The following is a 52,559-nucleotide window of genomic DNA, read 5'->3' as shown; positions in this document are numbered from 1 at the left end:
CCCGGTTACATTCCGAACCCGGAAGCTAAGCCTCACAGCGCCGATGGTACTGCAGGGGGGACCCTGTGGGAGAGTAGGACGCCGCCGAACTAAACGTAGAGCTCCGGCTCTTGGGTTTACCCCAAGAGCCGGAGCTTTTTTGTTTTCCGGTGACGCCTCCACCCCTCCGTACAGCAGGGTGAGTGCTGCGGGTAGGGTCAGGGGGCATCGTTGGCTCGTTTCCCACAGGAGGCCCCCGGGTGGAGGTCCAGGAGACCCGCGTCCAGACAGACCGGGTCCTCACCATCCCGAACATCCTCAGCATGGCTCGCCTCGTCGGCGTGCCCATCTTCCTGTGGCTGATTCTCTGGCCTGAGTTCGGCGGCCCCAAGAGCGACGGCTGGGCGCTGCTGGTGCTCATGCTGAGCGGTATCAGCGACTATCTGGACGGGAAGCTCGCCCGTCGCTGGAACCAGATCAGCAGCCTTGGCCGGCTACTCGACCCCGCGGCCGACCGGCTCTACATTCTGTCCACTCTTGTGGGCCTCACCTGGCGGGAGATTCTCCCGCTGTGGTTGACCGCCGTACTTCTGGCGCGCGAGCTGGTCCTGCTGGTGATGGTGGGCATCCTCAGGCGCCATGGCTATCCGCCGCCGCAGGTGAACTTCCTGGGGAAGGCAGCCACCTTCAACCTGATGTATGCCTTCCCGTTGTTGCTGCTCAGTGACGCAAGTGGGTGGATCGCGTCACTCGGTGCTATTTTCGGATGGGCTTTCGCCGGATGGGGTACAACCCTGTATTGGTGGGCAGGAGTCCTGTATGTGGTTCAGGTCCGCCGCCTAGTCAGGGCGGATGCCACGACCGATTGAACTCGCCCATTGCGTGGCTGTAGTGGCTCGATGGCCCGCGGATGAGAAGTGCGGGACAATTTGGACGGGTGAAGTCGGCTAGACCGTCGTCTCTTCAAGGAGGACGCTTCCGACATGAAGGCCGTCGTGATGGCCGGAGGCGAAGGCACACGCCTTCGTCCCATGACCTCAAGCATGCCCAAGCCGCTCCTGCCAGTGGCCAACAGGCCGATCATGGAGCACGTGCTACGGCTGCTCAAAAGGCATGGGCTCAACGAGACCGTCGTTACTGTTCAGTTCTTGGCCTCTCTCGTCAAGAACTACTTCGGTGACGGCGAGGAGCTCGGCATGGAGCTCACTTATGCCAATGAGGAGAAGCCACTCGGTACTGCCGGGAGTGTCAAGAACGCCGAGGAGGCGTTGAAGGACGACACGTTCCTTGTGATCTCCGGTGATGCCCTGACCGACTTCGACCTCACCGATCTCATCAATTTCCACAAGGAGAAGGGCGGGCTCGTCACCGTCTGCCTGACGCGTGTACCGAACCCCCTTGAATTCGGCATCACCATTGTCGACGACGAGGGCAAGGTCGAGCGCTTCCTGGAGAAGCCGACCTGGGGCCAGGTTTTCTCCGACACGGTGAACACGGGTATCTACGTCATGGAGCCCGAGGTCTTCGACTACGTCGAGGCCGATGCCTCCGTCGACTGGTCCGGTGACGTCTTCCCTCAGTTGATGAAGGAAGGCAAGCCCATCTACGGCTATATCGCCGAGGGCTACTGGGAGGACGTCGGCACTCACGAGAGCTATGTGAAGGCGCAGGCCGACGTCCTTGAGGGCAAGGTCGACGTCGAACTCGACGGATTCGAGATCTCGCCGGGCGTATGGGTCGCCGAGGGCGCCGAGGTGCACCCCGACGCCGTACTGCGCGGTCCGCTCTACATCGGCGACTACGCCAAGGTCGAGGCGGACGCCGAGATCCGCGAGCACACCGTCATCGGTTCCAACGTCGTCGTCAAGACAGGTGCCTTCCTGCACCGGGCTGTCGTGCACGACAACGTGTACATCGGACAGCACAGCAATCTGCGCGGCTGCGTGATCGGTAAGAACACCGACATCATGCGAGCCTCCCGGATCGAGGACGGTGCCGTCATCGGCGACGAGTGTCTCGTCGGCGAAGAATCGATCATTCAGGGGAACGTACGGGTCTACCCGTTCAAGACCATCGAGGCCGGCGCCTTCGTCAACACGTCGGTGATCTGGGAGTCCCGGGGCCAGGCACATCTGTTCGGTGCTCGTGGTGTGTCCGGGATTCTGAACGTGGAGATCACCCCGGAACTCGCCGTGCGGCTCGCGGGAGCGTACGCGACGACGCTGAAGAAGGGCTCCACGGTCACGACGGCCCGTGATCACTCCAGAGGTGCTCGTGCGCTGAAGCGGGCGGTCATCTCGGCGCTGCAGGCCAGCGCCATCGACGTACGAGACCTGGAGAACGTACCGCTGCCGGTGGCCAGGCAGCAGACGGCCAGGGGCAGTGCGGGCGGGATCATGATCCGGACGACGACCGGTGTGCCGGACTCCGTCGACATCATGTTCTTCGACGGGCAGGGTGCTGATCTGTCGCAGGCGAGTCAGCGGAAGCTGGACCGTGTGTTCGCGCGGCAGGAGTATCGGCGCGCGTTCCCTGGCGAGATCGGGGATCTGCACTTCCCGGCCAGTGTCTTCGACTCGTACACCGGGTCGCTGCTGCGGAATGTCGACACGACCGGGATCACCGAGTCGGGGCTCAAGGTCGTCGTGGACGCCTCCAACGGCAGCGCGGGTCTCGTACTGCCCAGCCTGCTAGGCAAGCTCGGGGTCGACTCGCTGGTCATCAATCCCGGTCTCGACGAGTCCAGGCCGACGGAGACGGCGGATGCGCGGCGGTCCGGGCTTGTGCGGCTCGGCGAGATCGTGGCGTCCGCGCGGGCGGCGTTCGGAGTGCGATTCGACCCCGTCGGTGAGCGGCTTTCACTGGTCGACGAGAAGGGACGGATCGTCGAGGACGACCGGGCTCTGCTCGTCATGCTCGACCTGGTGGCCGCAGACCGGCGCAGCGGGCGGGTGGCGCTTCCGGTGACCACCACGCGGATCGCCGAGCAGGTGGCGGCGTACCACGGCACGCAGGTGGAGTGGACGGCGACCTCTCCGGACGATCTGACGCGGGTCGGGCGTGAGGACTCGACGATCTTCGGTGGCGACGGGCGTGGTGGTTTCATCATCCCGGAGTTCAGCGGTGTCTTCGACGGTGCGGCGGCGTTCGTGCGCCTCATCGGGCTCGTCGCGCGGACGCAGCTCACTCTCAGCCAGATCGACGCGCGGATTCCGCGGGCACATGTCCTCAAGCGCGATCTCGCCACTCCGTGGGCCGTCAAGGGGCTTGTCATGCGGCGAGTTGTGGAGGAGGCCGGTGACCGGTTCGTCGACACCACCGACGGCGTACGGGTCGTGGAGACCGACGGACGCTGGGTGATGGTTCTTCCGGATCCCGCCGAGGCGGTGACGCATCTGTGGGCCGAAGGGCCTGACGATGCCTCCGCGGAGGCCCTGCTCGACGAGTGGGCGGCGGTCGTGGACAGCGCCGGTCGCTGAAACACAAAGCACGCGCGCGTGCCGGACAAGTGCCCTCAAGGGGGCCTGTCCGGCACGCCGGTGGGGCCATTCGGAGGTAGGGCCCGCGACGTGCGACGATGTGCGGCATGCCGCAGCAGCCCCCCGTTCGGAGCAGTCCTACGCGCACGTCGCGCCCGGACGCCTCCATGTCGCTGCTCACCAATGTCATGGACCACAGCCTCGACGACGGGTACGCCGAGGCGACCGCGCGGAAGCGGGCCGACGGCACCGGCGGTATGCCGAAGACGCTGTGGGCGAAGCTCGGGCTCGCGGCCGGGCTGGTCGTCGCCGCCCTGGTGGTGACCCTGGGAGCGGCGAACGCGCGGATCGCGGCGCCTGCCATCGCCAAGGAGCGCCAGGAACTCATCGACCGTATCGAACGCGAGACCACCGCCGCGGACAAGATCGAGGACGACGTCGACACCCTGCGTGCCGATGTGAGTGCCCGGCAGCGTGCGGCGCTGAAGGCCGACGGGGGCAGTGAGCAGGCCGATCTGGTGGGCCTCCTTTCAGGTGCCACTGCCGTGCACGGCCCTGGCGTGAAACTCGTCGTCGACGACGCCGAGGAAGCAAGTCAGGACGGCGACGGTGATCCTCGGGAGACCTCCGGGTTCTCCGACACCGGACGGGTGCGCGACCGTGACATGCAGCGTGTCGTCAACGGGATGTGGGAGTCGGGTGCCGAGGCCATCTCGGTCAACGGCCAGAGGCTGACCGCTCTGTCGGCGATCCGGGCCGCGGGTGACGCGATACTGGTCGACAACAGGCCGCTGGTGCCGCCGTACACGGTGCTCGCGGTGGGGGACGGCCGGCAACTCAGCACCAGGTTCCAGAACAGCGCCGACGGGCTGTATCTGCATGCCCTCCAGGAGAACTACGGCATCCGGACCAGCATCTCCGTCCAGGACGACGTCCGGCTGGGCGCCGCGCCGAGCGTGATCGTACGTACAGCACAGCCGAGCACAGAGAAGGGCACATCGTGATCGCCGTACTGGGCCTCGTCGTGGGAGTCGTGGCCGGATTGTTGGTCCGGCCCGAGGTTCCGGCAGTCGTCGAGCCTTACCTTCCCATCGCCGTAGTGGCGGCCCTCGACGCTGTGTTCGGAGGCTTCCGCGCGATGCTCGACGGCATCTTCGACGACAAGGTCTTCGTGGTGTCGTTCCTGTCGAACGTGGTGGTGGCCGCGCTGATCGTCTTCCTGGGCGACAAGCTGGGTGTGGGCGCCCAGCTCTCCACCGGCGTGGTGGTCGTCCTCGGCATCCGCATCTTCTCCAACGCCGCCGCGATCCGCCGGCACGTCTTCCGGGCGTGAGGCCGATGAGTAACGACCACGAGTCGGCGACGGGTTCCGGCAGTCCGGATCATCGGCTGCGCAAGGAACTTCCCCAAGAGGTTCCGGCAGCGGCCCCTGTGCCGCCGGAGCGCGAGGAGAGGGAAGAAGGCGCCGAGCCGATGCTGACCGGCCGTCAGCGGCTGGCTCAGGGGCTGTGGCCGCCGCGTGTGTCCCGCGCGCAACTGATCGTCGCCCTGCTGCTGTTCGGCCTCGGCTTCGGTCTTGCCGTCCAGGTGGCGTCCAACAGTGACAGCGGCAGCGCGCTGCGCGGCGCACGTCAGGAAGATCTCGTACGCATCCTCGATGAACTGGACAGCCGTACAAAGCGTCTTGAAGACGAGAAACAGGGTCTCGAAGGTCAGCGCACCGAGTTGGAGAACAGTTCGGACCAGGCCGAGGAGGCTCGCAAGCAGACCGTAGAGAAGGAGAAGCAACTCGGCATTCTGGCGGGCACGGTGGCCGCGCAGGGGCCCGGCATCACCCTGACGATCAACGACGTCAAGGGAACGGTCGAGGCGGACATGCTGCTGGACGCCGTCCAGGAGCTCCGAGCGGCCGGTGCGGAGGCGATCCAGGTGAACGGTGTACGGGTCGTGGCCAGCACCTATCTGACTGATTCGGACAAGGGGGTGAGTGTGGACGGGAACAAGATCACCCAACCCTACCGTTTCAAGGTCATCGGCAAGTCGCAGGACCTGGAGCCGGCGCTCAACATCCCCGGAGGCGTGGTGCAGACACTCGAGAAGGAGCAGGCCATCGTCACGGTGGAGTCCTCGACGAAGATCGTTGTGGACGCCTTGCGACCGGCGAAGCAGCCTGACTACGCTCGGTCGTCCCAGTGAGGCGGGGCCGCATGAGGGGTGCCCGGCCAGGGCAGGAGGTTGCGGGGGGTCGACGCACCGAATGGGTGGTGCGTGGTGGAAACTGTCAGGTGGATACGGACGTTGTGAGGATGTCCGGGTCGACCGGTGTGTTCAATCAGGGTTCGTCCTGCCCCACGGGCGGGTCTGTTTCGGTCAAGGGGAATCGCCCGTGAAGTTGTTTGCGAAGTTGTTCGGCAAGAGCGCGCGAGGAGAGGGCGGCGACAACGCCACCGCCCGGCACCGTGCACCACGCCATGGAGACGCGGAGGAGCAGAGCGGCGAGCGCCCGCTGTTCCGGGACCAGCTCGGTGGTCCCGGTGGCGACATTTCCGGTGGTCAGGGCGCGCCGTCTGTTGACCCTGCCCAGTCCGGCCGCATAGGTTTCGGGGACTCGTCAGCATCAAGCGCGGGTGGCGGGTTCACCCCCGACCCGTACGCTTCCCATGCCCCCGGAGGGCAGCCGCGGCAGGAGGATCCGTCCATGTCGGCCCTGGTGTGTACGAGGTGCGGTAACCGCAACGCGGAAAACAGCCGTTTCTGCTCGAACTGCGGTGCGCCGCTGCGAGCCGGAGTGACCCCGGAGCGTCCGTCCGAGACGACGTCCACGATCTCCATCTCGGGCCTCGAGGCCTATGACGCCGAGGTGACGGGCCAGACGGCCTCGCCGGCGCTCTCCCCGGAGGCGCAGGCCGCGGTCGACGCGCTGCCTCTCGGCTCGGCGCTCCTGGTGGTGCGCCGTGGTCCGAACTCGGGCAGCCGGTTCCTGCTGGACGGCGATCTGACCACGGCCGGGCGGCACCCGCAGAGCGACATCTTCCTGGACGACGTGACCGTGTCGCGCCGCCATGTGGAGTTCCGCCGCGTCGGCGACGGCTCGTTCACCGTGGCGGACGTCGGCAGCCTCAACGGCACGTACGTCAACCGGGAACGGATCGACTCGGTCCCCCTGTCGAACGGTGACGAGGTGCAGATCGGCAAGTACCGGCTGGTCTTCTACGCGAGCCAGCTGGGCATCTGACCCTCCCTCGGACTGCGTCCGGGGAGACCCTCAGGAAGGTCCATGCTTCGAACACCGAGCGGCGGTGCCGGCAACGGTACCGCCGCCGCGGACAGCGGGCTGATGAGTATCGGCTCGGTGCTGAACGCACTGCGCGACGAGTTCCCCGAAGTGACGGTCTCCAAGATCAGGTTCCTGGAGTCGGAGGGGCTCATCGAGCCGCAGCGGACCCCCTCGGGGTACCGCAAGTTCAGCGCCAACGATGTCGAGCGTCTCGGGCATGTGCTGAGGATGCAGCGGGACCACTATCTGCCGCTCAAGGTCATCCGGGAGTACCTGGACGCCCTGGAGCGCGGTGAGGCCGTGCGACTGCCGACAGTGGGGCGTCAGCGGGACCCGGGCGAGGGAGAGCTGTTCGCCGAGCCGGAGGTGCCCGCTGCCGCCCGGGTCGGTCGTGCCGAGCTGCTGGCCACTGCTGAGATCGGTGAGCGGGAACTTGAGGAGTGGGAGTCGTACGGCCTCATCGCGCCCCTCCAGGACGGGGCGTACGACGCCGAAGCGGTGACCGTCGCCGCGCTCGTCGTCGAGCTGGGCCGGTTCGGGATCGAGCCGCGCCATCTGCGTGCGATGAAGGCCGGGGCGGAGCGGGACGCGGGTCTTGTCGACCAGGTGGTGGCCCCGCTGCGGCGGCACCGCAATCCGCAGACCCGGGCGCACGCGGAGGCGCGTGCGAAGGAGCTGGCGGGGCTCACGGTGAAGCTGCACGCCGCGCTGGTGCAGACGGCGCTCGGCGTGCGACTGCCCTGACCCCGGGAGCTCACCGGATGTCGGATAGCCCACCCGTTCCGTGCCCGACTACCCAAACGTCCCGGGCACGGCCTAGGGTTGCTGTGTGAACGAGCTCGATGTCGTAGGTGTCCGGGTCGAAATGCCCTCCAACCAACCGATCGTGCTTCTGCGTGAAGTGGGAGGCGATCGTTACCTCCCCATCTGGATCGGACCGGGGGAGGCGACGGCCATCGCCTTCGCCCAGCAGGGCATGGCCCCGGCACGACCGCTGACCCACGACCTGTTCAAGGACGTGCTGGAAGCCGTCGGCCAGGAGCTCACCGAAGTGCGCATCACGGACCTCCGTGAAGGCGTCTTCTATGCGGAACTGGTGTTCGCCAGCGGAGTCGAGGTGAGCGCCAGGCCGTCCGACGCCATAGCGCTCGCCCTGCGCACCGGGACGCCGATCTACGGCAGCGACGGCGTGCTCGACGACGCCGGCATCGCGATCCCGGACGAGCAGGAGGACGAGGTGGAGAAGTTCCGCGAGTTCCTCGACCAGATCTCGCCCGAGGATTTCGGCACCAACAGCCAGTGAGGGCACCGGCTCCGGAGAGCTCCGGGCGGCAATTGCCAGCGGCCAGTGTGGTGTGCCGCGGCCCGCTCAGAGAGCATTCGGCTAGCCTTTCCCCGCGGTGGGGCACGGGAAACCACTCCTAGGGTGATTATCACTCGGCGTGCCGAGTGTGGCGATCGTTGACGCACCCCTGGTGACTGCCTACCGTCGAGAAGGCAGGTCAAGGACGGAGGTCGGCGTGAGAAGCAGCGGCGACGGTACGGCTGGGGGTGCCCCCGGACGCGGTCTGGGGGAGAGCGGCGGCCCGTACCCGCTTCACGGCAACGCGGCCGATCACCTTCCGCGGCGGCCGACAGCAGTGCCCGGTGAGGGTGAGGCGGTGTCCGAGGAAATCGGCTACCGCGGTCCGACGGCGTGCGCTGCCGCCGGCATCACCTATCGGCAGCTGGACTACTGGGCGAGGACCGGGCTGGTCGAGCCCAGCGTGCGGCCCGCCTACGGATCGGGGACACAGCGGCTCTACAGCTTCAGGGACGTCGTCGTCCTCAAGATCGTCAAGCGGTTCCTCGACACCGGGGTGTCACTCCAGAACATCCGCACCACGGTCCAGCACCTCAGAGAGCGCGGTTTCCGGGATCTGGAACGGATGACGCTGATGAGCGACGGCGCCACGGTCTACGAGTGCACCTCGCCCGACGAGGTCCACGCACTGCTCCAGGGCGGCCAGGGGGTCTTCGGGATCGCCGTGGGTGTGGTGTGGCGGGATGTCGAGAGCGCGCTCTCGCAGTTGCACGGGGAGCGCGTGGACACGGGGGAGACGCTCCTTGCGAAGAACCCCACCGACGAACTGGCGCGACGGCGCAATCGCGCGGTCTGACGAACGGAACGCGCGGCCCGACGAGCGGAACGAACTGACAATGCCCCGGCTTGCCGGGGCATTGTCAGTGGCGTAGGGCAGCATCGGAGATGTGAGAACCGCGCCCACGATCCTGCATCTCGACATGGACGCCTTCTTCGCCTCGGCGGAGCAGGCGGCCAAGCCGAGCCTGCGCGGGAAAGCGGTCGTCGTGGGCGGTCTCGGACCACGTGGAGTGGTCGCGACCTGTTCGTACGAGGCACGGGTCTTCGGGGTGCACTCGGCGATGCCCATGGCCCAGGCACGCCGACTCGCGCCGAACGCCGCGTATCTCGTGCCGCGCTTCGGGATCTACCGGGAGGTCAGCGAGCAGGTGATGGGGCTGCTGCGGGCTCTGTCACCGCTGGTGGAGCCGCTGAGCCTGGACGAGGCGTTCGTCGACCTGGAGGCCGCCGGAGCGGCCTGGGACGAGGCTTCGGCGCGGCTGACCGCGGTCAAGCTGCGCGCGGACATCAGGGCCGTCACGGGACTCACCGGGTCGGTGGGGCTCGCCGCGTCCAAGATGCTGGCGAAGATCGCCTCGGAGCAGGCCAAACCCGACGGTCTCGTGCTGATAGAGCCGGGGACGGAGCGCGCGCTGCTGGGACCGATGTCGGTGCGGACGCTGCCGGGTGTCGGGCCCGCGACCGGGGACCACCTGCGGCGGGCAGGCATCACCACCGTGGGGGAGCTCGCCGAAGCGGGCGAGGACGAGCTCGTACGCCTGGTGGGGAAGGCACACGGGCACTCGTTGTACGCGATGGCGCTGGCGCACGACGACCGGCCCGTGGTGGCCGAGCGGGAGACCAAGTCGGTGTCCGTCGAGGACACCTATGACGTGGACATCCATGACCGGACGCGGGTCGGCCTCGAGGTGCAGCGGCTCACCGACCGGTGTGTGCAGCGGTTGCGGGGAGCCGGGCTGTCGGGGCGGACCATCGTCCTGAAGGTGCGCAGGTACGACTTCTCGACGCTGACCCGGTCCGAGACGCTGCGGGGGCCCACGGACGACCCCGCGGTCGTGCGGGAGGCGGCCGCGCGGCTCCTGGACGGGGTGGACACGACCGGTGGCGTACGACTGCTCGGGGTGGGCGTCTCGGGGCTGGCCGACTACACGCAGGAGGACCTGTTCGCGCAGGCGCGGGCCGCGGCGGGGGAGCTCGCGGCGTTGGAGCACACCGAGGAGAAGCCGGCGGAGGAGTCCACCGAGGAACTTGTGCCGCCTGCTGAGCGGCGGTGGCCCGCGGGGCACGATGTACGGCACGCCGAGTTCGGGCACGGGTGGGTGCAGGGGAGCGGGCTCGGGAGGGTGACCGTCCGGTTCGAGACGCCGTACTCCGGGCCCGGGCGCGTACGGACTTTCCGCACCGACGATCCGGCGCTGGAGCCGGCGGAGCCGCTGCCGTTGGTGGCCGGCACCGTGGGCCAGGGCAGTGAGGGGTGAGGTCGGTTCGCCGCCGCGGTTCGTTTCGGGGGTGGTCGCGGGCTTCGGTCAGGCCTCGTCCGTGCCCGCCAGGCGGCCGAAGTCGCGGTCCGGCGGGGGAGAGGGGGACGCCACGTCGAGGCCGTAGTGGTGGTAGAGCTGGAGTTCCTGTTCGGGGGAGAGGTGGCGGCCGACGCCGAAGTCGGGCGCGTCCTTGATCAGCGCCCGTTCGAAGGGGATGCGCAGGGTGCCCTCGACGAGTTCGCTGGGCTCCAGGGGCACGAAGGCGTCCCTGCTGAAGAGGCCCGTGCGTATGGCCGCCCACTCCGGGACCCCGGTCGCGTCGTCGAGGTAGATCTCGTCGATCGTGCCGATCTTGGCGCCGTCGCGGTCGAATGCCTTGCGGCCGATCAGGTTGCGCGGATCGATGTCGGTCTGCACGGTGCCCTCCATTTGGTCGCAACTCATCCGTAAGCACTACAAAAGAGCAGATTCAGGAAGGTGGCCACTCGAAGGCCCGGGAGTTGCCCTCGCTGATAGGCTGGCGTCGGCTGCTGACCCTGTGCGGGAGAGTCCTCCGGACACCATCGGAGGCGCCGAAGGAGCAAATCCTCCCCGGAATCTCTCAGGCCCACGTACCGCACGGACGAGGTCACTCTGGAAAGCAGGGCGGGTGCCGACGGACGGCTCCCGCTCTCACCGACGGTGAAAGTCGGGTCGCAGCGGGCGGGCGGGCCGGTGAAGCTCTCAGGTTGAGATGACAGAGGGGGAGGCCGTCGGGGTACCCGTGCCGGGGTACCCCTCGAAGGTCGCGTCAGACCAGGAGGCCTCCGCCATGACCGCCCCTCGCATTCCGCTCTCCGAGCTCGAACAGGGAATCCCCTTCGAGCAGCGCCACATAGGCCCAGACGTCGAGGCGCGGGCCAAGATGCTCGCGCAGGTCGGGTACGGCTCGCTGGACGAGCTCACCGCCATCGCGGTGCCGGACGTGATCAAGAACACCGAGGCGCTGGAGCTGCCGGACGCGCGCACCGAGGCCGAGGTGCTGGCCGAGCTGCGTTCCCTCGCGGACCGCAACCAGGTGCTCGACTCGATGATCGGGCTCGGCTACTACGGGACCTTCACTCCGCCGGTGATCCTGCGGAACGTCATGGAGAGCCCGGCCTGGTACACGGCCTACACGCCGTACCAGCCGGAGATCTCGCAGGGCCGGCTCGAGGCGCTGCTGAACTTCCAGACCGTCGTCGCCGAGCTGACCGGCCTGCCGACGTCCGGCGCCTCGCTGCTCGACGAGAGCACCGCGGCCGCCGAGGCGATGGCGCTGTCCCGGCGCATGGGCAAGAACAAGAAGGGCCTCTTCCTGGTCGACGCGGACGCGCTGCCGCAGACCGTCGCCGTCGTTCGGACCCGCGCCGAGCCGACCGGTGTCGAGGTCGTCGTCGCCGACCTGAGCGCGGGCATCCCGGCCGAGCTCGCCGAGCGCGAGATCAACGGCGTGCTGATCCAGTACCCGGGTGCCTCCGGTGCCGTACGCGACATCAAGCCGCTCGTCGAGCAGGCGCACGAGCTGGGAGCGGTCGTCACCGTCGCCGCCGATCTGCTCGCCCTGACCCTGCTGACCTCGCCGGGCGAGCTGGGCGCGGACATCGCGGTCGGTACGACCCAGCGTTTCGGTGTGCCGATGGCCTTCGGTGGGCCGCACGCCGGGTACATGGCGGTGCGCGAGAAGTTCGCGCGCAGCCTGCCGGGCCGGCTGGTGGGGGTGTCCGTCGACGCGGACGGGCACAAGGCGTACCGCCTCGCCCTGCAGACGCGGGAGCAGCACATCCGCCGTGAGAAGGCGACGAGCAACATCTGTACGGCTCAGGTGCTGCTCGCCGTGATGGCCGGCATGTACGCCGTCTACCACGGTCCCGAGGGGCTGAAGACGATCGCGCGGCGTACCCACCGGTACGCGACGATCCTCGCCGCGGGCCTGAAGGCGGGCGGAGTCGAGGTCGTCCACGGCGCCTACTTCGACACGCTGACGGTACGGGTTCCGGGCCGGGCCGCTGAGATCGTGGCCGGTGCTCGCGACCGCGGGGTCAACCTGTACCCCGTCGACGCCGACCTTGTGTCGATGTCCTGCGACGAGACGACCACGCGCAGGCAACTGGCCGCTGTGTGGGCCGCGTTCGGTGTCGACGCCGAGGTCGGGGCGCTGGACTCGACCGCCGGGGACACGCTGCCGGCCGCGCTGCTGCGCACCGACGAGTACCTCGCGCACCCGGTGTTCCACCAGTACCGCTCCGAGACGGCGATGCTGCGCTACCTGCGCAGGCTCTCCGACCGTGACTACGCGCTCGACCGCGGCATGATCCCGCTGGGCTCCTGCACGATGAAGCTCAACGCGACGACGGAGATGGAGCCGGTCACCTGGCCCGAGTTCGGCCAGCTGCACCCCTTCGCGCCCGCCGAGCAGGCGCAGGGTTACCTCACGCTCATCCATGAGCTGGAGGAGCAGCTCGCCGAGGTCACCGGGTACGACAAGGTGTCGCTCCAGCCCAACGCCGGTTCGCAGGGTGAGCTGGCCGGTCTGCTCGCCGTACGGGGATACCACCGTGCGAACGGCGACGAGCAGCGCACCGTGTGCCTGATCCCGTCCTCCGCGCACGGCACGAACGCGGCGAGCGCCGTGATGGCCGGCATGAAGGTCGTCGTCGTGAAGACGGCGGACGACGGCGAGATCGACGTCGAGGACCTGCGTGCCAAGATCGAGCAGCACCGTGACGAACTGTCGGTGCTGATGATCACGTACCCCTCGACGCACGGTGTCTTCGAGGAGCATGTCGCCGACATCTGCGCCCAGGTGCACGAGGCGGGCGGTCAGGTCTACGTGGACGGTGCCAACCTCAACGCGCTGGTGGGGCTCGCCAAGCCGGGGCACTTCGGCGGGGACGTCTCGCACCTCAACCTGCACAAGACCTTCTGCATCCCGCACGGCGGAGGCGGTCCCGGCGTCGGTCCGGTCGGGGTGCGCACGCACCTGGCGCCGTACCTGCCGAACCACCCCTTGCAGCCTGCGGCCGGTCCCGGGACGGGAGTCGGCCCGATCTCGGCCGCTCCGTGGGGCTCCGCGGGCATCCTGCCGATCTCGTGGGCGTACGTCCGGCTGATGGGCGGCGAGGGGCTGAAGCGCGCCACGCAGGTGGCGGTGCTCTCCGCCAACTACATCGCCAAGCGCCTCGAGCCGCACTTCCCGGTGCTCTACACCGGTCCCGGCGGGCTGGTCGCGCACGAGTGCATCATCGACCTGCGGCCGCTGACCAAGGCGACCGGTGTGAGTGTCGACGACATCGCCAAGAGGCTGATCGACTACGGGTTCCACGCGCCGACGATGTCGTTCCCGGTGGCCGGCACGCTGATGATCGAGCCGACGGAGTCCGAGGACCTGATCGAGCTCGACCGGTTCTGCGAGGCGATGATCGCCATCCGCGCGGAGATCGAGAAGGTCGGCTCGGGCGAGTGGGCGGCGGACGACAACCCGCTGCGCAACGCCCCGCACACCGCCGCCGCGCTCGGCGGGGAGTGGGAGCACGCCTACAGCCGGGCGGAGGCCGTCTTCCCGGCCGGCGTCTCGGTCGCGGACAAGTACTGGCCGCCGGTGCGCCGGATCGACCAGGCGTACGGCGACCGGAACCTGGTCTGTTCCTGCCCGCCGCTGGACGCCTACGAGGACTGAGCAGCGCTCGGAACCTGGACGACTACGGGGAGTGATCACCCCCGGACGCGCGTCGGGGCCGGTTCGGAGATCACGTCTCCGGGCCGGCCCCTCTTGTGTCTGGGCGGCTCTGCCAAAGCCACCCGGTGATGCGGTTCAGGCCGCCGTCATCACGTGCTCGCCGCCGAGAGGGCGGTGCGGGGCGATGATCTGGCCGTTCGGCAGGAGCTCACCGGTGTCCTCGAAAAGCAGAACGCCGTTGCAGAGCAGGCTCCATCCCTGCTCCGGGTGGTGCGCCGCGAGGCGGGCGGACTCCCGGTCGGCGGATTCGGCTGACGGACACGACGGCTTGTGCTGGCACATGGATGGGATCTTTCGCTGGGTTGAGCGGTGAGTGGTGGCTGTGGTCTCTGTCCTGCGGCTTGATGTGCTCATGGCCGCCCCCCGTTGATGTGTGGTCTGGACCCAGTGTTGCCCTACGGGCGTCAATCCGCAGGGATTTAGCGGCAGCGCTCCTCACAGGTTGATGACGCATCACCCGTGCGGACGGTTCATCCCAACTGTGCTGTCTCTTCGGGTGGTTAGTGGTGGCCGAATGGGGCTAGTCCGGTCGGGCGCGGGAGGCGTTTTCCCTCGTACGAGCGCTCTGGGGCCCGAACGAGCGACGTGCGCCCACGGCCTGAGGACGGCGACGTGCCCCGCAGCCGTGAGGACGGCGGCGGGGCACGCGGGGTCGGGCGGGTGGTGGTGCTACGCGGGTGAGCTGAGCAGAGGCGCGGGAGTGAGCCGGTGGGTGAGGACCGGCAGGAGTTCGGCGACGCGGTGCGGGCGGTGCGGGGCGATACCCGGCGGGGCGGGCGCCAGCGGGACCAGGAGGTCCGTGTCGGCGGGGTGGCCGGCGGCGCCGTCCGCGGTGATGTCGCCGTGCAGCCAGAGCGTGAGCATGTACAGCTCCGGCACGGAGAGCAGCCGGGCCTGGTACGGCTGCTTCATGGCCTCGGCCTGGCGCAGCGCGCGTTCGGTGGCGGCGATGTACGGGCCCTCGAAGAAACGCGAGAAGGCCCAGCCGTCGGGGGTCAGCATGGTGTCGGCGGCGGCGATCGCACGGTCGCCGCAGTGGATCAGGAAGCGCCAGCCGGTGAGCCGGGTGGCGGAGGTGCCCGCGGGGGTGATCCGGTCCAGGACGTGCACGGGGAGCGGCAGTTCGGGTGTGACGGGTCCCTGCGCCAGGCGGAGGGACGGCGTTCGCGCCTCTCGGACGGCGGTGGGGGAACCGAGTGCCGTGAGGACGGAGCGCAGGGCGGGCGCGGGAGCCGGGGGCAGGTGCAGCGGCATGGTGGGTCGCCTCTCGTTCGACAGGCACGGGGGCACGAGGCAGGGGGCGGACGGCGCTGTCAGCTCTCGGGGCCGAAGGGGCGAGGGATCTGGATCCGCCGACAGTTCGTCGCCTGTCGTACGTCATCTGGATGACAGGACCTAGGACCGCGAGCGCCGACTCTCTGCCTCGTTCGCGGAGTTTATACGAGACGTGTTCGCAGGGTGTTTCCGCTAGCCGCCCCGAATATGAAAAGCAAGTCACTATTCGGTCGGTGAGAAGGGGGATTCATCCTGGTTCTGTGCGCGAGTGTGGCCATGACCTAGGAATGCCCGTCCGGACCGGTCGGCCGATTCTCGTCGGCGTTTTTCACGAGATCGCGTCGGAACGAAACCGCGCACCGCGTCATGCCTGGTGAATGTGCCTCTGGGTACTCGGATCCAGAGTAGCGGGCGGCGGACGCGTCCAGGACGTTATCGATCGCGTTGCCTGGGCATCATCCCACGTGACCCGGGACGTCAGGGGCCGAAGTGTCGGCCCGCCCATCCGAGGGAAGGACACTTTGATGGGAGAGAAGGTCGTGGCAGGGCCGTTCGGCCTGTCCGATCGCCAGCACTACCGCCGCAAGCTCCGGCAGTGTCTGGCGGGGCTTGCGCGGTTGCTGGAGGAGGAGCGGTTCGACCGCCCGAAGAACCTCATGGGCCTGGAGATCGAGTTGAATCTCGCGGGCACCGACGGCACGCCCAGAATGATGAATGCGCAAGTACTCGAAAAGATTGCGAGCCAAGATTTCCAAACAGAACTCGCCATGTTCAACCTGGAAGTCAACATTGCCCCACACCGACTGGGTGGGCGGGTATTCGACCAGCTCGCCGAGGAGCTGCGCATCTCCCTTGCGTACGCCCACCGGAAAGCGAAGGAAGTCGATGCCGGAATCGTGATGATCGGCATTCTGCCGACCCTCGGCCAGGAGGACCTGGTCTCCTCGAACCTGTCGGACGTCGACCGCTACACCCTGCTCAACGACCAGATAGTCGCCGCCCGTGGCGAGGATTTCACGCTCGACATCGACGGGGTGGAGCGGCTGGTCTGTACGTCCAAGTCCATCGCGCCCGAAGCCGCCTGCACCTCCGTGCAGTTGCACCTCCAGGTCACGCCCGGGCGGTTCGCCGACGTGTGGAACGCCGCGCAGGCGGTCGCCGCGGCCCAGGTCGCGGTCGGCGCCAACTCGCCCTTCCTCTTCGGGCACGAGCTGTGGAGCGAGTCGCGGCCCCCGCTGTTCCAGCAGTCCACCGACACCCGGCCGCCCGAACTGCAGGCGCAGGGGGTGCGGCCGCGCACATGGTTCGGGGAACAGTGGATCTCGTCCGCGTACGACCTCTTCGAGGAGAACCTGCGCTTCTACCCGCCGCTCCTGCCCATCTGCGACGAGGAGGACCCGCTGGGTGTCCTCGACGCCGGGGGTGTCCCCAAGCTCGCCGAACTCGTGCTGCACAACGGCACGGTGTACCGCTGGAACCGGCCCGTCTACGGCGTCGCCGACGGAGTTCCGCATCTGCGAGTCGAGAACCGCGTGCTGCCCGCGGGCCCCACCGTCACCGATGTCATCGCCAACGCGGCCTTCTACTACGGTCTCGTCCGCGCGCTCGCCGAGGAGCCGCGGCCCGTGTGGACGCGGCTGCCCTTCAGCTCGGCCGCCGCCAACTTCGACGCCGCGTGCCGCCATGGCATCGACGCGCGCCTGGAGTGGCCCAGGCGCGGCCGGTACGGCGGGACGCACGAGGTGGAGGCCGTCGCCCTCGTACGGGACGAGCTGCTGCCGCTCGCCGCGACGGGACTGGACGCGTGGGGGGTCGAGCCCGTCGACCGGGACTTCTACCTCGGGGTGATCGAGGAGCGGTGCCGGCTTCGCGTCAACGGGGCGAGCTGGCAGGCGGCGACTTTCCACCGGGCGCTGAAGACGGGACTGGGGCGGGATGCCGCGCTGGCCGCGACCACACGCCGCTACGCCGAGCTGATGCATCTCGGGGAACCCGTGCACACCTGGCCGGTGGGGTTGCCGGAGCCCGTTTCCCTGAGATGAGAGGCGGGGGTCCCGGAGTGGAGGTGGGCGTCAGTCCTGGTTGCCCGCCTCCACGATCGCCTTGAGGATCACCGAGTGGATCTGCGACGGGTCGTTGACCTGGTGGCCGGAGCCGCCGGTCGCCCTGGCGATCTCCTCGACCTCTTCCTCGTCGGCGTCCGGGCCGACCGCGATCGCGATCAGCAGCACCGGGCGCTCGGGGGTGGTGAGCTCCTGAAGCCTGGCGACGAGGGCAGAGCGGGAGATGCTTCCCGGGTCCTGGTTGACGCCGTCGGTCAGCAGGACCAACGCGTTGAACTTCTCCTCCTCGTAGGAGGACGTCGCCGCCCGGTACGCCGCCAGCGTGGTGTCGTACAGGCCGGTCGCCCCGCCCGGGACGGGTTTCAGGTTGCTGAACGCGGCCGACAGCCTGTCCCGCTGGGTGCCGTTGCCCTTGGTGTCGCCGAGCCGTTCGGTCGGCACGATCACCTGGTAGTCACGGGCGCCGTCGAGACGGGTGGAGAACTTCCAGAGGCCGATCTCGTCCTCCGGAGTGAAGGTGGCCAGGGCCTGCAGGAGGGAGGCCTTGGTGATGTCCATACGGGACTGGTCGGTGCCCGGCACCGGCTCGGTCATGGACGCGGAGGCGTCGACGACGGTGGTGATCCGGGCGCTCTGCACCGTGATCGTCCACATGCCGAGGGCTTCCTGGAGCGCCTTCTCCGAGGCCGGTTCGGCGGCCGCGCGCGCGTACGGCTGGGGGGTGCGCCCGCCCGCGTCGGCGACCAGTGAGGCCGAGGGCTTCTCGTCGTCCGCGCGGAAGCCGTGCTTCTCCAGGATCTTCTGGACCTCCGGAGCGCCCAGCAACGCCATGAACCGCAGGGCCGCGCGGCTCTCGTCGGTGCTCAGCCGCACCTCGTCGACCAGCGTGAACGGGTAGTCGAGCCGCGGCGAGCCGTCCTTGGGGTAGAAGAGGTCGAGGCTCTCGGGACTCTCCGCCGAGGAGTTGTGGGCGAAAGCCGCCTGCTCGGAGAGGATCAGCGCCTGGTTCCGCTTCGGGTTGCCCTGCTCGGTGCCGGAGGAGTCGCGGGGGAGCGTGTCCAGGACCTGGCTGTCGCTGTCGGCGGTGCGCTGCGAGAGGGCCTTGGCCATGGCGGCGGCCTGGGTGTCGCCGCCCGCGGTCTGCCCCGCCGTGGTGCTCAGCTGCGTCAGCGCGAGCAGGCCGGTCGCGCTGCGCGTCGGGTCGGCGGCGCCGAGCTTCAGACGGTCGCTCGTCATCGCGGCGCCGGCCAGTTCGGTCCAGGTATACGTCTTCTTGGGCCAGCCGAGCGACTTGGCGGCCGTCGGGACCATGGCGACGCCGACCGGTGACGACGCGACGTTGCCGACGTCGCTCACCTGCGTCGCGGCGTTGTCCCCGGTGACGCGCTGCACCCACAGGTTCGAGTCGGGCACCCATGCCTGGACATCGGACTCCTTGCCGGTCAGCAGGGAGTCCGCGACCTTGTACGACTCGCGGGCGGTCACGCTGACGTCGATACAACGGCCGTCGGAGGTGATGTCGCTCTCACGGGCGTAGTCCGCGGCCTCGGTGAGAGCGGGGGCCAGGTCCGGCGACGCGGCGACCTTGACGCGCACCGCGTTTTCCTGGCAGGAGGAGCCGAAGGAGAGCAGGCCACCGCGGACCGCGGCCGCCGTGCCCCCCGCCACCGTGAGTACGAGCGCCGTCGCGATGGCCACAGTGCGACGGCGCGCGCGTGGTCGGGGGTCGGCGGTGCCCGCCCCGTACCCGTCGGGCAAGCTATGACGTCCCATGAGGGTGGTGCCTCCCTGTTGAGCCATGTGCCGTGAAACGGCCACAAGGCAGACAAAAGGGGGAGGCACGCCCCGACGGCGTCCGTCCCCCAAACGGCCTGTCGCGCAGGATCTTCGCAACTTCTTTCGAGACCCTAGCGGGGCGGGGATAGGGATGAGGCGCGAATACCCAACTGGAGGCGGGAGTGCAGGTGGAGGCGGGGTCGGTGGCCGATTCCTTTCCGACGAAGGGACTGACACGACGGATTCTCCGGGATGAGACGCTGCTCGTCCTGGGACTCTCGCTCGGCGCGAGCGGGGTTTCCGCGCTGATCAGCTTTGTCGGCTCGGTCACCAGGCCAGGAGGGCTCAAGGACCAGGCGGCCACCCTCAACGCCTCGGCCGCTCCAGGCCGTCCCTGGCTTGATCTGGCCTGGCAGCTCTTCGGAATCGCGTCGGCGCTGGTACCGGTAGCGCTCGTCGCGCACTTCCTGCTGAGGGAGCGCGAGGGGCTGCGCGTGCTCGGTTTCGACCGCACGCGTCCCTGGCCGGACCTCGGACGCGGGGCCGTGATCGCCGCGGTGATCGGCAGCACGGGCATCGCCTTCTATCTCGCGGCCCGGGGGTTCGGCGCCAACCTCACGGTGGTGCCCGAGGCGCTGCCCGACGTGTGGTGGAAATGCCCCGTCCTGATCATGTCCGCGATCCAGAACGCGGTCCTCGAAGAGGTGATCGTCGTCGGGTATCTGCTGCGCCGCCTCGGTCAGCTGGGCTGGACGCCGGTCACCGCGTTGGCGGCGAGCGCGGTGCTCCGCGGCTCGTACCACCTCTACCAGGGCATCGGCGGGTTCGTCGGCAACATGGCGATGGGCTTGGTCTTCGTCTACCTCTACCGGCGTTGGGGGCGCGTCGGGCCCCTGGTGGTCGCGCACTCACTCCTCGACATCGGGGCGTTCGTGGGATACGCGCTGCTGGCCGGGAAGGTGGGATGGCTGCCGACGGCTTGAGCGGTTGCCGAAGAGCGCGGGGGACTTGAAGGGGCGTACGGCAATCTCGTACGCCCCTTCGGCGGTTGTCACGCGAGCAGCTCGCCCTCGATGACCGTGACCGCGCGGCCTGTGAGAAGTGTGCGGTCGCCGCGAAGCTCGGTGCCGACGAGGCCGGAGCGCGCGGAGGCCTGCAGGCCGGTGAGGTCGGGGCGGCCGAGGCGCTCGGACCAGTAGGGCGCGAGAGCGGTGTGGGCGCTGCCGGTGACGGGGTCCTCGTCGATGCCGACGTTCGGGAAGAAGCAGCGGGACACGAAGTCGTAGCCCCGGGAGGGGTCTTCGGCGCGGGCGGTCGCGATGATCCCGCGCGCGGAGTACCGCCCGAGGGCCCTGTGCTCGGGGGCGAGGCCGCGGACCGTCTTCTCGTCGGCGACCTCGATCACCAGGTCACCGATGTTCGGGCCGGTGTCGAAGGCCGTGAGCGGCTCGGCGCCGAGCGCCTCGGCGACGCCGTCCGGGATCTCTACCGGAGTCAGCGGCGCGGTCGGGAAGTCCAGCGTGATGGAACCGTCCTCGTGGGGCGTGGCGATGAGGACGCCACTGAGCGTGGCGAACCGTACGGGCCCTTCGTGGGCGCCGCTGGTGTGCAGCACATGGGCGGTCGCCAGCGTCGCGTGCCCGCACATCGCGACCTCGGTGACGGGGGTGAACCAGCGCAGCGCCCAGTCGGCCTCGCCGCCGTGCGGGAGACGGTGGGCGAACGCCGTCTCGGCGTGGTTGACCTCCAGTGCCACGTTCTGGAGCCAGGTGTCGTCCGGGAAGGACGCGGACGGCGTGGGCGACGTGGTGGAGGGGTCGAGGAGGAGGACCCCGGCCGGGTTGCCGGTGAAGGGGCGGTCGGTGAAGGCGTCGACGATTCGAATCCGCATGGGGTCGACGCTAGCCGTCCCGCGAAACGGCCGGCCAAGGCCAATTCCGTTGTGCTGGACCGATTCCGTTTCCGTTGTGCTGGACGGGTTCCGGGCGGGAGAGGCGGCGGACCGCTGTCCAGCAGGTGCAGGCCCGATCGGTGACCGCGTGAACTGTGTCTCCGGCATCGAGGCGGCGTCTCGTCCGTCCGAGGGGCCTGCGACCCGACTCCGCCGCCCCGCCCGGGAACTCACCCGTGGCGGGGGAGGCCCGGCGGGGCCGACGCGGCGAGTGTGGCAGGTACGGCGCGCACGGACCCCGGAATGCCTGGGCGTCCGGGCCGGAAGGGAGCACCAGATGCGAGGCTATCCCCCCATCGCGGACCATGGGCTGATCGGAGACCTGCAGACCGCCGCGCTGGTCTCCTCGGACGGCACAGTCGACTGGATGTGCGCGCCCAGGTTCGACTCGCCCAGTGTGTTCGCCGCGCTCCTCGACCACGAACGCGGCGGGCACTTCACTGTGTCCGCCGACACCCAACGCCCGCCCGTACAGCTGTACCTGCAGGACACAGCGGTCCTGGTGACCCGTTTCCTGGGAGAGGAGGGAGTGGGCGAGGTGGTCGACTTCATGCCGGTGGACCACCCCGAACGTCCCACGGCCCGGCACCGGCTGGTCAGGATACTGAGGGTGACCCGTGGCCAGGTCCGCTTCTCCCTGGAGTGCCGGCCCCGCTTCGACTACGGCCGTGCCGCGCACCGCGTGGACGTGGGTGAAAGAACGGTCCGTTTCGACGGTCCCGGAACGCAGGGGTTCCTGCAGACGCTCGGTCCGATCGGGTGGAGCCGGGAGGGCGACGACGTACACAGCGAACTGATCTTGAGCGAGGGCGAGTTCGCCGCGGTCGTGCTCACAGTGGGTGGCACGGGCGACGCGCCCGTGCCACCGCTGACTAAGGCGGACGTCTGGACGTTGTTCGAGGGGACCCGGGACTTCTGGCACGCGTGGGTACGCCGCAGCAGCTACCACGGACGCTGGCAGGACATGGTGAACAGGTCGGCCATCACTCTGAAGCTGCTCACTTACGCTCCGACCGGAGCGCCCGTGGCGGCGCCCACCATGGGACTGCCCGAGCAGCTCGGCGGTGCGCGCAACTGGGACTACCGCTACACCTGGGTGCGTGACGGCTCGTTGTCGGTCGGCGCCCTGCTGGGGCTCGGCTACATCGAGGAGGCCCACGCGTTCCGCAAGTGGCTCGGTGACCGGGTCCGGGCGGGCCGCACCGTGAGCGGCGAACCGTTGCAGATCATGTACCGCATCGATGGTGATCCGGATCTGCCTGAAGAGAATCTCGATCACTTCGAGGGCTACCGCGGATCGGCGCCGGTACGGGTGGGCAACGGCGCCGCGGGCCAGCTCCAGCTCGACATCTACGGAGAGGCGGCGCTCGCGCTGTCGCAGGCGCTGGAGGGCGCCGGTGAGGTGCCGCCGTACGAGGGCTGGCAGGCCCTCTCGGGGGTGCTCGACTGGCTGGTGAAGGCCTGGGACCGGCCCGACGAGGGGATCTGGGAAACCCGCGGCGGGCAGAAGGACTTCACCTACAGCCGCCTCATGTGCTGGACCGCCTTCGACCGGGGCATCCGGATGGCCCGTGCCTTCTCCCGGCCCGCCGACACCGCCGCATGGGGCGCGGCGCGGGACGACATCATGCGCCAGGTCATGGAGCGCGGATGGAGTTCACAACGCCGGGCGTTCGTCCAGCAGTACGACGAAACCACCCTGGATGCGTCCCTGTTGCTCATGCCCTCCGTCGGATTCATCTCGCCGAAGGATCCGCGCTGGCTGTCCACGCTCGAGGCGATGGAACAGGAACTCGTCTCCGACAGCCTCGTCCATCGGTACAACCCACAGGCGTCTCCCGACGGACTGCGCGGCAGCGAGGGCACGTTCTCCCTGTGCAGCTTCCTCTATGTCGACGCGCTCGCGCAGGCCGGACAGCTCGGCCCGGCCCGGTACGCCTTCGACAAGATGCTCACCTACGCCAACCACGCGGGTCTGTTCGCCGAGGAGATCGGCCCGACGGGGGAGCAACTCGGCAACTTCCCGCAGGCCTTCACACACCTGGCGCTGATCACGGCCGCGCTCTCGCTGGATCACCAGATGGACGCCGTCCGCTGAGGGAGGGCGGCCTTCGCCAAGGCCCGCGGGAGTGCGCCGGGCCACCTGGCTCCGTACGGAGCCAGGTGGCCCGGCGCGCACATGCGCGGAAACACTGGGATGCTGAAGGGAGCGCTGCCCATGACTTGACGAAAAGTGGGGGTGAGCGTCATGACCGGACTCGAAGAGAACGGTCCGGAAGCGGTCACCCCGTATGCCGATCCCGATGGAGACCCCTTTCTGCGCACGCGGTTCGCCGTCCCGACGCGACCCGCGACGTACCTGCGGCGGGAGCGCCTGGTCCAGCACCTCGACCAGGCCCTGCTGACGCCGTTGACCATGGTCAACGGCGCCGCGGGTGCGGGCAAGACCCTGCTGGTCGCCGACTGGACCGAGGGACGGGACCAGCCGGTCGCCTGGCTCACCGCCGAGGCGGACCAGGGGTGCGGCATGTTCTGGACGCACCTGCTCCAGGCCCTGCGCGCCGCCGGTGTGCCGCTGTCCGCCGCGGTCGGTTTCCCCGCGGGCGGGAGCCGCGTGGACCACACACTGCTGGCGCGACTCGCCGCCGAACTGAGCGATCGGGACCGGCCCGTCATCGTGGTGCTCGACGAATTCGACCGTGTGACCGCTCCGGAGATCGCGGAGCAACTGGAGTTCGTCCTGCACCACTCGGGACAGGGCATGCGGCTGCTCCTCGTCACCCGCACCGAGCCGCTGCTGCCGCTGCACCGCTATCGAGCGGCCGGTGCCATGACGGAGATCAGGGACGCGGAGCTGGCCTTCACTTCCGAGGAAGCGGCCGTGCTGCTGGAGGTGCACGGGCTGCGCCTTCCCTTGCACGCGGCGCGCGCGCTCGTGGAGCGCACCCGCGGATGGGCCGCCGGCCTGCGGCTCTGCGCCCTGGCCGCGAAGGAGAGCCCGGATCCCGAGACGTATCTGAAGGAGTTCGAGGCCGCCCGCACGACAGTCGCCGACTTCCTGCTGGCGGAGGTACTCAAGCGGCAGAGCCCCGAGACACAGGACCTCCTCCTGCGGGTGAGCGTCCTGGAGCGTTTCTGCCCCGAGCTCGCGAACGCGCTGACGCTGAGCACCCATGCCGCGTCGATCCTGGCGGCGCTGCACCGCGAGAACGCGTTCGTCGAGGACCTCGGGCACACCTGGTACCGCCTCCACCCGCTGTTCGGCGAGATTCTCCGTTCCCACCTGCGGGCGTGGTCTCCCGGCCTGGAGCCCGAGCTCCACCGGCGGGCCGCGGCATGGCTGCGGCGCTCCGGGGCCCTCGCGGAATCACTCGGCCACGGCGCGGCCGCGGGCGACTGGGAGTTCACCGCCGGTGCCCTCGTCGAAGATCTCGCCATCGGCCAGCTCTTCACCGGCCTGCGCTGTGACGACCTGGCCGAGTTGTTCTCACGGATGGGACCCGAGGCCGCGAGCCCGGCCACGGACCTCGTCCGCGCGGCCCGAGACCTGTTCCGGTGCGACCTCGGACGCGGACAGACCCACCTGCGGCACGCCGAGCGGAGTTTGGCGGGGGAGCAGGTTCCGGCGGGGGGCGCCGGACCCGGCCTGACGGCGGCCCGGCTGAGCTGTGCCCTGCTGGAAGTCCTGGCGGCCCGGCTGACCGGTTCGCCGGAGAGGGCGGAAAGGGCCGCGGAAGCGGCCGGGGAACTCCGGGAGCAGATGCCCGCCCGCTTGCTGGAAGAGCATCCTGAAGTCACCGCGCTCCTGATGACCCATCTCGGCTCGACGCGGCTGTGGGCGGGACGCTTCGACGACGCACGTGCCGCCCTGACCGTGGTGGCCGGCTGTCCCGGTGGAGTTTCGACGGCACTTCCGCGCCGGGAGGCCCTGGAACATCTGGCTTTGATCGACTACCTGAACGGTTGGCTCAGCAGGGCGGAACGCAAGGCCATGGCGGCGCTGAAGGAGGCAGAGCGGTTCGGTCTGCCTCAGGCGTCCGGCTCCGGCCTCGGGCAACTGGTACTGGCCGCCGTCGCCGTGGACCGGAACGAACTGGCTCAGGCCAGTGCCCTCCTCGACGCGGCGGCCGATGCGCACCGTGAGATGCGGGACCCGGTGACGGAGGCGGCTCGGTCCATCGCCACCGCGCGTCTGCTCCTGGCAGGCGGCCGTCCGCGAGCCGCACTCGCAGCGGCGGAACCGGCGGTCGCCGCCGACGTGGTCTCCCCCTGGGCGGCGGGGCACACCGCACTGGCCGCCTCGGCCGCACACCTGGCGGAAGGGCAAGCGGAGACGGCCGCCGAGCTGCTGCGATCGGTGCCCGACGGCCAGGTGGCGTGCGTCGTGGGGGCCGCGGGGGCACAGCTCGCGGCGGGCAGGCCCGCCGCGGCGATCGACCTGCTCGACAGCTTGCGTCCGATGGGCCGCATCGGCCCCGCGGTGACCGTCCGGGCCTCGCTGGTGAGGGCGCAGGCCGCCGATGGAGCGGGGGACTTCGCCGCCTCACGGAGGCTCGTTCTCCAGGCTCTCCACACGGCCCGGCGTGAGCGGCTGCGACTTCCCTTCGTCGAGGCCGGGCCGTGGATCAGACCGCTGCTGAGCCTCGTACCGCTGCGAGGGGTCGCCGCGGGCTGGCTCACGCCAGATCCGTCAGCGGACGGTGCTCCGCTTCGGCCCGACGACCGGCAGCCGGCGCCTGTCGTGGAGGAGCTCAGCGGACGCGAGCGCGATGTGCTGGAACGGTTGGCCCAGATGATGTCGACGGAGGAGATCGCCGCCGATCTGTATGTCTCGGTGAACACGGTCAAGACCCACCTCAAGAGCGTCTACCGCAAGCTGGCGGTGAGCCGGCGCCACGACGCGGTACGCCGGGCGCGCGAGCTGCGGCTACTGTGACCGCCCCGGCATGAGCGAGCCCCGGCGATGTACGGTCCGCGCGGCCGTCCGGCTCGCCCGTGGTGGGTGAGGCGCAGCGTGACTCTGTCGGCTGCGATGGGGAGTGGCGGCAGGGAGCGGCTGCCCGGTCGACTCCGCCGGAGTCCCGGGCCGACTCGGCGAGGTGGACACCGTGGCGCACTGGCGGGCACTGATCGTCCTGGGTACGGCCCAGTTTCTGATGGTCCTCGACACGTCCGTCATGAACGTGTCGATCAGCCAGCTGGTCGAGGACTTCGACACCGAGGTCACCGCCATCCAGGCCGTGATCACGCTGTACGCGCTGGTCATGGCGGCTTTCATGATCATCGGTGGCAGGCTCGGAGACATCTTCGGGCGACGTCGTATGTTCCTGCTGGGCCTCGTCGTCTACGGCACGGGGTCGGCCCTCACCGCGGTGGCCCCCACCCTGTGGGTCCTCACGCTGGGCTGGTCGGTGATCGAAGGACTCGGTGCCGCGATGGTGCTGCCGGCCATGGCGGCCCTCGTCGCCGAGTCCTATCGCGGGCGGGACCGGGCCGTCGCGTACGGCGTCATCGGCGGACTCGCCGGGGCCGGGATCGCGGTCGGCCCGCTGCTGGGTGGCTGGGTGACGACGTACCTCACCTGGCGGCTGGTTTTCGCGGGCGAGGTCGTGGTCGTCATCGCCGTCCTGTGCTTTCACCGGGCGATCAAGGAATCGCCCCGGACCGGTAGGCCTCCCCGGCTGGACGGCGTCGGCGCCGCCCTCTCGGCGGCCGGACTGGGGCTGGGCGTGCTCGGTGTGCTGCAGAGCGGCACCTGGGGATGGGTGCAGCCCCGCAACCCGCCCTTCACCGTTCTGGGCTTCGCGCCGACACTGTTCGTCGTCGCCGCCGGGGTCGTCGTACTGGCCGTCTTCCTGCACTGGGAGCGCAGGCGGGAAGCCCGGGGTGCCGAGCCGCTGGTGCATCTGCCTCTGCTGCGCGTTCCCGCGCTGCGCTCCGGACTGATGTCGCTGCTGAGCCAGAACCTCATCCTGCTGGGACTGTTCTTCACCATCCCGCTGTACTTGCAGGTGGTTCAGGGATTCGACGCCTTCCAGACCGGTCTGCGGCTGGTCCCGGTGTCCGTGACGATGCTCGCGGCCTCCATGTGCGCCGCCCGGCTGGGGCGGGTGGCCGGACCACGCACGGTCGTCCGGCTGGCACTGGTGACCCTGGCCGCCGCCATCGTGTGGCTGCTGGCCACCATCGACCCGGTCATCGACGACGCGCAGTTCGCCGGCGCCATGGCCCTGCTCGGCGTGGGTATGGGCCTGCTCGCCTCGCAGCTGGGCAACGTCGTCCAGTCGAGTGTGGGCGAGGAGGAACGCAGCGAGGCCGGCGGGCTCCAGTTCACGGCCCAGAACCTGGGCTCCGCACTGGGTACCGCGCTCATCGGCTCGCTGCTCATCGGCGCTCTCGCCCACGCCTTCACCGGGCAGGTGGAGGACCACCCGAGGCTGTCCGAGGAGGCCCGTCAGCAGACCGGTGTCGCCCTCGAAGCGGGGATCACTTTCGTGCCGACCGAGCAGGTGCGCTCGGCGGCCGAACGGGCCGGGCTGCCGCCGTCCGACGTCGACGCCCTCGCGGACTCGTACGCGTCCGCACAACTCGACGGTCTGAAAGCGGCGATCCTCGCCACCGGTGGAATCACCCTCGTCAGTTTCCTGGTCACGCCGCATCTGCCGACCCGGCGGGCCGACCGTCCGAAGCGATCCGACACCGACGCACCGGCCGGTGCGACCGGCTCGGCCCGCTGAGATCGAGAGAGGCCGCGATGTCCAAGACGGAGCACGTGACGGGCAGAGCGCGCGGCATCCACGAGCGCCGGGCCGATGCCGACTACACCGGTGGCGTCTACGGATCCATGCTCGCCGCCTCGGTGGTGGTCGGCGCCGGCACGCTGGGCTCGTTCCCGCGCCTGGAGCTGGTGCTGCTGCTGTTGCTCACCGGTGTGGCGTTCTGGGTCGCGCATGTGCACGCCCAGCTGTTCGGGGCTCGCCTGGCGGCGCACAGCCTGGATCGCCGGATCGTGCTCGACGTGTGCCGCGACGAGTGGCCGATCGTCAAGGCGGCCGTCCCGCCCGCGCTCGCCGTGGCAGTGAGCCCCGTCCTCGGCCTCGACGTATCAGGAGCCCTCTGGCTCGCGCTCTCCGTCGCCGTGGCGGGCCAGGTGGGCTGGTCGGCAGCCGCGGCACGGCGGGCCGGTGCCTCATGGCGACTGGTGGCCGTCGCCGCTTCGGTGAATCTGCTGCTGGGCCTGCTGATCATCTCGTTCAAGATCTTCCTCACACACTGACACTTCTGAAGCGTCCACGCAGGTGGAGTGGTGTGCCGGGCGGCCTATCACCTCCACAGGGTGAGGCCGGGTGGCGCCTCGGGACGGACGATCGCAGGGAGGGGGCACAGCCCTCTTGTCCCAGGCCACCCGCGGGAGAGCAGCTCATGCGCTACGAGATCCGGGTCGACGGACATATGTCGGAGACGTTGACCAAAGTCTTTCCCGAACTGGACCACGTGGTCATGTCCGGTCACACCGTCCTGTTCGGAGATGTGATCGACGAGGCGCACCTGTACGGGCTTCTGGCCCGCTGCCAGTCGCTGGGACTACGGGTCCTGGAGATCCGCCAGTTGCCGGAATGAAGCCGATCCGCCGCGGTGCGCTGTGAGCCCTCTCCGCGCCGGGAGCACCATGAGGCTGCCCTGCCGTACGGTGGCCCGCGGAATTCTCAGAGGCTCTCCACGCTGATCCGCCCGGACCGGGCTGCGGCGCCCAACTCCTCGAAGTCCCGCTCGTTCGGTCGGCGTAGGCCTGAGCGAATTCGACCGGCGCGCGGTCGAAGCGGTCGCTGCCGCCCAGGTAGGCGCCGATGGTGACGGGGTCGCCGGAGCGGGCGTGCGCCCGTGCCGGCGAGTTCCCGCCCAGCCGCGCGAACATGCGCAGCAGGCCGGGGTCCATGGTGTCCGGCCGCGCGATGCTCTTCCAGTCCCGCAGCCGGCGGACGTAGAAGTCCCGGCCCTGTCCGTCGAGGCCCACGACGTGGGTCCAGCCCAGGAAGATGTCGCTGGTCGTCTGGATCAACCGCTGTCCCGTCACGACGCGGCGGCCCTCGTTGTCATAGCGGTCGCCCTCCGTGTGGGCGGCGAGAACCGACTCCTGAGCCTCCCTGGCCTGTAGCAGCAGGGGGTCCCCATCGTCTCGGCCGAGCAGGAGCAGGATCCAGCAGGGGGTTCCGACGCTGCCGACGCCCACCACCTTCCGGGCCATGTCGACCAGGCGGTGGTGGCGGAGGAGATGTCGGCGCTCCGACGACAGGGTCCGCGCGTACCCGTCCACGACGGCCAGGAGCTCCTTCTCCTCCGCGTGCAGCGGATCGGCACCGGCTCGGTGAGGCAGGACTCGGACTGACGGCCTATCACCTCGACGGGGTCATGCCGATTCTCGCCGGCCTCGAACCGGCCGTGACACGAACGCGCGGCGCGCTTGCGCGCGTTCGTGCCGCACGCCGCCCTCTCGGCCGGTGACAGAGAGGCCGTGAATGCGTTGGGAATGGCCATGGCTCGAAACTCCTGGACCGCTTTCCCACCGTGCGGTGCCGTTCCGGCGTCGGCTCCCCGGCCCCGCCGCCGCACCCGGACCGCCCCGCGAGCACCCCGGCGGTGAGCCCCGGGGGCAGCCGGCCCGAATCCGATGCGTCGCACGTCCTTCCGTACTCACCTCATCGGCTCCGGAGGTGGCCGCGGATCACCCTTCGAGGGTGACCCGGCGGCCGACAGCGGGAGGGACGCTTGCCGCGTGTGATCCCCGCGCACCGCCCCGTCGGCGGGCCGGGAGCGAATCGCCCGATCGTGTGAGGAGGAGCCATGACCGTGTCGCGTGGTCCGGCACCGCATACCGGACCGGAACATCCGCCCGGCGGGGCGGCCCCAGCGCCGCCGGCCGACCCCGCGAACGTGCTGGCCAGGCTCGGGCGTTCCTGGGAGTGGATCCTGGGTTCCGCGATCGCCACGCTCGTGCCTGGCGTTCTGGTGCTGGTCTGGCCGGACGAGACCCTGCACGTTCTGGCGGTGCTCATCGGTCTGTACCTGCTGATGATCGGGGTGTTCCGGTTCGTCGCGGCCTTCGCCCGGGACGATGCGGGGGAACGGCTGCCCGGACTGCTCCTCGCGGTGCTGTTCGTCCTGGCCGGGGTGCTGTGCCTGCGGAATCCGTTGCAGACCGTCGCGGCGCTCTCGCTGATCGTCGGGATCGTCTGGCTGGTGTCCGGCATGCTCACCCTCTACACGGCCGTCGCCACCAAGGACCTGCCGCACCGTGGCTTCGTCGTCGGTGCCGCGGTGATCGCCATTCTCGCGGGGCTCGTGGTGCTGGCCCTGCCCACCGAGTCGGCCCGGGCCCTGACCCGGCTGCTCGGCCTGTGGCTCGTCCTGCTCGGCCTGGTGGAACTGGTCCTCGCCTTCGCATGGCGGGCGGCACTTCGCAGGTCCGGTGTCGCCGCGGGACCGCAGGTTTCCGATGAGAAGGCCTGACATCCCGCACCCGACCTCGCCCGTCCGCTCACCCGCCGCGGGTGAGGCCGCCCCGACCTCGCCGTGCGCAGGCTGGAAGCGGCAGAAATCGGCTGCCGGGCGAGCGCCCGGGACGGAGGCAAGACATGAGTGGACAGATGTACCTCGCGTACGACTATCCGCTGCTGAGCGTCTTCTGGTCCATGCTGTGGTTCTTCCTGTGGATCATGTGGTTCATCCTGCTCTTCCGGATCGTCGTCGACATCTTCCGGGACGACGGCATGAGCGGCTGGGCCAAGGCCGGCTGGCTGGTGTTCGTCATCGTCCTGCCGTTCCTGGGAGTGCTGATCTACGTGATCGCCCGCGGCAAGAACATGGGCGGCCGGGAAGTGGCGCAGGCACGCGCGCAGCAGGAGGCCTTCAAGAGTTACGTGCGGGAGACCGCCAAGGGCGACGGCCGCCCAAGCAGCGCCGACGAACTGGCCAAGCTGTCCGAGATCCGCGCCCGCGGCGACATTACGGACGAGGAGTTCCGCAGGGCGAAGGAACTGGTCTTCAGCGACTACGGCTCCACGGAGCGTGCGGGCGCGGGCTCGTCCGCCTCTTCTCGGTGAGAGCACCAGCACCGCGCGACACCGAACCGAGGTAGCACCATGACCTGGACACACACCGCGTGCCCGTACCTCATCCGGGCCCTGCGCGTGGTCCGGCCTGACAACTCCATCGGCGCGTGAACGAGGTCCGTAAGAGCAGTGCCGGATGGGCCCGCCTGGCACTGCTCGCCCTGGTGGCGGGTGTGCTGGTCCCACTCGTGTCCGCCGGTCTGCGGAGCGTGTTCTGGGTGCTCGTCGGTATCGCCGGACTCGCCCTGACCGCGGTCGGGGTGTGGTGGACCCTTGCCCACACCGGGGTGGTGCGGACGGCCGGAGCGGGTCTGTGCGTGACCGCGCCGGTCACCGTCCTGGCGCTGTACGCGGCGTACGGCATGCTGGGGCCGGCCCTCCTCTCCCTGGCACTCTGGATCCTGGCCGTGGCGGCGGCCAGGATCGCCGTCACTCCGGGGCGCATCCCGGCCATGGGTAAGCGCGAGACCGCCGAGACGCCACGCCACCCCTGGATCCTGATGAATCCACGCTCCGGTGGCGGCAAGGTGGGACGTTTCCAGCTGGTGGACAAGGCGCGTGCCGCGGGTGCCCGTGTCGTCCTGCTCGATGAGGGAGGGCAGCACGCGGCCGAACTGGCCCGGCAGGCCGTGGCCGAGGGAGCCGATCTGCTGGCGGTGGCGGGCGGCGACGGCACCCAGGCTCTGGTGGCCGAGGTGGCGGCGCGGCACGATCTGCCCTTCCTGGTCATTCCCGCCGGCACCCGCAACCACTTCGCTCTCGACCTCGGTCTCGACCGCGACGATCCGGCGGCGGCCCTGGACGCCCTGACGGACGGTGTCGAACTCCGCGTCGACCTCGGGTTCGCCGCCGACCGGGTTTTCGTCAACAACGCATCCTTCGGAACGTACGCGGCCGTTGTCGGCGAGCCCGCCTACCGCGACAGCAAATGGCGCACGATCCTCCGGGAGCTGCCCGGGCTCCTCACCGACCCGGGTGTGCCCAGGCTGCGGGTGCGGGCCGGCGAGGTGTGCGCCGACGGACTGCAGGCGCTGCTCGTCAGCAACAACCCCTACCTGCGGGCCGTCGGCTCGGCCCGTCCGGGGCGCAGGGAGAGGCTGGATTCCGGACTGCTCGGGGTGCTGTGCGTGCGGGTCGACAACACGGCGCAGGCTGCGGGGAGCGTACGCGGCTCCCGTTCCACGAGCTTCCTGCGGTTCACCGCGGAGGAGACCGTCGTGGAAGCGGATACGGACACGGTTCCGGCCGGTATCGACGGAGAACACGTACTGCTGCCCGCCCCCGTGGTGTGCCGAAGCGTTCCCGGGGCGTTGCGGATCCGCGTGCCGCGCGATCGCTCGGGTGCGCGACCGAACAGACCGGGGGTCGACTGGCGGCGCGTCACGCGCCTCGCGCTGGGGCCGTCGGCCGCGGGCGGAGAACGGCCCCCGACGGCCGTGTGATCCGGAGGAGGCGTAGGTGGCCTCCGCCTGGACGGGGTGGCGAGGGTGAAGGTGGCCGGGCGGAGGTGGCCCCGGATTCAGGCGGCTCACGGATCAGACGGCCCGCGGATCAGGCGGCCGCTTCGCCCCATGGTCCCGGTCCCGGCATGAACGGTTCGTTCGCGCCATGGACCTGGCTGCTCCCCTGTCCTTCGACAGCGAAGTTAGTCCTGCCGAAGCCGCTGACCTGCGCGGACCAACTTCGCTGTCAACGCGGTCACATGACGCTGCCTTCGGCCCGAACCCTCTGGCTTGCGGCAACCGGGTTGGATGGCAAGGAACGTCATGGGCTGGGTTCGCGTCAGCCCGGGCCTCTTTGAAGTGACTGAATCCGAATCCGGCGACGCGGTCCGGGGGCTCGGGCTCAGGCGTCTTCGCGGTAGAGGCCGGTGAGCAGGGCGACGGCGGCGTGGGTGGCTGGGTGGGGGTCCTGGCGCGCCAGATGAGGTGGACGGGGACGGGGGCGGCGTCACGCAGGGAGCCATAGGTGATGCCGTCGCGGCGGTACTGGATGACGGTGCCCTATGGCTCCACCAGCCCACCGTCGGCGCCCTGCTGTGCGCGCCGGCCGCTGGTGTGTTTCCTCCGCGGTGCCGTTTCTCGCCGACCTGCTCGCGCTGCGCCGGGTCACCGCCCGCTTCTTCGGGATCTTCATGAGCGTCAACCCGGTGTTCGCCGCTCTGATCGGCATGCTCGTCCTGGACCAGCACCTTGGCGCAGTATCGTGGCTGGTCATCACCGTGATCGTCACCGCCAACGCTGTGTCCGTGGGCACCGCCGCTAGCCGCTCTAAGACCGACCTCTTTACGGTGAGCCCCGCCGGCCGCCCGCGCCCGGGTGTGTGCCTGCGCCCTCCGCCACGGCGACGTACGGGCCCCTTGGGAGCGGTGGCTCCGCGCGAAAAAAGGTACCCAGCACGACTGGGCTCACGGCGCCGGTACGGCCCCGATCTGCTGCATCACCCCGAGGAGGTCGGGCTGACCCCGGTCGCCGACGATCCGGCCGTCGGCCAGGTAGTAGAAGTTCATGGCCTGCACCGAGACCTTGTTGCCGCTCGCCGGGATCCCGAGGAAGTCACCGTCGTGGGTTCCCCGCATGGTGAACCGCGCGGCCACCGTGTCGCCTTCGGTGACCGTCTCCTCCAGCGTCCACTGGACGTCCGGGAAGGCGCCGCGCATCATCCCGATGACTTCCATGTACCCATCGGGCCCCCGCAGTGGTTCCAGGTGGCTTGGCGCGTGGAACACCGCGTCCGGAGAAATGACCTCGCGGGCGAGATCCTCGTTGCCCGTGTTGATGAACTCGATGAAACGGTTCATCACTGACTCGGTGGACTGCGATGGCATCTTGCTGTGCCTCTCCAGAGACGTTCGGGCGGGTACTCGCGAGCGTGACATCGAATCGATGTTCACATCGATTCGATGTTCGCGTGCGAAGATAGGGTCATGCTGGAACTCGCGATACTCGGTTTCCTCGCCGAGGGACCCCTGCCTGGACACGAGCTGCGCCGCCGCGTCTCACAGCTGACCGGCTATACGCGGCCGGTCAGTGACGGCAGCCTGTATCCGGCGATCAATCGCCTGACCAGGGCGGGCTTGATCGAGCGGCGCGCCGACCCGGCCGCGGGGGCGGCCCGGTACGTGCTCAGCCTGACCGCGGCCGGACGGGCCGACATGCTTCAGCGTCTGCGCAAGCCCGCCGACCACGAGATCACCGACTTCACCCGGTTCTACGTCATCCTGGCCTTCCTCTCCCACCTGCCCGACGTGGCCGGACAGCACGCGGTGCTGCGCAGACGGCTGGAGTTCCTGGAAGAGCCGGCGAGCTTCTTCTACGACAACGAGCGGCCCCTGTGTGCCGAGGAGGTCGCCGACTCCTACCGGCGGGGCATGCTGCTCACCGCCCGCGCCACCAGCCGGGCCGAACGGACCTGGCTGCGCGAGACCCTCGGGGAGAAGCCGCCCGCATTCGACACCGCATGCACCGACAGTGATCCGCATGCGCCCGCCGCTCCCGCGAGCTGACTGTCCACGGAGGTACCCCCATGCTTGCTTCCTGGTACGACGCCCAAGGCCCCGCCGCCGATGTCCTGCACGTCGGTGAACTCCCTGATCCCGTCCCCGGCCCCGGCGAGGTCCGCGTCCGCGTCACCGTCTCGGGCGTCAACCCCGGCGACACCAAGAAACGGCGTGGCTGGCTCGGCTCGTCCATGCCCTTCCCGCGGGTGATCCCGCACAGCGACGCCGCCGGAGCCATCGACGCCGTGGGCGCCCAAGTGGACGCCCGCCGCGTCGGACAGCGGGTCTGGGTATACGGCGCCCAGTCCTACCGCCCCTTCGGCACCGCCGCCCAGTACACCGTCGTACCCGACCACCAAGCCGTACCTCTGCCCGACCATCTGAGTGACGAGCTGGGGGCGAGTCTCGGCATCCCCGGCATCACCGCCCACCGCACCGTCTTCGCCGACGGCCCGGTCGACGACCGACTCGTCCTGGTCCACGGAGTCCTTGGCGGCGTCGGCTCCCTGGCCGCCCAGCTCGCCCACTGGGCCGGCGCGACTGTGATCGCCACAGTCCGTCGCACCGCGGACCTCGATCGCGTCGACCCGGCCGTCGTCTCCCACGCCGTCGCTCTGGATACCGGCGAGCCCGCCGCGGCCATCCGCGCGTACGCGCCGCGGGGCGTCGACCGGATCATCGAGGTCGCGCTGTCCGACAACGCCGATCTCGACAACGCCGTCGCCGCCCAGGGGGCCGTCATCGCCGCCTACGCCACCCGCACGGACCGCACCGAGATCCCCTTCTGGCCTCTGCTGTTCAACAACGTCACCCTGCGGCTGCTCGGCAGCGACGACTTCCCCGCCGAGGCCAAACGCCAGGCCGCCCGTGACCTCACCTCCGCCGCCGCCGTCGGCGCCCTCACCGTCGCCGTCGGCGACCGTCACCCGCTGGACGACATCGCCAAGGCCCACGACCACGTCGATGCCGGCGGTGGCCACAGCCGCATCCTGGTCACCATCCCCCAATAGCGCCGCGGACTCGGAACACCGGCCCGTCACCAGCAACCCCCGTCTCATTGACGGCCGCTGAGTCGCTCACCCCACGCGACTGGGTTCACTGTCAAATAAGCCGAAACGACCGGGTTCGTTGTCAAACGACTCGATTGGATGACAAGGGATATCCACGTGCCCGCCGCAAGGGGTTGCCAGGCGAGCTATGCCGATATATCGTTGACGCATCGCGACCGATCAACGATGGAATGGAGTGATTGCGATGCGTTCCCATGGACAGGAATTCGGATACGAGCGTGGACAGGGACAGGGCGGGTCCGGCCATCGGGGTCGGGGCGGCTTCGAAGGGCGACGTGGGGCTTTCGGGCCCTTCGGGCCGGGTGGTCCCGGTGGCCCAGGTTTTGGTGGACCGGGCTTCGGCCCTGGCCCCTGGGGTGGACGTGGCGGCCGGGGTGGACCGAGGGGGAGGGCGAGGCGCGGTGACGTACGTGCGTCGATCCTGGCCCTTCTCAAGGACCGGCCCATGCATGGCTACGAGATGATCCAGGAGATCGCCGAGCGCAGCGGCGGGGCGTGGAAGCCCAGCCCGGGTTCGGTGTACCCGACCCTCCAGTTGCTGGAGGACGAGGGCCTGATCATCAGCGAGGCCGAGGGCGGCAAGAAGCTGTTCTCGCTCACCGACGACGGCCGCACCGCGGCCGACGAGGGTCCCGACGCGCCCTGGGAAGAGGCCGGGCGCGGGGTCGACTGGGAGACGCTGCACGAGATCCGGCAGGCCGGCTTCGGCCTCATGGAGGCTTTCGGCCAGGTCTGGAAGACCGGCAGCAAGGACCAGCGCGACAAGGCACTGGCGGTCATCAACGAAACCCGTAAGAAGCTGTACCTGATCCTCGCTGACGAGGACTGAACAGGACTGACCAGGGCTGACGACGGCGTTTCGCTGTCGTGGCCGAAGGCGCCCCGCGGAATTGTTTCCGCGGGGCGCTTCTCCGTGCGCGGCCGATGTGCCGGTGCCGGCGGGGTGTGTGGCGGCCGTGTGCTCAGGTCACCAGCCCGGCGAGCTTGCGCAGCGACTCGTCGAGGGCGGCCGTCGCCGAGTCCTTGAGCTTCCCCGCCATCAGGGAGACGGCGGCGCCGGTGAACTCCCCGTCGATCCGCACCCTCGTGGCCTCGCCGTCGGGGATCAGGGTGTAGCGGGTGGTGACGTTCACCGCCATCGGGCCCTTGCCGTGGATGGCCAGGGTGCGGGCGGGTTCCAGCTCGTCGATGGTCCAGTTGACCTCGGCCGGGAAGCCCATGAGCTTCATGTTCTCCTCGAAGGTGGCGCCGACCTCGAGCGAGGTGGGGCCGCCCTTCGGGAAGTTGGTGTGGGTCGAGTTCCACTCGCCGTACGAGGAGAAATCCGTGAGCTGCGCCCAGACCTTCTCGGCAGGCGCCTCGATGCGTGCTTCCGCGCTGACTTCGGCCATGCGGCCACCCCTTTGTGTCGGGTGCTGCGCCCGGCGCAGCTACGGTGTCGCGGAACGTAGCTCCAGGCCCCCCAACATTCAATACTGATGAACCGTCAGGAATTGTGGAGTCGCTCCCCAATTAGGGACCGGCCAGGGGTCGGCGCCGGGTGTCAGCCCACCCGCTCTATCACCGCCGCGTCGAACAGGTCCCACGCGCGCGGGAAGGGTCCTTCGTCGTGGCAGTGCCACGCCTCCCAGAACAGGTCGGCCGGCAGTGCGTCCTCGGGGGCGTACACCCGATAGACGTACTGCCTGCCGTCGACCGCAGGCAGGGCCACCAGCCAGTACCTGCTCTCCATGTTCCTGAGGGACGATCGCCGGAGCGTCCCGGTTTCCTGCGGGGCGTGCGGCAAGGCGGCGCGCGCCCCGGGAGATGAAACGGCGCGATGTCATCCGTAAGGAGGAGAACCCGCGTAGGTACGCCCACCCTGTGTCGGACGCCGAAATGGTGCCCTCCGGGGATGACCCGACTCGGCGGGACTGATGGGGTAGGGGTTGTGCCGTCCCGTACCCCGCAGCAGCCCGCCGCCGAGAGCGGCCCGAACAGCGACGAACTCGATGCCGGGCTCAGTGACGAGTTGGCAACGGTGGTCTCCGGCGCGCGCAGGAGAGCGCTGCGGGACGGGGACAGGCAGATCGACACGGCTCATCTGCTGCACTCGCTGCTGGAGTCCGACCCCGAGGTGCGTGCGGTCTTCGACGGTGGACCACAGGTCGCGCGGCTGCTCGGCTACCTCGTGCAGCGCAGCATCGGCTATGGGCTGCGCTGGCAGGGCACCGTCGAGGACTCCGGTCGCGTACCGACGGTCGTCGAGGAGGGCTGGTCCCCGGCGGCGGCAGGCGCCATGGAAGAGGCGTGCGAGCGGGCCGTCCTCCGGGGTGACACGCGGGCCCGTGGTGCCGATCTGCTCGCGGCGGTCGTCGCCGGTCCCCAGTCGCGGGCGGTCGAGGTGCTGGGGCGTGCGGGCGTGGACGCCCGAGCGCTGCTCGCGCGGATCGAGGCCGGGCTCGAGGAGTACGCCGGCGGTGGCGACGTAGGGGGTTGAGTTCGGGCCGGGTCCCTCCGGTTCAGGTCGGGTCTTCGACTCAGGTCGGGTCTTCGACTCAGGTCGGGCCTTCGACTCAGGTCGGGTCCCCGGCTCAATCTCGGGTTCCTCCGGCTCACGCCCGACCACAGACACCACACACCCGTCGACAGGCACCGGCGCCGTGCGTGGGCGTCCAGCCGTTGAGACAGGTGTCATCGGGGGTGACGCTCATGTCGCCGCCTGTCATCATGTGCCGGTGCATACGTCTCAGGGGAGTCAGGGCAACCGCGGGCGGGGCGTCGGTCTCGGCCTCGCGCTGGCATCGGCGGTCGCCTTCGGCGGATCGGGTGTCGCGGCCAAGCCGTTGATCGAGGCGGGTCTTGATCCGCTCCACGTGGTGTGGCTGCGGGTCGCGGGAGCCGCGCTGATCATGCTGCCGCTGGCCGTACGTCACCGGAGCCTGCTGCGAAGCCGCCCCCTGCTGCTCGCCGGGTTCGGTCTGCTCGCCGTGGCCGGTGTGCAGGCCTGCTACTTCGCCGCGATCTCCCGGATACCCGTGGGCGTCGCGCTGCTCGTGGAGTACCTCGCGCCGGCGCTCGTGCTCGGCTGGGTGCGGTTCGTGCAGCGGCGGCCCGTGACGCGCGCCGCGGCCCTCGGGGTCGTCCTCGCGGTCGGCGGGCTCGCCTGCGTGGTGGAAGTGTGGTCGGGGCTGAGCTTCGACGCCGTCGGGCTGTTGCTCGCGCTGGGGGCCGCCTGCTGCCAGGTCGGCTACTTCGTCCTGTCCGACCAGGGCGGCGACGCGGGCGACGAGGCTCCCGACCCGCTCGGTGTCATCGCCTACGGGCTGCTCATCGGTGCCCTCGTGCTGACCGTCGTCTCCCGCCCCTGGAACATGGACTGGTCCGTACTCGGGGGCACCGCCGATATGGACGGGACCGCTGTCGCCGCCTCCCTGCTCCTCAGCTGGATCGTGCTCATCGCGACCGTCGTCGCCTACGTCACCGGAGTGCTCTCCGTGCGCAGGCTCTCGCCGCAGGTCGCGGGCGTCGTGGCCTGCCTCGAAGCGGTCATCGCGACCGTCCTCGCCTGGGTGCTGCTCGGTGAGCACCTCTCGGCGCCGCAGATCATCGGCGGTGCGGTGGTGCTGCTCGGCGCGTTCATCGCCCAGTCGTCGGCGCCGGCCAAGGCATCCGAGGGCGCGGTCGCCGGAGGCTCCGGCGAGGACGGTCCGGGCGGCTCCGAAAGGCAGTTGTCGGCCCGGGGGAACGCCCTCTAGGGTGTCGATCATGCATTCGGACGCTCTCGTTCTGCCGCCTCCGGCCGCCTGAGGCGGGCCCTCCGGAATCCACGCCCCGCGTAGCCGCCGGGCGGAGCGGTGCTGCCCGCGGACGAAGTCCAAGGATCCTCACGTACGTCTGTGCCCAACGTTCACAGGCCGTGACGTGGTCCCTTCCTGAACTTCTGCTCAGCTGCGGAGAGAACACGTGTCGAATGCTGTTTCCGGCCTGCCCATCGGGCGAGGCCTCCTCTATCTGACCGTCGCCGGCGCCGCCTGGGGGACCGCGGGCGCGGCCGCGTCGCTGGTCTACCGGGCCAGTGACATGGGGCCGATCGCCCTTTCCTTCTGGCGCTGTGCGGGCGGGCTCCTCCTGCTGCTCGCCGTACGCCTGCCGCGCCGCCGGGTCAGGCCCGCCGTGCGCGAGCCGATCCGCCGCAAGATCCTGCGGATCGGTGTCACGGGCCTGGGTCTTGCCGTCTTCCAGACCGCCTACTTCGCTGCCGTCGAAGCGACCGGCCTCGCCGTGGCGACCGTGGTGACGCTGGGCGCCGGACCCGTACTCATCGCGCTCGGGGCGCGGCTGACCATGGGCGAGCGGCTCGGTGGCGCCGGAACGGCCGCCGTCGCCGGGGCTCTGGGCGGGCTCGCGGTTCTGGTGCTCGGCAGCGGGGGTGCGACGGTACGCCCCTGGGGGGTGCTGCTCGCGGTCGTGTCCGCGGCCGGGTACTCCGTGATGACCCTGCTCACACGCTGGTGGGGCCGGGACGGTGGCGCCGACGCGTCCAGTACGACCGTCTGGGCCTTCGCGGTGACCACCGCCTGCCTGCTGCCCTTCGGTCTGGCCGAGGGGCTGGTCCCGCACACCGCCCAACCAGCGCACGTCCTGGCCCTGTTGGCGTACATCGCGGCCGTCCCCACGGCTCTGGCGTACGCCCTGTACTTCGCCGGTGCCGCGGTGGTGCGGTCCGCCACCGTCTCCGTGGTCATGCTCCTGGAGCCGGTGAGTGCCGCCGTGCTGGCCGTCGTCCTGCTCGGCGAGCGACTCACCGCGGCGACGTTCGCGGGGACCTTGCTGATGCTGGGCTCGGTCGCCGGGCTCGCGGTGGCGGAGGCTCGCGGCGCGGCGGCCGGTCGACTCGAGCTGGAAGAGGGGTTGGGGGAGAGGGCGCTGATCTGACGTCGGCGACCCCCGCCCCGCTCTCCTCCAGGGCCACTGTCACAGCGAGGCGAGGTAGTCCGGAAGCTCGATGCCGGGGGCGAGGTCGGCGGCGGGGACGGGGGTGCCGTATCCCTTGGTCAGGGGGAGGACTCCGGTCCAGTGGGGGAGGGAGAGGTCCTCGGGCTCGTCGTTCGGGCCGCCGGTGCGGAGCTTCGCGGAGACCTCGTTGAGGTCGAGGCGGATGACGGCGGTGGCCGCCAGCTCCTTGGTGTTGGCGGGGCGCGAGTCGGACGAGCGGCCCGGGACGACATGGTCGACCAGTGCGTCCAGGGCTGTCCGCCGCTCGTCCGGGTCCGTCACCTGGTGGGCGATGCCGTGCACCACCACGGAGCGGTAGTTGATCGAGTGGTGGAAGGCGGACCGGGCCAGCACCAGACCGTCCACGTGCGTGACGGTGAGGCAGACCGCCAGCCCGGGGTCCGCCTGGCCGGTCATCCGCAGGGGGCGTGAGCCGGTCGAACCGTGCACGTAGAGGCGCTCGCCGACGCGTCCGTAGAGGGTCGGGAGCACGACCGGGGCGCCGTCGCGGACGAAGCCGAGGTGGCAGACGTACCCCTCGTCGAGGATGGAGTGCACCATTTCCCGGTCGTACGCGGCGCGGTTCGCCGAGCGGGTGGGGACGGTGCGGTCGGTCGGGGTGTAGGCGGCGGGGTGCGGTATCCCGGGCTGAAGGCTCGTCTCCGGCATTGCGGTCTCCATTGCACTAGTGCATAATGTCGTTTGTGCTAGGAGAATATCGGATCGAAGGGCGTGGCGCAGCCGAGATCGCCGCGAGCGTCGAGCGTGCCGTGGGTTCGGGCGAGCTGGAGCCGGGACGACTGCTGCCGCCCATGCGGGAGTTGGCGGCGAAGCTCGGGGTGAATCCCAATACGGTCGCGGCCGCCTATCGCACCCTGCGCGAGCGCGGGGTGATCGAGACCGCCGGACGCCGGGGCAGCCGTATTCGCTCCAAGCCGGCCACGACGGGCCGCGACTACATCCGGGTCGAGGTGCCGGACGGTGTACGGAACCTGGCCGACGGGAATCCCGATCGAGCCCTGCTTCCCGGCCTCACCGAGGCGTTCGCCGCGGCGGCGGAGCGGTCGGACCGGGAGCCCGTGATGTACGGGGAGGCGGCTGTCGAGCCGGAGTTGGCGCGGCTCGCGCGCGCCGAACTCGACGCCGACGCGGTGCCCGACGGCCCTGTCGTCGTCACCTCCGGATCGCTCGACGCCATCGAGCGCGTGCTGGTGACCCACCTCAGGCCCGGGGACGCGGTCGCCGTCGAGGATCCCGGCTGGGGCGGCCTGCTGGACCTCGTGCCGGCGCTCGGGCTGCGGGTCGTCGCCGTGGGTGTGGACCAGGAGGGTCCGGTCCCCGAGGACGTACGGCGGGCACTGGGCGACGGTGCGCGGGCCCTGATCGTCACGGACCGCGCGCAGAACCCGACAGGAGCCGCGGTGAGTGCCACGCGCGCGCGTGCCCTGCGTTCGGTGCTCAAGAGGTACCCGGGGACCCTGCTCATCGAGGACGACCACGGGCACCGGATCGTCGACCTGCCGCTGCATCCGCTGGCCGGTACGACCCGCCACTGGGCCCTGGTCCGTTCCGTCGCCAAGGCGTACGGGCCCGACCTTAGGCTCGCCGTGCTGACCGGGGATCCCGTCACCGTCGACCGTGTGCACGGGCGGCAGCGGCTGGGCCCCGGCTGGGTCAGCCATCTGTTGCAGCGCGCGGTCGTCCAGTTGTGGACCACCGGCGCGGTCGACGTACCGGCTGTGGCGGCGTCCTATGAACGCCGACGTGACGCGCTGATCGGCGCCCTCGGGGAACGGGGCGTCGCGGCTCAGGGGCGCAGCGGGATGAACGTGTGGGTTCCGGTTCCGGACGAGACCGGGGCGGTCGCGCGGCTGTTGCACGCGGGCTGGGCGGTGGCGCCGGGGGCCCGCTTCCGGGTGGGTGCGCCGCCCGGTCTGCGGATCACCGTCTCGACGCTCACGCCGGGCGACATCGAGCCGTTGGCCGACGCGGTCGCCGCCGCCGTCGCACCGGCGCCCGCCGCACGCCAGTACGTCTGAGTCATCACCGGCCGCGGTGCCTGTGCGAGATGGCTCATCGGCGTGCCCTGGCCTGGGTGAGGGCCGCTCCCGCCAGGACGACGACCGCGCCGACCGGTGTCGACCAGGTCAGCGATTCGCCGAGGATGGCGACGCCGACCGCGGTGGCGATGACGGGGATGAAGTACGTGACCATCTGGGCCGTCGTCGGGCCGACCTCGGCGACCAGGCCGTACTGGAGGAGGACGCCGAGCCCCGTGCCGAGAATCCCCAGGGCGGCGATCGCGAGCAGCGGGACGAGCGGGAAACGGCTCGGCAGGCTGGTGAACAGCGGCGTGACGAAGGCCAGTTGGACCGTCGCCAGCAGCAACTGGGCGCCGGTCATCGACAGGTGCGAGTGACCGGAGCCGGCCAGCGTGCGGCGGACGTAGATCCAGCCGATCGGGTAGCTCAGTGAGGCCGACAGGGCCATCGCCGTGCCCGTGGCGTCCAGGCCGTGGAAGCCCTGCCAGGCGCCGAGGACGGTCAGCACGCCCAGGAAGCCGAGGCCGAGGCCGGCGACCCTGCGCCGGGTCGGCCGGTCCTCGGAGAGGGCGACCAGGGACAGGGCCATGCCCCACAGCGGCGAGGTCGCGTTGCAGATGCCCGCGAGCGTCGAGGGGATCGTCAGCTCGGAGTAGGCGAAGAGTGAGAACGGCAGCGCGTTGAGCAGGAAGGCCGCGACCGTGAGGTGCCCCCAGGTCCGCGCGCCGCGCGGCAGCCGTTCCCGCTTCACCGCCATCGCCGCCGCGAGGACAGCGGTCCCGAACACCAGCCGCCCGAGCGTGACTTGGAACGGCGCGTAGCCCTCCGTGCCGACCTTGATGAGGAGGAAGCTGAAGCCCCAGATCAGGGAGAGGACGCCGAAGCGGATCCGCCAGTCGAGGGCGCCGCGACGGCGAGGGCTCCGGTCGGTCGGCGGGATGGTGCGAGGAGTGGCGACGGCGCTCATGGAACTCACGATGACGTAGAACGATCACGTAGCACAAGCGAGATTTAGCGCCCGATATCTCGTAGCATTGCTAAGATGTTGAACCTTGAGCGCCTGCGTACTCTCGACGCCCTCGCCCGGCACGGCTCGGTGAGCGGCGCGGCCGACGGGCTGCACGTCACGACATCGGCCGTCTCCCAGCAGATGTCCAAGCTCGAGCGCGAGGTGGGGCAGCGGCTGCTCGCCAAGAACGGACGTGGAGTGCGTCTCACCGACGCCGGGCGGCTGCTCGCCGACCATGCCGCGCGGATCCTGTCGCAGGTCGAGCTCGCGCAGTCCGACCTGGAGGCGCAGCGCGGGCAGGTGGTGGGCGAGCTGCGGCTGTCCGCGTTCCCTACGGCCGCGCGTGGGCTGTTCCCCGCCGTGCTCGGTGCGTTGCGGGCCGAGCATCCGGGGCTGCGGGTTCGCTCGCGGGAGCTGGAGCCCGAGCAGGGTGTCAGCGGTCTGATCCGGGGGGACCTCGACCTCGCCGTCGTGCTCGACTGGTACAACAAGCCGCTGCCCGTGCCCGAGGGGCTTGTCAAGGCCACCCTCCTCGACGATCCCGCCGACGTCGCGATGCCCGAGAAGCACCCGCTCGCCGACCGGGACGCGGTCGACCTGGAGGACTTCGCGGACGACGAGTGGATCTCCTGGCCCGAGGGCGAGTTCTGCCATGAGTGGCTGGTGTACACGCTGCGCGCCAAGGGGATCGAGCCCCGAATCGCTCACCTCGCCGGCGAGCACCACACCCAACTCGCCCTGGTGGCGGCCGGGTTGGGTGTGTGCGTCGCGCCCCGCCTCGGCCGCGATCCGCTGCCGGAGGGGGTGCGGGCCGTGCCCGTACGGCATCGCGTCCACCGGTATGTGCACGCGTTGTGGCGCGAGGACGCCGACCGACGGCCTTCGATCAGGGCGGCCGTGGAGGCGCTGCGCAGGGCGGGGGCGGGGGTGGTTTGAGGGGGTGAGCGGGTGAGTTGGCGAGTTGAGGGATGGCGGGAGGTGCGCGGTGGTGCGTGCCGGGCTTGCGAGGGTGGAAGCGGCCGGGCCCTGCGGGGCGGGCTTGCACTGTGGCGGCTGGGCGGGCCCTTGCGGGGCGGGAGGGTGGCTTGGCCTGTGCGCGGGGCTCGCGATGGTGGGGGCGGTCAAGGCGCTGCGTGGCGGGCTTGCGCTGGTGGGGGACTCGCCGAGCCCTGTGCGGCGGGAGCGTGGCCGGGTTCGCGCGGCGGGAGCGTGCCGGGCCTGGATGGGGCGGAAGTCCAGCCGGCCTGCGTGGAACGGAAGTCCAGGCGGCCTGCGTGGAACGGGAGTGCAGCCGGGCCCGGGTGGCGCGGGAGTCCAGCCGGGCCCGCGGGGGACGGGAGCGTTGCCGGGCCCGCGCGGCGGGAGCCCGCACAGGTTGAGCCGCCGACGCCCGCGAGGCTCGGGCTACAGCCCCGCGAGTTTCCGGAAGTCCCAGGAAGCGATCGCGTCCGGCGTCAGCCGCATCCACGCGTGTCTGCCGTCGTGCGGCATTTCGTCGATGCCGAAGTTCTTGCCGGCGAACAGCCGCTCGACCGGGGCTAGTTCGGGGAACTCCTCGCCCGTACGAGGCACCTCGCCGACGAACTCGACGGTGCCGGACAGCTCGGCGCCCCGCAGTTCGCCGTACTCCTCGCCGGTGTCGACGACCACGGCGACGCGCGGATCACGGCGCAGGTCGGACCAGCGCTTGCTGCGGGTGATCGAGTACAGCCAGAGCGAGGTGCCGTCCCAGACGAACCAGAGCGTGCTCACGTGCGGGGCGCCCGTCGCGGAGACGGTCGCGACGCGGCAGGTGCGCTGACTGCCCAGGAACTCGTCCAGTTCGTCGGGCGTCATCATGATCTTCCGGCCCCGGCGTTGAGTGACGGCCATGCGGTCCCCTTCTCTGCCGTGTGCCCGGCGCACTTCTCCGGCGTACCCGGCGGGATTTCGTATCCGGCAACATCTGACGATGCGTCAGGAAAGCATGGTCGCTCTTCCGTCCTGGCGCAATGGTCGTTAGTCTCGCCCGCTCCTACCGCCCGCGACCAGGGGGAGCCATGCCGTCGTTCGAACAGCTCAGTGAACTCCTCGACCCCGCCAGCACGGTACTGCTCACCGTCGAGTGCCAGCAGGGTGTCGTGGGGCAGGACAGCGCGCTGCCCGAACTCGCCAAGGAGGCGCGGTCGTCGGGGACACTGGCGAACGTCGCGAGGCTGGTCGCCGCCGCGCACCGGAACGGGGTCCAGGTCATCCACGCGGTCGCCGAACGCCGCCCGGACGGCCGGGGCGCGAATCGCAACGCCAGACTGTTCCGCGCGGCCGAGCGGCTCCCCGTACAGCAGTTGACGGGGACCACGGCGGTACGGGTCGCGCCGCCCATCGAGGTCGCCGAGGAGGACCTCGTCGTACGGCGGCTGCACGGGCTGTCCCCGATCGAGGGCACCGATGTCGACGCGCTGCTGCGCAACCTGGGCTGCCGCACGCTGATCGTGACCGGTGTCTCGGCCAACGTCGCCATTCCCAACGCCGTGTTCGACGCCGTGAACCGCGGCTACACGGCCGTGGTGCCCGCCGACGCCATCGCCGGGGTGCCCGCCGACTACACCCCGGCGATGATCCGCAACACTCTCGCCCTGGTCGCCGTGATCACCTCGACCGACGACGTGCTGGCCTGCCTCGAGCGACCGCGGCGGGTCGCTCGGGCGTGAGCGTGCCCCGGTTCACGCCAGCGTGATCGAGTCCCCGTCCACCGTGATGTTCGCGGCGGCCAGCGGCTGGGTCGCCGGGCCCTTCTTCACGCTTCCGTCCGTGGCGGAGAACTGGCTGCCGTGGCAGGGACAGTTGATGACGTCGTTCTCGATGCCCTTCACGGCACAGCCCTGGTGGGTGCACTTGGACGAGAACGCCTTGTACGTGCCCGCCGTCGGCTGGGTCACCACCACGCCCTGCGCTTCGAAGACCTTGCCGCCGCCCTCGGGAATGTCCGAGGTCTTCGCGAGAACGGTGCCCGCGGAGTCGGCGGATCCGGAGGACTCGTCCTCCGACCCGCACGCGGTCAGTGCGACGGCGAGGCCCGCCGCGCCCACCGCTGTCACGACGGTGCGGCGGGACGGCGCAGAGATGGGCTGAAGCGATTCGCTGGTCATACTGACTTCCCCTTCACCGTACGTGCTGTTGATCCGTAAAGTAGTACGGCTCCGCCGCGGGCACTGTTCAGGGTGCGCGCCCACTTGGCGCGATCTAGGCAAAGGCGGGGCCCGGCTATGTGACGCTACGTCAGTCAGGTCGCCCCGCGATGCGAACATCCTGGACCGTCTCCGGGACGATTGTCTCGGGGCCGCCTTCCGCGGGGGGCACCGTGATCGGCAGCGGCCCGGGCGGGTTGCGGCGCCCGGTGAACCAGGTGGCGACCGGCTCGGTGTAGCGGGCGGTGAGCGGGCCGACGACGACCAGGATCAGGACGTACGCCGTGGCCAGCGGACCGAGGGAGGGTTCGATGCCGGAGGTGACGGCGAGCCCGGCGATGACGATGGAGAACTCGCCGCGCGCCACCAGCGTGCCGCCCGCCCGCCAGCGGCCCTTGACGGAGATTCCGGCGCGCCCGGCGGCCCAGTAGCCGGTGGCGATCTTCGTGCCGGCGGTGACGACCGCCAGGGCGAGCGCGGGCAACAGCACCGGCGGGATGCTCGCGGGATCGGTGTGCAGCCCGAAGAAGACGAAGAACACCGCGGCGAACAGGTCGCGCAGCGGGGAGAGCAGCCCGTGGGCACCCTCGGCCGCCTCACCGGACAGCGCGATGCCGACCAGGAACGCGCCCACCGCCGCGGAGACCTGGAGCTGCTGGGCCAGTCCCGCGACCAGCAGGGTCAGCCCCAGGACGACCAGCAACAGCTTCTCCGGATCGTCGCTGGAGACGAAACGGGAGATGATCCGGCCGTAGCGGACCGCGACGAACAGCACGAGTCCGGCGACCACCAGGGCCACGGCCAGGGTGACGCTGCCCGCCGCCAGACCCGTACCGGCGAGCAGAGCGGTGACGATCGGCAGGTAGACGGCCATCGACAGGTCCTCGAGGACCAGGATGCTCAGGATGACCGGGGTCTCGCGGTTGCCGATCCGGCCCAGGTCGCCGAGGACCTTGGCGATGACGCCGGAGGAGGAGATCCAGGTGACTCCGGCCAGTACGACGGCGGCCACCGGGCCCCAGCCGAGCAGCAGTGCCAGCGCGGCACCCGGCAGGGCGTTGAGGGCGGCGTCCACCAGGCCGGCCCTGTACTGGGTCTTGAGGTTGGAGACCAGGTCGGTCGCCGTGTACTCCAGGCCGAGCATGAGCAGCAGCAGGATGACGCCGATCTCGGCGCCGATCGCCACGAACTCCTCGCTGGTGCCCAGTGGCAGCAGCCCGCCCTCGCCGAAGGCGAGCCCGGCCAGCAGATACAGCGGGATCGGCGAGAACTGGAAGCGGCCGGCGAACCGGCCGAGCAGCCCCAGGCCCAGGATGATGGCGCCGAACTCGATCAGGAACATCGCGGAGGAGTGCACGGGATCACTCCCGTCCCAGTATCGCCGCCGCCGCCTCGACGCCCTCGCGGGTGCCGATCACGATGAGGGTGTCGCCGCCGGCCAGCCGGAAGTCCGGTGCCGGGGACGGGATGGCCTCCGCCCGGCGCAGCGCCGCGACGATCGAGGCGCCGGTGTCGGTCCGCATCCGGGTCTCGCCCAGCAGCCGGCCGTTCCAGTACGAGACCGACGACAGCTTGATCCGTTCGGCCACCAGCCCCAGTTCCGTGGTGGACAGCAGGTTCGGGCTCCTGTGCGCGGGCGACAGCGCGTTGATCAGCGAGGTCGTCTCCGGCTCCGTCAGGTGCATCGACTGGGCGCAGGCGTCGGGGTCGTCGGCGCGGTAGACGTTGACCGTCCGGGCCCCGTCCCGGTGCGCGATCACCGACAGGTGGCGGTGCTCCCGCGTGGTGAGGTCGTACTGGACGCCGATCCCCGGCAAGGGGGTGGTGCTCATCCGCGGAGCAGGCACGACCCCTCCCTCCATGTTCGTTGTGGCGGTGCCGCGGCGGGGGACCGGATGGAGCCGGTGACCAGGTGCCGCGAAGGTTCATGGTGCCAGTCGCGAAAGGGCCCGCGATATGGGTGTCAGCACGGATGGACACGGCATGCCCACGGCGGGCAGGGTGGTGCGGGGTCGTGGGTCCCGCCGCAGGCCAGAGGCCTGAATGAGGCTGATCGGCGGCGGCAGGAGACAGTGGAGGTGAGGATCGCCGGGAAAGGAGCACACGATCATGTCGCTGTACTGGAGGATCCTCCTCCTCAACGCGGCCGTGCTCGTGGTCGCGGTCCTGCTGCTCCTGGGCCCCGTCACGGTCTCCACCCCGGTGCTGTTCGGTGAGGCCCTGGTCCTGATCGCCGGGCTGGTGGTGATGCTGATCGCGAACGCGGTCCTGCTGCGGATCGGACTCGCGCCGCTGGCCCGCCTGACCCGCGCCATGGCCGCCGTCGACCTCCTCAAGCCGGGCGGCCGCGCCCCGGTCACCGGTCCCGGCGAGATCGCGGAACTCACCACGACGTTCAACGCCATGCTCGCCCGTCTCGAGGCCGAACGCGCCACCAGCTCGGGCAGGGCGCTGTCCGCGCAGGAAGCCGAACGCCAGCGCCTCGCCCGGGAACTCCACGACGAGGTCGGTCAGACCCTCACCGCCGTCCTGCTCCAGCTCAAACACGCGGCCGACCGCGCACCCCGGTCCGTACGGGAGGACCTTCGCCCCGCGCAGGAGACCACCCGAGCCGGACTGGAGGAGATCCGTCGCATCGCCCGCCGTCTGCGCCCCGGCGTCTTGGAGGAACTCGGCCTGCACAGCGCACTGCGCGCCCTGACCGCGGAGTTCACCACCTCCCGGCTCAGCGCGACCGCGCACATCACCCCGGGCCTGTCCCGCCTCGCCCCGGCGACCGAACTCGTTCTCTACCGGATCGCCCAGGAGGGGCTCACCAACACCGCCCGCCACTCCGGCGCCACCCGGGTCGAGGTCCACCTGCGCCCCCTGTCCGACGCCCGGGTGGGACTGCTGGTCCGCGACAACGGGCACGGAATCGGGTCCGTGCCCGAAGGCGCCGGTATCAGCGGAATGCGCGAACGCGCCCTCCTCATCGGCGCCGAGCTGCACATCGGCACCGGCCCCCTCGGCGGCGCCGAGGTACGTCTGAACGTCACCGGCAGCACAGTCGACGACCGCAGCCAGGAGAACGCGCGATGACCCGACCGGCCCGCATCCTGCTCGCCGACGACCACGCCCTCGTACGCCAGGGAGTCCGCCTCATCCTGGACGCCGAGCCGGACCTGACGGTCGTGGCCGAGGCCTCCGACGGCGCCGAAGCCATCACCCGGGCCCGCGGCCAGGACATCGACCTGGCGATCCTCGACATCGCCATGCCCCGCCGAACCGGACTGCAGGCGGCCCGCGAACTGTCCCGCCTCCACCCCGGCCTGCGCACCCTGATGCTGACGATGTACGACAACGAGCAGTACTTCTTCGAAGCCCTCAAGGCAGGCGCCTCCGGGTACGTCCCGAAGTCCGTCGCCGACCGCGACCTCGTCGAGGCCTGCCGCGCCGCCCTGCGCGACGAACCCTTCATCTACCCCGGCGCCGAGACCACCGTCATCCGCGCCTATCTCGACCGCGCCCGCACCGGCGACAGGCTGTCCGCCCGCGTGATCACCGACCGCGAGGAGGAGATCCTCAAGCTCGTCGCCGAGGGCCACAGCTCCAAGGAGATCGCCCACCTCCTGGTCATCAGCGCCAAGACCGTCGAACGCCACCGCGCCAACCTCCTCCAGAAACTCGGCCTGCGAGACCGCCTGGAACTCACCCGCTACGCCATCCGCGTCGGCCTCATCGAGCCCTAGATGTTCTGTCCGTGGAGGTCGTGGACGCCGACGATCCTCGGATCGCCGCCTCGGCCCCCGGATAACCTGGGGAAATGCTCACAGAAGTGATCGCGACCCGCTACATCACCCCTCTCCGCGAGGGTGGTTCCCTGCCGGGGCTTGTCGAGGCCGATGACCTCGGGACGTACGTCATGAAGTTCACCGGCGCCGGGCAGGGGCGCAAGACGCTGGTCGCGGAGGTCGTGTGCGGTGGACTCGCGCGGCGGCTGGGTCTGCGGGTGCCCGGGCTGGTGACGATCGGCCTCGACCCGGTCCTGGGGCTCGGTGAACCGGACCAGGAGGTTCAGGGACTGCTGAAGTCGAGCGGCGGGCTGAACCTCGGGATGGAGTTCCTCTCCCGCGCGATCGGCTTCGACTCGCTCGCGCACCGGGTGAGCCCCGGAGAGGCCGGGCGGATCGTCTGGTTCGACGCGCTGGTCAACAACGTCGACCGCTCCTGGCGCAACCCCAACCTGCTGGTGTGGCACGGCGACCTGTGGCTCATCGACCACGGCGCCACGATGATCTGGCACCACAACTGGCCCGGCGCCCAGGCCTCCGCCGCCAAGCCGTACGACGCCACCGATCACGCGCTCGCACCCTTCGGCCCCGACATCGCCTCCGCCGCCGCGGAACTGGCGCCGCTGGTCACCCGGGAGCTGCTCGCCGAGGTGACCGCCGAGATCCCGGACGAGTGGCTGGAGGGGGAACCCGGCTTCGACACGACGGACACCCTCAGGCGTGCGTACGCCGAACCGCTGCTCGCGCGTGCCGCCTCCGTCCACGAGCGCGTCAAGGGCCTCGACGGCACGGCACACCTCGACGTCGCCAGGGGGAGCAAGTGAGCGAGCGGGACGTCTTCGAGTACGCACTGCTGCGCGTCGTGCCCCGGATCGAACGCGGTGAGTGCTTCAACGCGGGCGTGCTGGTGTACTGCCGAGCCAAGTCCTTCGTCGGGGCCCGCACGCACCTGGACGAGGTGAAGCTGCGGGCGCTGGATCCCGAGGCGGACGTAGCCGGCGTACGGGCCGCGCTGCGCGCTGTCGAGGGGATCTGCGCCGGCGGGGAAGCGGCAGGTCAGGCGGCGCACGACGATGCCGGACGGCGCTTTCGCTGGCTGATCGCGCCCCGCTCCACGGTCGTCCAGCCTGGCCCCGTGCACACCGGCCTCACCGCGGATCCGGAGTCCGAGGCGGAGCGGCTGCTCGCGCTGCTGGTCAGGTAATGGATCACACGCGCGCGGTGTGCCGTTGACACCGGGTGCCAGGGCTTCTAGCGTCACGTCTGCTGAAGGTACTAAGCGGTCGCTCACCAGACGGGCGTACCGTGTGAGCCGCAGGACAAGTCAGGCCGCAGGGCTTTTCAAGGGCGAGGAGAACCAGCAATGTCCACCACTGAGCAGCGCGTCGCCGTAGTCACCGGTGCCGCGCGCGGCATCGGTGCCGCGACCGCCGTACGACTGGCCGCCGAAGGCCGCGCCGTCGCGGTGATCGACCTCGACGAGGCCGCGTGCAAGGACACCGTCGAGAAGATCACCGGCGCCGGTGGCAAGGCCATCGCCGTCGGCTGCGACGTCTCGGACGAGGCCCAGGTCGAAGCCGCCGTCGCGCGGATCACCGAGGAGCTCGGTGCGCCGACGATCCTGGTGAACAACGCGGGTGTGCTCCGCGACAACCTGCTCTTCAAGATGAGCACGTCCGACTGGGACACGGTCATGAACGTGCACCTGCGTGGCGCGTTCCTGATGTCCAAG

Annotated in this window: 49 protein-coding genes, 1 rRNA gene, 2 pseudogenes and 1 riboswitch (1 of these 53 running past the window's edge); of the genes and pseudogenes, 36 read left to right on the top strand and 16 right to left on the bottom strand. The window is 70.0% G+C overall.

Translation table 11 applies throughout. The annotated features are described in order from the left end of the window. The 11 genes from rrf to ACIBLC_RS10720 all read left to right on the top strand — a co-directional run. Positions 1-90, top strand: a 5S ribosomal RNA gene (rrf, locus tag ACIBLC_RS10770); the annotation flags it as partial. A gap of 149 nt (positions 91-239) precedes the next feature. After that, entirely contained in the window at positions 240-848 is a 609-nt protein-coding gene (locus ACIBLC_RS10765; protein WP_399210425.1) for a CDP-alcohol phosphatidyltransferase family protein, read from the top strand. Between the two features lie 114 nt (positions 849-962). Continuing rightward, positions 963-3,458, top strand: a complete 2,496-nt coding sequence (locus tag ACIBLC_RS10760) for a sugar phosphate nucleotidyltransferase (RefSeq protein WP_399210424.1) — start codon at positions 963-965, stop codon at positions 3,456-3,458. Between the two features lie 98 nt (positions 3,459-3,556). Further along, a complete protein-coding gene (locus tag ACIBLC_RS10755; protein ID WP_399210423.1) occupies positions 3,557-4,462 on the top strand; it encodes a DUF881 domain-containing protein in 906 nt (301 codons plus the stop codon). Next, entirely contained in the window at positions 4,459-4,791 is a 333-nt protein-coding gene (locus ACIBLC_RS10750; RefSeq protein WP_344015444.1) for a small basic family protein, read from the top strand. The genes ACIBLC_RS10755 and ACIBLC_RS10750 overlap by 4 nt, the downstream gene beginning before the upstream one ends. A 5-nt stretch (positions 4,792-4,796) precedes the next feature. Beyond that, positions 4,797-5,654 (top strand): DUF881 domain-containing protein, encoded by an 858-nt coding sequence (locus tag ACIBLC_RS10745; RefSeq protein ID WP_399210422.1) that lies wholly within the window; start codon positions 4,797-4,799, stop codon positions 5,652-5,654. A gap of 61 nt (positions 5,655-5,715) precedes the next feature. Further along, positions 5,716-6,693, top strand: coding sequence for an FHA domain-containing protein (locus ACIBLC_RS10740; protein WP_399210421.1), 978 nt, complete (start codon positions 5,716-5,718; stop codon positions 6,691-6,693). 42 nt (positions 6,694-6,735) lie between these two features. Then, on the top strand, positions 6,736-7,479 hold the full coding sequence (locus ACIBLC_RS10735) for a MerR family transcriptional regulator (RefSeq protein WP_399210420.1): 744 nt from the start codon (positions 6,736-6,738) through the stop codon (positions 7,477-7,479). Between the two features lie 85 nt (positions 7,480-7,564). Continuing rightward, positions 7,565-8,038, top strand: a complete 474-nt coding sequence (locus ACIBLC_RS10730; RefSeq protein ID WP_006123076.1) for a bifunctional nuclease family protein — start codon at positions 7,565-7,567, stop codon at positions 8,036-8,038. A gap of 217 nt (positions 8,039-8,255) precedes the next feature. Then, a complete protein-coding gene (locus tag ACIBLC_RS10725) occupies positions 8,256-8,894 on the top strand; it encodes a MerR family transcriptional regulator (RefSeq protein ID WP_399210419.1) in 639 nt (212 codons plus the stop codon). A gap of 91 nt (positions 8,895-8,985) precedes the next feature. Then, positions 8,986-10,356, top strand: a complete 1,371-nt coding sequence (locus ACIBLC_RS10720; RefSeq protein WP_399210418.1) for a DNA polymerase IV — start codon at positions 8,986-8,988, stop codon at positions 10,354-10,356. A gap of 48 nt (positions 10,357-10,404) precedes the next feature. Here the strand turns inward: ACIBLC_RS10720 and ACIBLC_RS10715 are convergent, their stop codons facing one another. Next, the gene (locus ACIBLC_RS10715) at positions 10,405-10,776 is read right to left on the bottom strand and encodes a PRC-barrel domain-containing protein (protein WP_399210417.1); all 372 of its coding nucleotides are present in this window, start codon (positions 10,774-10,776) and stop codon (positions 10,405-10,407) included. Positions 10,777-10,890: 114 nt separating this feature from the next. Continuing rightward, positions 10,891-10,986, top strand: a riboswitch (glycine riboswitch). Positions 10,987-11,170: 184 nt separating this feature from the next. On the opposite strand from ACIBLC_RS10715, the gene gcvP reads away from it, so the two are divergent. Beyond that, on the top strand, positions 11,171-14,056 hold the full coding sequence (gcvP, locus tag ACIBLC_RS10710; protein ID WP_399210416.1) for an aminomethyl-transferring glycine dehydrogenase: 2,886 nt from the start codon (positions 11,171-11,173) through the stop codon (positions 14,054-14,056). 135 nt (positions 14,057-14,191) lie between these two features. Here the strand turns inward: gcvP and ACIBLC_RS10705 are convergent, their stop codons facing one another. Together ACIBLC_RS10705 and ACIBLC_RS10700 are read right to left on the bottom strand one after the other, a co-directional pair. After that, positions 14,192-14,398 (bottom strand): DUF5999 family protein, encoded by a 207-nt coding sequence (locus ACIBLC_RS10705; RefSeq protein WP_383684471.1) that lies wholly within the window; start codon positions 14,396-14,398, stop codon positions 14,192-14,194. Between the two features lie 387 nt (positions 14,399-14,785). After that, the gene (locus tag ACIBLC_RS10700) at positions 14,786-15,370 is read right to left on the bottom strand and encodes a hypothetical protein (protein WP_399210414.1); all 585 of its coding nucleotides are present in this window, start codon (positions 15,368-15,370) and stop codon (positions 14,786-14,788) included. 545 nt (positions 15,371-15,915) lie between these two features. On the opposite strand from ACIBLC_RS10700, the gene ACIBLC_RS10695 reads away from it, so the two are divergent. Continuing rightward, complete coding sequence (locus ACIBLC_RS10695; RefSeq protein WP_399210413.1) at positions 15,916-17,433, top strand: glutamate--cysteine ligase; 1,518 nt, start codon at positions 15,916-15,918, stop codon at positions 17,431-17,433. A gap of 30 nt (positions 17,434-17,463) precedes the next feature. Here the strand turns inward: ACIBLC_RS10695 and ACIBLC_RS10690 are convergent, their stop codons facing one another. Beyond that, positions 17,464-19,227 carry a substrate-binding and VWA domain-containing protein gene (locus ACIBLC_RS10690; protein ID WP_399210412.1) on the bottom strand — a complete coding sequence of 588 codons (1,764 nt, stop codon included), beginning with the start codon at positions 19,225-19,227 and terminating at the stop codon, positions 17,464-17,466. A gap of 185 nt (positions 19,228-19,412) precedes the next feature. Here ACIBLC_RS10690 and ACIBLC_RS10685 point away from each other — a divergent pair, with 185 nt between their 5' ends. Continuing rightward, positions 19,413-20,213 (top strand): CPBP family intramembrane glutamic endopeptidase, encoded by an 801-nt coding sequence (locus ACIBLC_RS10685; RefSeq protein ID WP_399210411.1) that lies wholly within the window; start codon positions 19,413-19,415, stop codon positions 20,211-20,213. A gap of 68 nt (positions 20,214-20,281) precedes the next feature. Here the strand turns inward: ACIBLC_RS10685 and ACIBLC_RS10680 are convergent, their stop codons facing one another. After that, on the bottom strand, positions 20,282-21,121 hold the full coding sequence (locus ACIBLC_RS10680) for a PhzF family phenazine biosynthesis protein (protein WP_399210410.1): 840 nt from the start codon (positions 21,119-21,121) through the stop codon (positions 20,282-20,284). A 337-nt stretch (positions 21,122-21,458) separates the two neighbouring features. On the opposite strand from ACIBLC_RS10680, the gene ACIBLC_RS10675 reads away from it, so the two are divergent. The 5 genes from ACIBLC_RS10675 (at position 21,459) to ACIBLC_RS10655 (ending at position 28,801) form a co-directional block, all read left to right on the top strand. Further along, positions 21,459-23,279, top strand: a complete 1,821-nt coding sequence (locus ACIBLC_RS10675; RefSeq protein ID WP_399210409.1) for a glycoside hydrolase family 15 protein — start codon at positions 21,459-21,461, stop codon at positions 23,277-23,279. 150 nt (positions 23,280-23,429) lie between these two features. Beyond that, on the top strand, positions 23,430-26,117 hold the full coding sequence (locus ACIBLC_RS10670) for a LuxR C-terminal-related transcriptional regulator (RefSeq protein WP_399210408.1): 2,688 nt from the start codon (positions 23,430-23,432) through the stop codon (positions 26,115-26,117). Between the two features lie 172 nt (positions 26,118-26,289). After that, on the top strand, positions 26,290-27,918 hold the full coding sequence (locus ACIBLC_RS10665; RefSeq protein ID WP_399210457.1) for an MFS transporter: 1,629 nt from the start codon (positions 26,290-26,292) through the stop codon (positions 27,916-27,918). Between the two features lie 17 nt (positions 27,919-27,935). After that, complete coding sequence (locus tag ACIBLC_RS10660; RefSeq protein ID WP_399210407.1) at positions 27,936-28,457, top strand: hypothetical protein; 522 nt, start codon at positions 27,936-27,938, stop codon at positions 28,455-28,457. Between the two features lie 146 nt (positions 28,458-28,603). Further along, positions 28,604-28,801 carry a hypothetical protein gene (locus ACIBLC_RS10655; protein ID WP_399210406.1) on the top strand — a complete coding sequence of 66 codons (198 nt, stop codon included), beginning with the start codon at positions 28,604-28,606 and terminating at the stop codon, positions 28,799-28,801. 86 nt (positions 28,802-28,887) lie between these two features. Here ACIBLC_RS10655 and ACIBLC_RS10650 read toward each other — a convergent pair. After that, positions 28,888-29,534, bottom strand: a pseudogene (locus tag ACIBLC_RS10650) (DUF2252 family protein); the annotation flags it as partial. A 488-nt stretch (positions 29,535-30,022) separates the two neighbouring features. Here ACIBLC_RS10650 and ACIBLC_RS10645 point away from each other — a divergent pair. The 3 genes from ACIBLC_RS10645 to ACIBLC_RS10635 all read left to right on the top strand — a co-directional run bounded on the left by ACIBLC_RS10645 (position 30,023) and on the right by ACIBLC_RS10635 (position 32,732). Then, positions 30,023-30,688 carry an HdeD family acid-resistance protein gene (locus ACIBLC_RS10645; protein ID WP_399210405.1) on the top strand — a complete coding sequence of 222 codons (666 nt, stop codon included), beginning with the start codon at positions 30,023-30,025 and terminating at the stop codon, positions 30,686-30,688. 125 nt (positions 30,689-30,813) lie between these two features. Next, positions 30,814-31,281 carry an SHOCT domain-containing protein gene (locus tag ACIBLC_RS10640; RefSeq protein WP_399210404.1) on the top strand — a complete coding sequence of 156 codons (468 nt, stop codon included), beginning with the start codon at positions 30,814-30,816 and terminating at the stop codon, positions 31,279-31,281. Positions 31,282-31,397: 116 nt separating this feature from the next. Beyond that, positions 31,398-32,732 carry a diacylglycerol/lipid kinase family protein gene (locus tag ACIBLC_RS10635; RefSeq protein WP_399210403.1) on the top strand — a complete coding sequence of 445 codons (1,335 nt, stop codon included), beginning with the start codon at positions 31,398-31,400 and terminating at the stop codon, positions 32,730-32,732. Between the two features lie 403 nt (positions 32,733-33,135). Here the strand turns inward: ACIBLC_RS10635 and ACIBLC_RS10630 are convergent. Both ACIBLC_RS10630 and ACIBLC_RS10625 read right to left on the bottom strand, forming a co-directional pair. After that, a pseudogene (locus tag ACIBLC_RS10630) lies at positions 33,136-33,290 on the bottom strand (LysR family transcriptional regulator); the annotation flags it as partial. Between the two features lie 407 nt (positions 33,291-33,697). Continuing rightward, on the bottom strand, positions 33,698-34,090 hold the full coding sequence (locus tag ACIBLC_RS10625; RefSeq protein ID WP_399210402.1) for an ester cyclase: 393 nt from the start codon (positions 34,088-34,090) through the stop codon (positions 33,698-33,700). Positions 34,091-34,216: 126 nt separating this feature from the next. Between ACIBLC_RS10625 and ACIBLC_RS10620 the strand changes: the two genes are divergently transcribed. From ACIBLC_RS10620 to ACIBLC_RS10610, 3 genes are all read left to right on the top strand, one after another. Then, the gene (locus ACIBLC_RS10620) at positions 34,217-34,795 is read left to right on the top strand and encodes a PadR family transcriptional regulator (protein WP_399210400.1); all 579 of its coding nucleotides are present in this window, start codon (positions 34,217-34,219) and stop codon (positions 34,793-34,795) included. 20 nt (positions 34,796-34,815) lie between these two features. Further along, positions 34,816-35,799, top strand: a complete 984-nt coding sequence (locus ACIBLC_RS10615) for an NADPH:quinone reductase (protein ID WP_399210399.1) — start codon at positions 34,816-34,818, stop codon at positions 35,797-35,799. A 244-nt stretch (positions 35,800-36,043) separates the two neighbouring features. Then, on the top strand, positions 36,044-36,688 hold the full coding sequence (locus ACIBLC_RS10610; RefSeq protein WP_399210398.1) for a PadR family transcriptional regulator: 645 nt from the start codon (positions 36,044-36,046) through the stop codon (positions 36,686-36,688). 133 nt (positions 36,689-36,821) lie between these two features. Here ACIBLC_RS10610 and ACIBLC_RS10605 read toward each other — a convergent pair whose 3' ends face one another. Both ACIBLC_RS10605 and ACIBLC_RS10600 read right to left on the bottom strand, forming a co-directional pair. Continuing rightward, positions 36,822-37,250, bottom strand: coding sequence for an SRPBCC family protein (locus tag ACIBLC_RS10605; RefSeq protein ID WP_399210397.1), 429 nt, complete (start codon positions 37,248-37,250; stop codon positions 36,822-36,824). Positions 37,251-37,402: 152 nt separating this feature from the next. Continuing rightward, entirely contained in the window at positions 37,403-37,591 is a 189-nt protein-coding gene (locus ACIBLC_RS10600) for a hypothetical protein (protein ID WP_399210396.1), read from the bottom strand. Positions 37,592-37,789: 198 nt separating this feature from the next. On the opposite strand from ACIBLC_RS10600, the gene ACIBLC_RS10595 reads away from it, so the two are divergent. From ACIBLC_RS10595 to ACIBLC_RS10585, 3 genes are all read left to right on the top strand, one after another. After that, positions 37,790-38,338: a Clp protease N-terminal domain-containing protein gene (locus tag ACIBLC_RS10595; RefSeq protein WP_399210395.1), complete on the top strand. Its 549-nt coding sequence runs from the start codon at positions 37,790-37,792 to the stop codon at positions 38,336-38,338. A 232-nt stretch (positions 38,339-38,570) separates the two neighbouring features. Beyond that, entirely contained in the window at positions 38,571-39,596 is a 1,026-nt protein-coding gene (locus ACIBLC_RS10590; protein WP_399210394.1) for an EamA family transporter, read from the top strand. Between the two features lie 208 nt (positions 39,597-39,804). Beyond that, entirely contained in the window at positions 39,805-40,776 is a 972-nt protein-coding gene (locus ACIBLC_RS10585) for a DMT family transporter (RefSeq protein WP_399210393.1), read from the top strand. Between the two features lie 39 nt (positions 40,777-40,815). Here ACIBLC_RS10585 and ACIBLC_RS10580 read toward each other — a convergent pair whose 3' ends face one another. Then, positions 40,816-41,505 carry a pyridoxamine 5'-phosphate oxidase family protein gene (locus tag ACIBLC_RS10580; RefSeq protein ID WP_399210391.1) on the bottom strand — a complete coding sequence of 230 codons (690 nt, stop codon included), beginning with the start codon at positions 41,503-41,505 and terminating at the stop codon, positions 40,816-40,818. A gap of 35 nt (positions 41,506-41,540) precedes the next feature. On the opposite strand from ACIBLC_RS10580, the gene ACIBLC_RS10575 reads away from it, so the two are divergent. Continuing rightward, a complete protein-coding gene (locus ACIBLC_RS10575) occupies positions 41,541-42,875 on the top strand; it encodes an aminotransferase class I/II-fold pyridoxal phosphate-dependent enzyme (RefSeq protein ID WP_399210390.1) in 1,335 nt (444 codons plus the stop codon). Between the two features lie 34 nt (positions 42,876-42,909). Here the strand turns inward: ACIBLC_RS10575 and ACIBLC_RS10570 are convergent, their stop codons facing one another. Then, complete coding sequence (locus ACIBLC_RS10570; protein WP_399210389.1) at positions 42,910-43,845, bottom strand: DMT family transporter; 936 nt, start codon at positions 43,843-43,845, stop codon at positions 42,910-42,912. A 75-nt stretch (positions 43,846-43,920) separates the two neighbouring features. Between ACIBLC_RS10570 and ACIBLC_RS10565 the strand changes: the two genes are divergently transcribed. Beyond that, on the top strand, positions 43,921-44,823 hold the full coding sequence (locus tag ACIBLC_RS10565) for a LysR family transcriptional regulator (RefSeq protein ID WP_399210388.1): 903 nt from the start codon (positions 43,921-43,923) through the stop codon (positions 44,821-44,823). 468 nt (positions 44,824-45,291) lie between these two features. Here the strand turns inward: ACIBLC_RS10565 and ACIBLC_RS10560 are convergent, their stop codons facing one another. Continuing rightward, positions 45,292-45,759, bottom strand: a complete 468-nt coding sequence (locus ACIBLC_RS10560; RefSeq protein WP_399210387.1) for a pyridoxamine 5'-phosphate oxidase family protein — start codon at positions 45,757-45,759, stop codon at positions 45,292-45,294. A gap of 167 nt (positions 45,760-45,926) precedes the next feature. Here ACIBLC_RS10560 and ACIBLC_RS10555 point away from each other — a divergent pair, with 167 nt between their 5' ends. Next, positions 45,927-46,577 (top strand): cysteine hydrolase, encoded by a 651-nt coding sequence (locus ACIBLC_RS10555; RefSeq protein WP_399210385.1) that lies wholly within the window; start codon positions 45,927-45,929, stop codon positions 46,575-46,577. Between the two features lie 12 nt (positions 46,578-46,589). Here the strand turns inward: ACIBLC_RS10555 and ACIBLC_RS10550 are convergent, their stop codons facing one another. From ACIBLC_RS10550 to ACIBLC_RS10540, 3 genes are all read right to left on the bottom strand, one after another. Next, positions 46,590-47,015 carry a Rieske (2Fe-2S) protein gene (locus tag ACIBLC_RS10550; protein ID WP_399210384.1) on the bottom strand — a complete coding sequence of 142 codons (426 nt, stop codon included), beginning with the start codon at positions 47,013-47,015 and terminating at the stop codon, positions 46,590-46,592. Between the two features lie 130 nt (positions 47,016-47,145). Then, positions 47,146-48,411 (bottom strand): cation:proton antiporter, encoded by a 1,266-nt coding sequence (locus ACIBLC_RS10545; RefSeq protein ID WP_399210383.1) that lies wholly within the window; start codon positions 48,409-48,411, stop codon positions 47,146-47,148. Between the two features lie 4 nt (positions 48,412-48,415). After that, the gene (locus ACIBLC_RS10540) at positions 48,416-48,886 is read right to left on the bottom strand and encodes a cation:proton antiporter regulatory subunit (protein WP_399210382.1); all 471 of its coding nucleotides are present in this window, start codon (positions 48,884-48,886) and stop codon (positions 48,416-48,418) included. 277 nt (positions 48,887-49,163) lie between these two features. Here ACIBLC_RS10540 and ACIBLC_RS10535 point away from each other — a divergent pair, with 277 nt between their 5' ends. The 5 genes from ACIBLC_RS10535 to fabG form a co-directional block, all read left to right on the top strand. Beyond that, positions 49,164-50,135 (top strand): HAMP domain-containing sensor histidine kinase, encoded by a 972-nt coding sequence (locus ACIBLC_RS10535; RefSeq protein WP_399210381.1) that lies wholly within the window; start codon positions 49,164-49,166, stop codon positions 50,133-50,135. Further along, positions 50,132-50,785, top strand: a complete 654-nt coding sequence (locus tag ACIBLC_RS10530) for a response regulator (protein ID WP_399210380.1) — start codon at positions 50,132-50,134, stop codon at positions 50,783-50,785. Before ACIBLC_RS10535 ends, ACIBLC_RS10530 begins: the two co-directional genes overlap by 4 nt. A 74-nt stretch (positions 50,786-50,859) precedes the next feature. Beyond that, positions 50,860-51,651 carry a HipA family kinase gene (locus ACIBLC_RS10525; protein ID WP_399210379.1) on the top strand — a complete coding sequence of 264 codons (792 nt, stop codon included), beginning with the start codon at positions 50,860-50,862 and terminating at the stop codon, positions 51,649-51,651. Continuing rightward, positions 51,648-52,031 carry a DUF3037 domain-containing protein gene (locus tag ACIBLC_RS10520; protein ID WP_399210378.1) on the top strand — a complete coding sequence of 128 codons (384 nt, stop codon included), beginning with the start codon at positions 51,648-51,650 and terminating at the stop codon, positions 52,029-52,031. Before ACIBLC_RS10525 ends, ACIBLC_RS10520 begins: the two co-directional genes overlap by 4 nt. Positions 52,032-52,190: 159 nt before the next feature. Further along, positions 52,191-52,559, top strand: partial view of a 3-oxoacyl-ACP reductase FabG gene (gene fabG, locus ACIBLC_RS10515; protein ID WP_399210377.1) — the 5' portion only. It continues 393 nt past the right edge of the window; 369 of the gene's 762 nt are visible here — the first part of the coding sequence; its start codon is at positions 52,191-52,193; its stop codon lies beyond the right edge, outside the window.

Source organism: Streptomyces sp. NPDC050535 (genome assembly GCF_044457665.1).
Lineage (GTDB): Bacteria > Actinomycetota > Actinomycetes > Streptomycetales > Streptomycetaceae > Streptomyces.
The sequence above is the reverse complement of the archived record's forward strand: the minus strand, read 5'-3'. Positions and strand labels throughout refer to the sequence as shown.

What these genes read in the sequence shown, in the direction of transcription:
- ACIBLC_RS10760 (WP_399210424.1), top strand. Translation starts at nt 963, where the DNA reads ATGAAGGCCGTCGTGATGGCCGGAGGCGAAGGCACACGCCTTCGTCCC.
- ACIBLC_RS10755 (WP_399210423.1), top strand. Translation starts at nt 3,557, where the DNA reads ATGTGCGGCATGCCGCAGCAGCCCCCCGTTCGGAGCAGTCCTACGCGC.
- ACIBLC_RS10745 (WP_399210422.1), top strand. Translation starts at nt 4,797, where the DNA reads ATGAGTAACGACCACGAGTCGGCGACGGGTTCCGGCAGTCCGGATCAT.
- ACIBLC_RS10740 (WP_399210421.1), top strand. Translation starts at nt 5,716, where the DNA reads ATGGGTGGTGCGTGGTGGAAACTGTCAGGTGGATACGGACGTTGTGAG.
- ACIBLC_RS10735 (WP_399210420.1), top strand. Translation starts at nt 6,736, where the DNA reads ATGCTTCGAACACCGAGCGGCGGTGCCGGCAACGGTACCGCCGCCGCG.
- gcvP (WP_399210416.1), top strand. Translation starts at nt 11,171, where the DNA reads ATGACCGCCCCTCGCATTCCGCTCTCCGAGCTCGAACAGGGAATCCCC.
- ACIBLC_RS10705 (WP_383684471.1), bottom strand. Translation starts at nt 14,398, where the DNA reads ATGTGCCAGCACAAGCCGTCGTGTCCGTCAGCCGAATCCGCCGACCGG.
- ACIBLC_RS10700 (WP_399210414.1), bottom strand. Translation starts at nt 15,370, where the DNA reads ATGCCGCTGCACCTGCCCCCGGCTCCCGCGCCCGCCCTGCGCTCCGTC.
- ACIBLC_RS10695 (WP_399210413.1), top strand. Translation starts at nt 15,916, where the DNA reads ATGGGAGAGAAGGTCGTGGCAGGGCCGTTCGGCCTGTCCGATCGCCAG.
- ACIBLC_RS10690 (WP_399210412.1), bottom strand. Translation starts at nt 19,227, where the DNA reads ATGGGACGTCATAGCTTGCCCGACGGGTACGGGGCGGGCACCGCCGAC.
- ACIBLC_RS10680 (WP_399210410.1), bottom strand. Translation starts at nt 21,121, where the DNA reads ATGCGGATTCGAATCGTCGACGCCTTCACCGACCGCCCCTTCACCGGC.
- ACIBLC_RS10675 (WP_399210409.1), top strand. Translation starts at nt 21,459, where the DNA reads ATGCGAGGCTATCCCCCCATCGCGGACCATGGGCTGATCGGAGACCTG.
- ACIBLC_RS10670 (WP_399210408.1), top strand. Translation starts at nt 23,430, where the DNA reads ATGACCGGACTCGAAGAGAACGGTCCGGAAGCGGTCACCCCGTATGCC.
- ACIBLC_RS10660 (WP_399210407.1), top strand. Translation starts at nt 27,936, where the DNA reads ATGTCCAAGACGGAGCACGTGACGGGCAGAGCGCGCGGCATCCACGAG.
- ACIBLC_RS10655 (WP_399210406.1), top strand. Translation starts at nt 28,604, where the DNA reads ATGCGCTACGAGATCCGGGTCGACGGACATATGTCGGAGACGTTGACC.
- ACIBLC_RS10645 (WP_399210405.1), top strand. Translation starts at nt 30,023, where the DNA reads ATGACCGTGTCGCGTGGTCCGGCACCGCATACCGGACCGGAACATCCG.
- ACIBLC_RS10640 (WP_399210404.1), top strand. Translation starts at nt 30,814, where the DNA reads ATGAGTGGACAGATGTACCTCGCGTACGACTATCCGCTGCTGAGCGTC.
- ACIBLC_RS10625 (WP_399210402.1), bottom strand. Translation starts at nt 34,090, where the DNA reads ATGAACCGTTTCATCGAGTTCATCAACACGGGCAACGAGGATCTCGCC.
- ACIBLC_RS10620 (WP_399210400.1), top strand. Translation starts at nt 34,217, where the DNA reads ATGCTGGAACTCGCGATACTCGGTTTCCTCGCCGAGGGACCCCTGCCT.
- ACIBLC_RS10615 (WP_399210399.1), top strand. Translation starts at nt 34,816, where the DNA reads ATGCTTGCTTCCTGGTACGACGCCCAAGGCCCCGCCGCCGATGTCCTG.
- ACIBLC_RS10610 (WP_399210398.1), top strand. Translation starts at nt 36,044, where the DNA reads ATGCGTTCCCATGGACAGGAATTCGGATACGAGCGTGGACAGGGACAG.
- ACIBLC_RS10605 (WP_399210397.1), bottom strand. Translation starts at nt 37,250, where the DNA reads ATGGCCGAAGTCAGCGCGGAAGCACGCATCGAGGCGCCTGCCGAGAAG.
- ACIBLC_RS10600 (WP_399210396.1), bottom strand. Translation starts at nt 37,591, where the DNA reads ATGGAGAGCAGGTACTGGCTGGTGGCCCTGCCTGCGGTCGACGGCAGG.
- ACIBLC_RS10580 (WP_399210391.1), bottom strand. Translation starts at nt 41,505, where the DNA reads ATGCCGGAGACGAGCCTTCAGCCCGGGATACCGCACCCCGCCGCCTAC.
- ACIBLC_RS10570 (WP_399210389.1), bottom strand. Translation starts at nt 43,845, where the DNA reads ATGAGCGCCGTCGCCACTCCTCGCACCATCCCGCCGACCGACCGGAGC.
- ACIBLC_RS10565 (WP_399210388.1), top strand. Translation starts at nt 43,921, where the DNA reads ATGTTGAACCTTGAGCGCCTGCGTACTCTCGACGCCCTCGCCCGGCAC.
- ACIBLC_RS10560 (WP_399210387.1), bottom strand. Translation starts at nt 45,759, where the DNA reads ATGGCCGTCACTCAACGCCGGGGCCGGAAGATCATGATGACGCCCGAC.
- ACIBLC_RS10555 (WP_399210385.1), top strand. Translation starts at nt 45,927, where the DNA reads ATGCCGTCGTTCGAACAGCTCAGTGAACTCCTCGACCCCGCCAGCACG.
- ACIBLC_RS10550 (WP_399210384.1), bottom strand. Translation starts at nt 47,015, where the DNA reads ATGACCAGCGAATCGCTTCAGCCCATCTCTGCGCCGTCCCGCCGCACC.
- ACIBLC_RS10540 (WP_399210382.1), bottom strand. Translation starts at nt 48,886, where the DNA reads ATGAGCACCACCCCCTTGCCGGGGATCGGCGTCCAGTACGACCTCACC.
- ACIBLC_RS10535 (WP_399210381.1), top strand. Translation starts at nt 49,164, where the DNA reads ATGTCGCTGTACTGGAGGATCCTCCTCCTCAACGCGGCCGTGCTCGTG.
- ACIBLC_RS10530 (WP_399210380.1), top strand. Translation starts at nt 50,132, where the DNA reads ATGACCCGACCGGCCCGCATCCTGCTCGCCGACGACCACGCCCTCGTA.
- ACIBLC_RS10525 (WP_399210379.1), top strand. Translation starts at nt 50,860, where the DNA reads ATGCTCACAGAAGTGATCGCGACCCGCTACATCACCCCTCTCCGCGAG.